This is a genomic window from Candidatus Methylomirabilota bacterium (genome assembly GCA_035764725.1).
GTDB lineage: Bacteria > Methylomirabilota > Methylomirabilia > Rokubacteriales > CSP1-6 > DASRWT01.
Genome location: DASTYT010000095.1, coordinates 1 through 56,262, shown reverse-complemented (window position 1 = coordinate 56,262; position 56,262 = coordinate 1). Strand labels below are relative to the sequence as shown.

59 protein-coding genes are annotated in these 56,262 nt (G+C 70.1%); 18 read left to right on the top strand and 41 right to left on the bottom strand.

All coding sequences use genetic code 11. The features are described from left to right. Positions 1-174: 174 nt before the first annotated feature. The 13 genes from VFX14_15000 to VFX14_14940 all read right to left on the bottom strand — a co-directional run bounded on the left by VFX14_15000 (position 175) and on the right by VFX14_14940 (position 9,919). Positions 175-606, bottom strand: a complete 432-nt coding sequence (locus VFX14_15000) for a roadblock/LC7 domain-containing protein (GenBank protein HEU5190991.1) — start codon at positions 604-606, stop codon at positions 175-177. Then, positions 603-1,394, bottom strand: coding sequence for a tetratricopeptide repeat protein (locus tag VFX14_14995; GenBank protein ID HEU5190990.1), 792 nt, complete (start codon positions 1,392-1,394; stop codon positions 603-605). The genes VFX14_15000 and VFX14_14995 overlap by 4 nt, the downstream gene beginning before the upstream one ends. Positions 1,395-1,433: 39 nt before the next feature. Next, positions 1,434-1,859, bottom strand: a complete 426-nt coding sequence (locus VFX14_14990) for a hypothetical protein (protein HEU5190989.1) — start codon at positions 1,857-1,859, stop codon at positions 1,434-1,436. A gap of 48 nt (positions 1,860-1,907) precedes the next feature. Then, positions 1,908-2,357, bottom strand: coding sequence for a heme-binding protein (locus VFX14_14985; GenBank protein HEU5190988.1), 450 nt, complete (start codon positions 2,355-2,357; stop codon positions 1,908-1,910). After that, a complete protein-coding gene (locus VFX14_14980; GenBank protein HEU5190987.1) occupies positions 2,354-2,662 on the bottom strand; it encodes a Rieske (2Fe-2S) protein in 309 nt (102 codons plus the stop codon). Before VFX14_14980 ends, VFX14_14985 begins: the two co-directional genes overlap by 4 nt. A gap of 2 nt (positions 2,663-2,664) precedes the next feature. Then, the gene (locus tag VFX14_14975; GenBank protein HEU5190986.1) at positions 2,665-3,348 is read right to left on the bottom strand and encodes an iron-containing redox enzyme family protein; all 684 of its coding nucleotides are present in this window, start codon (positions 3,346-3,348) and stop codon (positions 2,665-2,667) included. A 16-nt stretch (positions 3,349-3,364) separates the two neighbouring features. After that, a complete protein-coding gene (locus tag VFX14_14970) occupies positions 3,365-4,006 on the bottom strand; it encodes a GntR family transcriptional regulator (protein HEU5190985.1) in 642 nt (213 codons plus the stop codon). 90 nt (positions 4,007-4,096) lie between these two features. Next, a complete protein-coding gene (locus VFX14_14965) occupies positions 4,097-6,376 on the bottom strand; it encodes an adenylate/guanylate cyclase domain-containing protein (GenBank protein ID HEU5190984.1) in 2,280 nt (759 codons plus the stop codon). Between the two features lie 10 nt (positions 6,377-6,386). Then, complete coding sequence (locus VFX14_14960) at positions 6,387-6,938, bottom strand: hypothetical protein (GenBank protein ID HEU5190983.1); 552 nt, start codon at positions 6,936-6,938, stop codon at positions 6,387-6,389. Positions 6,939-6,975: 37 nt separating this feature from the next. Next, the gene (locus VFX14_14955; protein ID HEU5190982.1) at positions 6,976-7,818 is read right to left on the bottom strand and encodes a hypothetical protein; all 843 of its coding nucleotides are present in this window, start codon (positions 7,816-7,818) and stop codon (positions 6,976-6,978) included. 3 nt (positions 7,819-7,821) lie between these two features. Further along, entirely contained in the window at positions 7,822-8,178 is a 357-nt protein-coding gene (locus VFX14_14950) for a hypothetical protein (GenBank protein ID HEU5190981.1), read from the bottom strand. Beyond that, positions 8,171-8,560, bottom strand: a complete 390-nt coding sequence (locus tag VFX14_14945; GenBank protein ID HEU5190980.1) for a cupin domain-containing protein — start codon at positions 8,558-8,560, stop codon at positions 8,171-8,173. The genes VFX14_14950 and VFX14_14945 overlap by 8 nt, the downstream gene beginning before the upstream one ends. A 36-nt stretch (positions 8,561-8,596) precedes the next feature. Continuing rightward, positions 8,597-9,919: an aspartate aminotransferase family protein gene (locus VFX14_14940; protein HEU5190979.1), complete on the bottom strand. Its 1,323-nt coding sequence runs from the start codon at positions 9,917-9,919 to the stop codon at positions 8,597-8,599. Positions 9,920-10,176: 257 nt separating this feature from the next. On the opposite strand from VFX14_14940, the gene VFX14_14935 reads away from it, so the two are divergent. From VFX14_14935 to VFX14_14850, 18 genes are read left to right on the top strand one after another with little or no spacing between them, the layout of a single operon-like run. Continuing rightward, a complete protein-coding gene (locus tag VFX14_14935) occupies positions 10,177-11,139 on the top strand; it encodes a thiamine pyrophosphate-dependent dehydrogenase E1 component subunit alpha (protein ID HEU5190978.1) in 963 nt (320 codons plus the stop codon). 9 nt (positions 11,140-11,148) lie between these two features. Next, a complete protein-coding gene (locus VFX14_14930; protein ID HEU5190977.1) occupies positions 11,149-12,183 on the top strand; it encodes a transketolase C-terminal domain-containing protein in 1,035 nt (344 codons plus the stop codon). Position 12,184: 1 nt separating this feature from the next. Further along, positions 12,185-12,910, top strand: a complete 726-nt coding sequence (locus VFX14_14925; protein HEU5190976.1) for a glycosyltransferase family 2 protein — start codon at positions 12,185-12,187, stop codon at positions 12,908-12,910. Between the two features lies 1 nt (position 12,911). Further along, a complete protein-coding gene (locus tag VFX14_14920; GenBank protein ID HEU5190975.1) occupies positions 12,912-13,919 on the top strand; it encodes an SDR family oxidoreductase in 1,008 nt (335 codons plus the stop codon). A gap of 3 nt (positions 13,920-13,922) precedes the next feature. Then, positions 13,923-14,915, top strand: a complete 993-nt coding sequence (locus tag VFX14_14915; protein HEU5190974.1) for an SDR family oxidoreductase — start codon at positions 13,923-13,925, stop codon at positions 14,913-14,915. Next, a complete protein-coding gene (locus VFX14_14910) occupies positions 14,912-16,447 on the top strand; it encodes a PfkB family carbohydrate kinase (GenBank protein HEU5190973.1) in 1,536 nt (511 codons plus the stop codon). The genes VFX14_14915 and VFX14_14910 overlap by 4 nt, the downstream gene beginning before the upstream one ends. 3 nt (positions 16,448-16,450) lie before the next feature. Next, the gene (locus tag VFX14_14905; GenBank protein HEU5190972.1) at positions 16,451-17,365 is read left to right on the top strand and encodes a Gfo/Idh/MocA family oxidoreductase; all 915 of its coding nucleotides are present in this window, start codon (positions 16,451-16,453) and stop codon (positions 17,363-17,365) included. Beyond that, on the top strand, positions 17,362-18,663 hold the full coding sequence (locus tag VFX14_14900; GenBank protein HEU5190971.1) for a nucleotide sugar dehydrogenase: 1,302 nt from the start codon (positions 17,362-17,364) through the stop codon (positions 18,661-18,663). The genes VFX14_14905 and VFX14_14900 overlap by 4 nt, the downstream gene beginning before the upstream one ends. Next, on the top strand, positions 18,660-19,220 hold the full coding sequence (locus tag VFX14_14895) for an HAD-IIIA family hydrolase (GenBank protein ID HEU5190970.1): 561 nt from the start codon (positions 18,660-18,662) through the stop codon (positions 19,218-19,220). Before VFX14_14900 ends, VFX14_14895 begins: the two co-directional genes overlap by 4 nt. Beyond that, positions 19,192-19,791 carry an SIS domain-containing protein gene (locus VFX14_14890; GenBank protein ID HEU5190969.1) on the top strand — a complete coding sequence of 200 codons (600 nt, stop codon included), beginning with the start codon at positions 19,192-19,194 and terminating at the stop codon, positions 19,789-19,791. The genes VFX14_14895 and VFX14_14890 overlap by 29 nt, the downstream gene beginning before the upstream one ends. Next, a complete protein-coding gene (locus tag VFX14_14885; GenBank protein ID HEU5190968.1) occupies positions 19,788-20,666 on the top strand; it encodes an NAD(P)-dependent oxidoreductase in 879 nt (292 codons plus the stop codon). Before VFX14_14890 ends, VFX14_14885 begins: the two co-directional genes overlap by 4 nt. Beyond that, a complete protein-coding gene (locus VFX14_14880; GenBank protein HEU5190967.1) occupies positions 20,659-21,312 on the top strand; it encodes a class I SAM-dependent methyltransferase in 654 nt (217 codons plus the stop codon). The genes VFX14_14885 and VFX14_14880 overlap by 8 nt, the downstream gene beginning before the upstream one ends. Before the next feature lie 23 nt (positions 21,313-21,335). Further along, positions 21,336-22,007 (top strand): transaldolase family protein, encoded by a 672-nt coding sequence (locus tag VFX14_14875; protein ID HEU5190966.1) that lies wholly within the window; start codon positions 21,336-21,338, stop codon positions 22,005-22,007. 13 nt (positions 22,008-22,020) lie between these two features. Continuing rightward, complete coding sequence (locus VFX14_14870; GenBank protein HEU5190965.1) at positions 22,021-22,575, top strand: hypothetical protein; 555 nt, start codon at positions 22,021-22,023, stop codon at positions 22,573-22,575. Then, on the top strand, positions 22,569-23,093 hold the full coding sequence (locus tag VFX14_14865; GenBank protein ID HEU5190964.1) for a hypothetical protein: 525 nt from the start codon (positions 22,569-22,571) through the stop codon (positions 23,091-23,093). The genes VFX14_14870 and VFX14_14865 overlap by 7 nt, the downstream gene beginning before the upstream one ends. A gap of 2 nt (positions 23,094-23,095) precedes the next feature. Next, entirely contained in the window at positions 23,096-24,157 is a 1,062-nt protein-coding gene (locus VFX14_14860; protein ID HEU5190963.1) for a fatty acid desaturase, read from the top strand. Then, complete coding sequence (locus VFX14_14855; protein ID HEU5190962.1) at positions 24,154-25,086, top strand: class I SAM-dependent methyltransferase; 933 nt, start codon at positions 24,154-24,156, stop codon at positions 25,084-25,086. The genes VFX14_14860 and VFX14_14855 overlap by 4 nt, the downstream gene beginning before the upstream one ends. Positions 25,087-25,088: 2 nt before the next feature. Continuing rightward, complete coding sequence (locus VFX14_14850; protein HEU5190961.1) at positions 25,089-25,769, top strand: class I SAM-dependent methyltransferase; 681 nt, start codon at positions 25,089-25,091, stop codon at positions 25,767-25,769. An 8-nt stretch (positions 25,770-25,777) separates the two neighbouring features. On the opposite strand, the gene VFX14_14845 is transcribed toward VFX14_14850, so the two are convergent. The 28 genes from VFX14_14845 to VFX14_14710 form a co-directional block, all read right to left on the bottom strand. Next, the gene (locus VFX14_14845; protein HEU5190960.1) at positions 25,778-27,499 is read right to left on the bottom strand and encodes a glycosyltransferase family 39 protein; all 1,722 of its coding nucleotides are present in this window, start codon (positions 27,497-27,499) and stop codon (positions 25,778-25,780) included. Continuing rightward, complete coding sequence (locus tag VFX14_14840; GenBank protein HEU5190959.1) at positions 27,496-29,247, bottom strand: glycosyltransferase family 39 protein; 1,752 nt, start codon at positions 29,245-29,247, stop codon at positions 27,496-27,498. The genes VFX14_14845 and VFX14_14840 overlap by 4 nt, the downstream gene beginning before the upstream one ends. Before the next feature lie 20 nt (positions 29,248-29,267). Then, on the bottom strand, positions 29,268-30,479 hold the full coding sequence (locus VFX14_14835; protein HEU5190958.1) for an FAD-binding oxidoreductase: 1,212 nt from the start codon (positions 30,477-30,479) through the stop codon (positions 29,268-29,270). Beyond that, the gene (locus VFX14_14830; GenBank protein ID HEU5190957.1) at positions 30,476-30,943 is read right to left on the bottom strand and encodes an MOSC domain-containing protein; all 468 of its coding nucleotides are present in this window, start codon (positions 30,941-30,943) and stop codon (positions 30,476-30,478) included. Before VFX14_14830 ends, VFX14_14835 begins: the two co-directional genes overlap by 4 nt. After that, positions 30,943-31,914: an ornithine cyclodeaminase family protein gene (locus tag VFX14_14825; GenBank protein HEU5190956.1), complete on the bottom strand. Its 972-nt coding sequence runs from the start codon at positions 31,912-31,914 to the stop codon at positions 30,943-30,945. The genes VFX14_14830 and VFX14_14825 overlap by 1 nt, the downstream gene beginning before the upstream one ends. A 15-nt stretch (positions 31,915-31,929) precedes the next feature. Next, a complete protein-coding gene (locus VFX14_14820; protein HEU5190955.1) occupies positions 31,930-32,385 on the bottom strand; it encodes a MaoC/PaaZ C-terminal domain-containing protein in 456 nt (151 codons plus the stop codon). A 13-nt stretch (positions 32,386-32,398) separates the two neighbouring features. After that, positions 32,399-33,103 (bottom strand): ABC transporter ATP-binding protein, encoded by a 705-nt coding sequence (locus VFX14_14815; GenBank protein ID HEU5190954.1) that lies wholly within the window; start codon positions 33,101-33,103, stop codon positions 32,399-32,401. A 7-nt stretch (positions 33,104-33,110) separates the two neighbouring features. Next, on the bottom strand, positions 33,111-33,902 hold the full coding sequence (locus VFX14_14810) for an ABC transporter ATP-binding protein (protein ID HEU5190953.1): 792 nt from the start codon (positions 33,900-33,902) through the stop codon (positions 33,111-33,113). A 1-nt stretch (position 33,903) separates the two neighbouring features. After that, on the bottom strand, positions 33,904-35,178 hold the full coding sequence (locus VFX14_14805) for a branched-chain amino acid ABC transporter permease (GenBank protein HEU5190952.1): 1,275 nt from the start codon (positions 35,176-35,178) through the stop codon (positions 33,904-33,906). 70 nt (positions 35,179-35,248) lie between these two features. Beyond that, positions 35,249-36,220, bottom strand: a complete 972-nt coding sequence (locus VFX14_14800; protein ID HEU5190951.1) for a branched-chain amino acid ABC transporter permease — start codon at positions 36,218-36,220, stop codon at positions 35,249-35,251. 68 nt (positions 36,221-36,288) lie between these two features. Then, entirely contained in the window at positions 36,289-37,491 is a 1,203-nt protein-coding gene (locus VFX14_14795; protein ID HEU5190950.1) for a branched-chain amino acid ABC transporter substrate-binding protein, read from the bottom strand. A 77-nt stretch (positions 37,492-37,568) separates the two neighbouring features. Continuing rightward, on the bottom strand, positions 37,569-38,213 hold the full coding sequence (thiE, locus tag VFX14_14790; GenBank protein HEU5190949.1) for a thiamine phosphate synthase: 645 nt from the start codon (positions 38,211-38,213) through the stop codon (positions 37,569-37,571). Position 38,214: 1 nt separating this feature from the next. Next, positions 38,215-39,549 (bottom strand): acetyl-CoA carboxylase biotin carboxylase subunit, encoded by a 1,335-nt coding sequence (gene accC, locus VFX14_14785; GenBank protein HEU5190948.1) that lies wholly within the window; start codon positions 39,547-39,549, stop codon positions 38,215-38,217. A gap of 10 nt (positions 39,550-39,559) precedes the next feature. Then, on the bottom strand, positions 39,560-39,991 hold the full coding sequence (gene accB / locus VFX14_14780) for an acetyl-CoA carboxylase biotin carboxyl carrier protein (protein HEU5190947.1): 432 nt from the start codon (positions 39,989-39,991) through the stop codon (positions 39,560-39,562). A 62-nt stretch (positions 39,992-40,053) separates the two neighbouring features. Beyond that, positions 40,054-40,623, bottom strand: a complete 570-nt coding sequence (gene efp / locus VFX14_14775) for an elongation factor P (GenBank protein ID HEU5190946.1) — start codon at positions 40,621-40,623, stop codon at positions 40,054-40,056. Positions 40,624-40,627: 4 nt separating this feature from the next. After that, complete coding sequence (locus VFX14_14770) at positions 40,628-41,293, bottom strand: tetratricopeptide repeat protein (GenBank protein ID HEU5190945.1); 666 nt, start codon at positions 41,291-41,293, stop codon at positions 40,628-40,630. Positions 41,294-41,333: 40 nt separating this feature from the next. After that, positions 41,334-43,337, bottom strand: a complete 2,004-nt coding sequence (locus VFX14_14765; GenBank protein ID HEU5190944.1) for a tetratricopeptide repeat protein — start codon at positions 43,335-43,337, stop codon at positions 41,334-41,336. Continuing rightward, on the bottom strand, positions 43,334-44,416 hold the full coding sequence (gene aroB, locus VFX14_14760; GenBank protein ID HEU5190943.1) for a 3-dehydroquinate synthase: 1,083 nt from the start codon (positions 44,414-44,416) through the stop codon (positions 43,334-43,336). Before aroB ends, VFX14_14765 begins: the two co-directional genes overlap by 4 nt. Positions 44,417-44,456: 40 nt before the next feature. Then, positions 44,457-45,629 carry a chorismate synthase gene (gene aroC / locus VFX14_14755; GenBank protein HEU5190942.1) on the bottom strand — a complete coding sequence of 391 codons (1,173 nt, stop codon included), beginning with the start codon at positions 45,627-45,629 and terminating at the stop codon, positions 44,457-44,459. 9 nt (positions 45,630-45,638) lie between these two features. Beyond that, positions 45,639-48,095: a secretin N-terminal domain-containing protein gene (locus VFX14_14750; GenBank protein ID HEU5190941.1), complete on the bottom strand. Its 2,457-nt coding sequence runs from the start codon at positions 48,093-48,095 to the stop codon at positions 45,639-45,641. A gap of 28 nt (positions 48,096-48,123) precedes the next feature. Continuing rightward, complete coding sequence (locus VFX14_14745; protein HEU5190940.1) at positions 48,124-48,570, bottom strand: hypothetical protein; 447 nt, start codon at positions 48,568-48,570, stop codon at positions 48,124-48,126. Continuing rightward, positions 48,567-49,214 (bottom strand): type 4a pilus biogenesis protein PilO, encoded by a 648-nt coding sequence (gene pilO, locus VFX14_14740; GenBank protein ID HEU5190939.1) that lies wholly within the window; start codon positions 49,212-49,214, stop codon positions 48,567-48,569. Before pilO ends, VFX14_14745 begins: the two co-directional genes overlap by 4 nt. Positions 49,215-49,217: 3 nt before the next feature. Then, complete coding sequence (locus tag VFX14_14735; GenBank protein HEU5190938.1) at positions 49,218-49,766, bottom strand: PilN domain-containing protein; 549 nt, start codon at positions 49,764-49,766, stop codon at positions 49,218-49,220. Next, complete coding sequence (pilM, locus tag VFX14_14730; GenBank protein ID HEU5190937.1) at positions 49,763-50,827, bottom strand: type IV pilus assembly protein PilM; 1,065 nt, start codon at positions 50,825-50,827, stop codon at positions 49,763-49,765. The genes VFX14_14735 and pilM overlap by 4 nt, the downstream gene beginning before the upstream one ends. Positions 50,828-51,144: 317 nt before the next feature. Then, positions 51,145-51,615, bottom strand: a complete 471-nt coding sequence (locus VFX14_14725) for a GspH/FimT family pseudopilin (protein HEU5190936.1) — start codon at positions 51,613-51,615, stop codon at positions 51,145-51,147. Positions 51,616-51,844: 229 nt separating this feature from the next. Next, positions 51,845-52,606, bottom strand: coding sequence for a prepilin peptidase (locus VFX14_14720; GenBank protein HEU5190935.1), 762 nt, complete (start codon positions 52,604-52,606; stop codon positions 51,845-51,847). Further along, entirely contained in the window at positions 52,606-54,477 is a 1,872-nt protein-coding gene (locus VFX14_14715) for a hypothetical protein (protein HEU5190934.1), read from the bottom strand. Before VFX14_14715 ends, VFX14_14720 begins: the two co-directional genes overlap by 1 nt. A gap of 8 nt (positions 54,478-54,485) precedes the next feature. Then, a complete protein-coding gene (locus VFX14_14710) occupies positions 54,486-56,066 on the bottom strand; it encodes a hypothetical protein (protein ID HEU5190933.1) in 1,581 nt (526 codons plus the stop codon). Positions 56,067-56,262: the final 196 nt, after the last annotated feature.

The following is a 56,262-nucleotide window of genomic DNA, read 5'->3' as shown; positions in this document are numbered from 1 at the left end:
GACGAGCACATCCGGGAGATGATCCTGCGCAACGCCCCCACTGCGGAGATCCGCGAGGCGGCGCTGGCCCTTGGCATGAAGACCCTCCGGCAGAACGCGCTCCAGAAGGTCCTCGAGGGCACCACGACCATCGAGGAAGTCCTGCGGGTGACCGTCAGCTAGGTCGGTCCCGGGCTAGAGCCGGCCGCCGGTGTGATCCCCGGCGCGCCAGGCGGCCTGCAGGGTGTCGAGCGCCTTCCTGAACTCCCCCCGCATCGCGCTCACATCGGCGTGACGCTCGGCGAGGAGCAGCACGAAGCCCATCGGGCTCGGCCCCAGGAACACGCTGCCGTCGTCCGCCGAGAAGAAGGCGATGGAGACCATCCCGCGGTTCAGCTTGCCCGTACCCAGCTCGAGCTCGCGTCCGAGCGTGGTGGCGAGCGCAGCGAGCGGATCCAGTGGGACCTCCTGGGGTAGGGACGAGGCGATCACGAATCCGTCCGAGGCGATCAGGAGGCCGCCACGGACTCCGGGGATCCGCGCCAGGTTGCCGAGTATGCTCCGCACGGCGGCCGCGCGAGAGATCCTTTCGGGCGTCGTGGACACCGTGCGCGCCTCCGGGCTCATGCCCCGACCTCGGCGGCGAGCTGCTTCCAGAGGTCCGCGGTCTGGGTCTGACCGGCGGCCACGGTGGTCTCGGGCGGCAGGGTGAGCGCGAGGACATGTTGCCCCTCGATGGCGATGAAGGTGGTGCCGGGATTCGCCGACACGGACGCCCGGCGCAGCGGGCCCAGCCCCGCGCGCGCCAGCGTGGCGCTCCCGAGCGTCGCGACGCGCGCGAGATGAACGGCGAGGGCGGCGCGGGTAGCCGTCGCGGGATGCGCCAGGAGGAGCCCACCGTCCGTCGTGAAGAGCAGGCACTCGCGCGTCCCCTCGGGACGGGGGATCTGGCCGAGGCGCGCCATCAGGGTCCCCGACGCGGCGGAATCCTCCGCGAGCGTCGGCTCCCCCGCCACCGCGCGGGTGGCGTCCAGCAGGGCCAGTGCCTCGGGGAAGTCCGGATAGATGCGGAGTGCCTTCTCCAGGAGCTGCTTGGCGGGGCCCACCTCACCGTCCTCGAAGGCGATGCGAGCCAGGGCCAGCATCGCGCGCGGGTGCTCGGGATCGAGCGCCAGAACGGCCCGGAATGCGGCGCGCGCGGCCCGGCTGTCGCGGAGCGCGGCGTGGAAATAGCCACCGAGCAGCAAGGCCAGCGCGTTCTTGGGCTCGCGGCCGAGCACCTCGCGCGCAAGCACGGCGCCGTCCTCGAAGCGTCCCTCGCGGCGATATCGCTCGGCGCGCTGGAGCAGCTCCACGCTGCTGGCCGTCCGCCGCCGCCGCCGGATTCGCTGCCAGACGCGGGTCAACACACCCACGGCGCCATGATAGCGGAGGCGTTCGCCCTTACCAATTTCCTAGCGCTTCCGGTCGCCGATGCGGCCGGCCAGGTCGTGCAGATACTGGAGGGTGGGCGGAGAGAGCAACGCCGCGAAGCCGGCGGGGTCGCGCTGGCCGTCGGCGAGGGACTGGCGCATGCGGGTGAGATCGCCGCCCGAGCCCTGGACGAGGTCGGTGAAGACGAGGCCCGCCAGCACGTAGAACTCGTCGACCAGCTCGGCCGAGCCGGTGAGGGCTTTCACGTTTTGATCGATGGCCGCGGCGGCGGGATTGTTGGCCAGCGCCTGGCCGCGCGCGACCGGATCCTGAAGCGTGCGGAGCACGGCGGCCAGGGCCTCCGCAGACGGGCCGTCGAGGGACTGCGCCGACGCAAGGCCGGCTGTCGCGAGGCTCAGCGCCGTGAGGAGACCGGCCACGAGGCCCCGGCGCATGGGGACTCCCATGCCTCCAGCCTAGCAGCGATGCGCGCTTATTCTGAGCGGGCCCGGCGCTCAGGGCCGGGGGCCGGCCAGCGTCCGCCGCAGGGCCTCCAGGGCGGCCTCGGCCACCTGGGTATCCTGCTCGCCATTGCCCCCGCTCACCCCGATCCCGCCCACGACCTCACCATCCACCTCCACCGGGAACCCGCCCACGAAGATCGCGAACTTGCCGGGGTGCATCGCATGGATGCCGAAGGCTTCGTTCCCGGGTAGCGCGGGCCCGCCGGGGGGCTCGTTGAAGCGATGAGTGGGCCGGCGGTGTCCCGCCGCGGTGAAGGCCTTGGCGATGGCGATCTCGACCCCGGTGAGCCGGGCGCCCGTCATCCGGTGTAGCGCGATGGGATGGCCCCCATCGTCGCAGACGCAGATCGTCTCGGTGACCCCGATCTCGTGGGCCCGCCGTTCGGCCGCCTCCAGCATGACCTTGGCGTCCTCGAGGGTGAGGCGCTTCACGGTGATCATGGGACCTCCACGAAGACGCCGTCGCCGTCGACCCGCACCGGGTAGGCCGGGACACTCGCGCCGCGAGCTGGGAAGAGGCACTGGCCGGTGCGCACGTCGTAGATCCACCCGTGGAGCGGGCAGGCCAAGCGCGGGCCCGAGAGCTTCCCCTCGCTGAGATGCCCGCCGCGGTGCGCGCAGACGTCACCGCAGGCGTACACCGCCTCGCCCACGCGCGCCAGGACGACCCGCGTCCCTTCGACCTCCACCGCCAGCGGCCGGCCCGCCGGCACCTCGGCGAGGGACGCGACTCGCCGCTCTGCCACGCCTAGGCGTCCTCCTTGAGGACGAAGGCGCGATGGAGTCCCGTCATGTACTGCCAGCGCATCTCGGTGGCCTCGCGCACCGCCTCGGCCGCCTCCGTCTGCCGCTCCGGAGTGGAGGCATGCTGCTCGACGATCTGGTAACCGCGCTCGCCGTGCACCTCGTCGGCCTCGATATGGATGGCGAAGAACTCCACCTCGTGGTCGGAGAAGCCGTAGTGCGTCGTGAGGGGCGGCAGATTCCGCTTGTAGATGCCCGGGACTTGCGACTCGAGGCCGACCAGGAGTCCCGCCGCCGCGACGTGGAAGGGCTTCCGGGACGTCTCGAAGCACCAGGCGGTGAGCCCACGCGTGCTCGCGAGCTGCCGCGTCCCCTCGATCTCGGCGCGGCTCACGCCGCAGGCCTCGCCGAAGCGGATCAGGAGGTCGACGTGCTTGGTGCCCGACTCCTCCTCGATGATGTTCTCGAGCAGGAAGTCGCGCGCGTCGGCGTCGGGACAGTTGCCATAGATGGTGGCGCACCAGCGCGGGAACTGCGAGACGTACTGGTAGTGCTGGCAGACCCAGGAGGCCAGTTGGGCGCGCGTCAGCTCGCCGTTGACCCATTTCTCGGTGAACGGGTTCATGCGGCTGTGGCGGGCGTTGACGGCGCTCTCGAGCCTCGTGCGGAAGGGGGTGGCGGTGGTCATGGCGCTCTCCTTCGCTTCAGTCCAGCAGTCGGAAGATGGTATCGCGAACCCGGCGGACATGCGCGGTCATGAGGCGCTCGGCGCGGCGGACGTCATCCGCCTGGAGCGCACGGATCAGGGCGAGGTGCTCGTGGATGAGCCCGGTCAGGCGGCGGGGGCCGAGGATTGACATCGTCCACACCGAGCGGAGCTGGCCGCGGATCTGGTCGAGCATGGCGGCGAGCTTGTCATTGCCCGCCTGCTTGACCAGGAAGGCGTGGAACTCGTCGCCGAGCGGACGGACCTCGGTGTAGCGGGGCGGGGTGGGGCGGCGCTCCAGCTCGCGGAACCGGGCCTCGAAGCCGGCGAGGACTTCCCGGTCCACCCGCGGTGCGGCCAGGCGCACGGTGAGCGCCTCCAGGGCCTCGCGGATCTGGTAGAGCTCCCGGATCTCGTCGTGCGAGACGGTGCGGACGAAGGCGCCCTTCTTAGGGACGACCCGGACCAGGTGATCGCGCTCGAGCTTGGCGAGGGCCTCGCGGATGGGCGTGCGGCTCACCTTGAAGCGGCGCGATAGCTCGTGCTCGGTCAAGGGCTCGCCTGCATCGAACTCCCCCGCGACGAGCGCCTGCCGCAGCGCCGTGTACACCGAGTCCGCCAGATACGCTCGGGGCTTCACCGCTGCCATGGTGGGGCGACCTTAAGCGACAGCATGTATACAAGTCAAGAGACTCGCCCACTTTCGTGGACACCCCCCGTACCTGGAGGGTCAGCGCTCGCCGACGATGAAGTGCAGGCCGGCCAGCTTGAGGCGGAGGGCGTCACGCTGGGGCGGGGTGACGGCGCCCGTGTGGACCGTTGCCAGCTCCAGCGCGGTTTGCAGATGCGTGATGGCCTCGAGGTTGGCGCCCATCGCCACGGCGCCATCGGCGGCGATCGTCAGATAGGGCAAGGCGGCCACCGACCCGTCGCTCCGGACCCAGTGATGAGCGAGCTGATCGCAGACCTCCTCGGTCCGGCCCCGGTAGAGCGACTCGAACATCTCGGCGGCGCGGCGGTGGCGGGCCCGGCGGTCGGCCTGGAGCAGCGTGCCGTAGGCGACCTCCTGGGTAAGGATGTGATGGAAGCGGATCGCGGCGATGCCACTCCCGGTGTCGCGGTCGAGGAGCCCGCGCCGCTCGACCTGCGCCAGGTCCTCATCGAACCGCTCGCCCGGCGTCAGCGCCCGGAGATGGGCCAGCGAGAACCGCTTGCCGAGTACGGCGGCGTCCGCGATCAGCTCGCGCGCGGACGGAGGCAGTCGATCGATGCGCCCCGCGATCAGGGCGTGCAGGGTGGGAGGAACGACGGCGGCGGCCTCTGCGTCGAGATCGTAGGCGCCGTCGGTCAACCTCAGATCGCCGCGCTCCCGGAGCGTCCGGATCATCTCCTCCGCGTAGAAGGGATTGCCCTCCGCGCGCTCGGTCACGGCCCGGCGCAGGGTCTCGCGGGCGGGGAAGGGATCGAGCTGCGCGTCCAGGAGCGCCTCGATGTCCGCCGCACCCAGTGACTGGAGTCGGACCTCGCGCACGCCGGCCAGCTCGAGCTGGGTGCCGCCGACGGGCAGTCGCGACGTCATCAGCAGGAGCAGCGGGAGCTCGTGGGCGGCGGTGGCAAGCCGGCGGCACATGTCCTCGGAGGATGGGTCGAGCCACTGGACGTCCTCGATCAGCAGCATGCGCGGCGTGCGCCGGCACTCAGCGGCCACCCACGCCAGCACCGCGTCCTGCACGCGGTCACGGCGTCCGTCGGCTGGCGCGTCCCTGAGCGGGACGAGGGTCCCACAAGACGTGCCAAGCATCGGCAGGACGTCCGGTACGAACGACGCCAGCTCCGGCGACAGATCCCAGAGGCGACGGTGCAGCGTCTCGCGCGCGGTCGCGAGATCGTCGTCCGGCGCAACAGCGGCCAGCTGCCGCAGGAGCGGGCGAAAGGCAAAGTAGGCGGCTCCCCGAGCATATGCCTGGGCCGCGCCCTCCGCCGGCTCGGGCAGGCCGACGTGGTCCCGGAGCTCGTAGGCGAGCCGGGACTTGCCGATTCCGGGCTCGCCCACCAGGCAGACGGCCTCGCCGCGCCCTCCGCTGGCGCGCTCCCAGGCCTCAGCGAGTCCCGCGAGCTCGGCCTCGCGCCCGCGGAAGGGCGACACGCCGCGGCGCAGCGAGGCCTGCAGGCGCGACACCACCGTGCCCTCGGCCTCGAGCGCGACCGCTTCGACGGGCCCGGCCACGCCGCGCAGGCTGACGGTTCCCAGCCGCCGGACACGGAAGTAGCCCTCCACCAACCGGTGCGTCGCCGGCGCCAGCAGGATCGAGCCCGGGTCGGCGGCCTGCTGCATGCGCGCGGCGAGGTTGGTGGTCAGTCCCTGAGCCGTGTAGTCCATCCGGAGGTCGTCGCCGATCGCGCCGACGATGACGGGTCCGCTGTTCAGGCCAAGCCGGACCTGGATGCCGAAGCCCCGGTCGCGTCGCAGGCGTGCCGTGTGCTCCACGAAGCCGCGCCGGATCTCCAGCGCCGCGTGGCAAGCCCGCTGGGCATGGTCCTCGTGGGCGATGGGCGCGCCGAACAGCGCCATGATCCCATCGCCGGTGAACTGATTGACGGTGCCCTCCCAGCGATGGACGGCGTCGAGCATGATCTTGAACGCGTCGTCCATGACTGCGTGGAACTCCTCGGGATCGAGCCCCCCGGCCAGCTCCGTCGAGCCCTGCACGTCCACGAAGAGCACAGTCACTTCCTTGCGCTCGCCGCGGTGCGCGCGCCCCTCGGTCAGGATGCGCTCGGCGAGGTGGCGCGGCGTGTAGGAGACCGTGGTGCGCTCGACGGCCGGGGGGACGCCGGTGGCCGGGGAGGTCAAGGCGCCACCGAGGGGCGTGCCGCAGGCGTCGCAGAACCTCGCGTGCGGGCGCTGGCCCTTGCCGCAGGCCGGGCACCGCGCCTCGACGGCGGCGCCGCAACCATCACAGAAGCGGGCCCCCGGAAGGAGGTCCTGGCCGCACGCGGGACAGCTCACGCCGGAGAGATCACTCGTCGCGCAGCGCGGTGTTCGCCAGGGTCGTGAAGATCGTGTTGAACATGCAGAACGCGGCGAAGCCGATCATCTCGCGGACGTCGTCGGGCGAGAGGCCCTGGGCCCCCATCTCACGAAAGTCCTTGGGCGCAACGCCCTGCGCGTCGAGCGCGAAGTGCAGCACGTACCGCACGAAGAGCTGGTCCCGTTCGGGGAGCGGCAGGCCGACCGGGTTGGCACAGATGCCGTCGAGCGCAGCCTCGTCGAAGCCGAGGGCGAGCAGGCCTCGGCGCGAGGAGCCGAAGCACCCGGTGCACCGCCGGGCGTGGGCGACCAGCATGAATGCGAACATCCGGGCCTCCCAGGAGAACTTCGAGCGTCCGGAGCGCTGGTTGAACAAGTGCGTCTCGGCGGTCACCTGAGCCTCGAGGATCCAGGGCGTGGACACGTACGCCAGCCGACTGGCGGGTATCTCCGCAATGCCCCGCAAGCGCTTGAGCTCCTCCAGCCAGCGGCGCGCCTCGGGAGGGATGCTCTCCTCACTGGGAAGATCGAAGAAGGCCATCGGGGACCTCTTTCTGAAGCCCTGATCGGGGCCGGCGCTAGGCGGCCATCTGGTTCCAAACGACCATCCCGGTGCCCGAGCGCCAGGCGATCGCCGGCATGTAGGCGAGCACCTCCGCGGGGCCGGTGGTGAACGCGAGGACGAGGATCCACGCGAGCAGTTCCGCGGTGCCGCCCGACCCCGCCGCTTCCATGCGCTCGAGGGTGCACTCGCGCAGGAGCGCGGCGTGATCCCCGCGCTTAAGGAGCTCGAGGAACCAGAGGTCGAATTCCTCGTCCACCCAGAAGTAGCGCGGCCCGCCCGGCTCGTGCGAGAGCCCGCCGGTGGCGATGACGGCCACGCGCTCGCGGCCGGGGAACGCGCGCACGAGCTCGCGGAACACGGCGCCCACCTCGTAGGCCCGCGCCGGCGTCGGGATGGGCGGCACCGTGCAGTTCATGGTGATGGGCACGATGGGGATGCGCATGCTGGGGTTCAGATAGTGCAGGGGCACCGAGATCCCGTCGTCGAACTGCATGTCGCGGAGATAGGCGAGGGCGAGGCGCTGCCGCGCCGCCGCGTTCACGAGGTGGCGCGCCAGCGCGGGATGGCCGGGCACCTCGTACTTGTCCAGCGCGAGCCACTCGTCGTACCAGTCCGCGGGTCCCAGGTGGCGATCCGCGATGCCCACCGTGTACTCCGGCGTGTTGTTGATGGGCCAGTTGAGGAGATGGTCGTTGCTGAACATGAGGAGCACGTCGGGCCGCGCGGCTTCGAGCCGCGTGCGCATCTCCCCGAGCGTGCGCAGCGCCAGTTCTTGCTGGTCGGCGGGGGCGGCGTCGAACCAGCCGGTGAGGCCGGGCGAGTGCGTGAGGGCCATCGCGGCGACGATCTCGGCCATGGCTCAGGCCCCCCGCGCCGCGCGGGCGGCGAGCCGCGCCTGGAGCTCGGCGGCGCGGGCGCTCTCCTCGGGGTACGCCCGTTTGTACGCCTCGAGGGCGGGATGGGCATTGCTGTTGGCGGACGCTCCGAAGAAGAGCCGGAGGATCTGGGGCACGTAGTACTGGTGCACGCCGATCTCGTGCAGGCGGCGCACGTCCTTGTCCCGCAGGGCCTCGTATTCCGCGGCGCCCAGCCCGAACTCGTGCGCTAGCCCGGCGAGATCGGTCTGCCAGCGCTTCCGAAGCACGGGGTCGCGCCGCACGTGGTACATCATCTCGTTCAGGGGCAGGGTCTTGTCGCAGCGATCCACGCTACCCATGCGCCGCCTCCTCCGCGCTCGCCTTCAGGACCTTGGGATTGACCTTCACGAACATGATCACGCACCGGCCGGGCCCCGGATTGCGCACGTCGTGGAGCACGGCGTTGGGAAACTGCACGATGGCGCCGGCGGGCACCACGACCTCGTCCCCGCCGATGGACATGTGCGCGGTGCCCTCGAGGACGAAGATCGCCTCCTCCTCCCGGGGGTGCTGATGCATCACCGTGGACTGCCCGGGCTCGTAGCAGGCGATCTCGGACCAGAGCTGATCGGTCTTGAACAGCATCTTGCGCACGCGCTTGTCGGGCGCGAAGTCCTTCAGCGCGTGCAGATCGAACACCTTCGCCACGCCCGTGATGATCGGCGCCGCCGTCTCGTCCATCGCGTTCCCTTCCTCCCAGTATCCTACGCGAGCCGGCTACGCGCGCGTCACCGCCGCGATGGCGTCGCCCAGGGTGGAGACCGTTTCGTCGATCTGATCGTTGGTAACCATGAAGGGCGGACCGACGAGCAGGAGGTCGCCCGCGCCCTGATCCTGGCCGCCCGACGCGTAAACGACCACGCCGCGCCGCATCGCCTCCGCCTGGATGCGCTCGGCGGTGGCCTCGCTGCTCGGGTACGACGCGCGGGTCTTGCGGTCGGCCACGATCTCCACCGCGGTCAAGAGGCCGAGTCCCCGCACCTCGCCCACCGCGGGCAGGTCCAGGAGCCCTCCGAGCCGCTTCATGAGGTGCGCGCCTGCCGCTTCCGCCTTGGCCACCAGGCCATGACGCTCCACGTAGCGCAGCACGGCCAGCCCCACCGCGGCGACGACCGGGTGGTGGCTGTAGGTGAAGCCGTGGGGAAACGCGCCGCGGCCGTTCACCTCGTCGGCGAGTCGGCCGCGGGCGAGCACCGCGCCGCCGGGAATGTAACCGCTGGTCACGCCCTTACCGCAGGTGATGATGTCGGGCGAGACGCCGGGCCAGTGCTCGATGCCAAACCAGCGGCCGGTGCGACCGACGCCGCTCATCACCTCGTCGGCGATGAAGAGCACGCCGTGCCGATCGCAGATCTCGCGCACCGTCTGGTAATAGCCCGGCGGGGGCACCACGCCGCCCGCGGATGCGCCGACCACCGGCTCGGCGATGAAGGCCGCCACGGTGCCGGGACCTTCACGCCGTATGGTGGCGTCCAGTTCTTCCGCGCAGGCGAGCGAGCACTGCTCGCCGCAGCCCTTGAGCGTGCAGCGATAGGGGTAGGGCGCCGGCACGTGCGGATGGGACGGGAGCATGGGCGCGAAGGGCCCGCGCATGATGGGTCGGCCCGACACCGCAAGGGCCCCCAGCGAAGCGCCGTGATACGACGGCCAGCGGAAGATCACCTTGTAGCGCCCGCGATCGCCGCGCGCGACGTGCACGGCCCGCGCGAGCTTGATCGCGGTCTCGGTGGCCTCGCTGCCACCCGAGACCAGGAAGAGCCGCGCGTCGTCCATGGGCGCGCGCCGGGCCATCTCCCGGGCGAGGGCCTCGACGGTCGGGGAAGTGAACTCGGACCCGTGCACGTAGGCCAGCCGGCCGGTCTGCTCCCGGGCGGCGTCGGCGATCTCGGCGACGCCGTGCCCGACGGAGACCACCAGCGCCCCGCCCGAGGCGTCGATGTAGCGGCGCCCCTCGGAGTCGTAGAGGTACACCCCTTCGCCGCGGATGATCTCGGGGTGGGGGGCGCTGGAATGACGGCGGAAGACCGAGGACTGGCTCACGGATGCCTCCTTGGGGTAGCGGTAGGGGAGACTCTGCACGAAGAGAGGGCCCCTGTCGAGCCGGGGGGTGGCATGGCTCCTGCTCCCAGGGAGTGCCGTGGTTTGCTGCCCCAAGGGGCAGTGAGTGCTAAACTAGCGATGCTTTAGACTTCTTGGCCATCGAGACCTTGGGCTTCGGTGACCAAGAGTGCCATCCGGTTGACGCCGCGTGGCTGACCTGGGGTATCCCGTCGGGTCGGGGGGCGAGCGAGAAAACGATGACGACCGAGCTGCGACGCCGGTTGCTGCGCGACATGATCCGCATCCGGCGGGCGGAGGAGACGCTGGCCGACCTCTATCCCGCCCAGGAGATGCGGACGCCGACCCACTTCTCCATCGGCCAGGAGGCGGTCGCGGTGGGCGTATGCGCCGCGCTCCAGCAGACGGACGCGATCTACAGCGGGCATCGCTGCCACGCCCACTATCTCGCCAAGGGCGGCAGCCTCGACGCCATGGTGGCCGAGCTCTACGGCAAGGAGACGGGCTGCGCGCGCGGCCGCGGTGGCTCCGTGCACCTCTCCGATCCCGAGGCGGGGGTGCTCGCCTCGTCCGCGATCCTCGGCCAGACCATGGCCGTGGCCGTCGGCACCGCGCTGGCGTTCGCCATGGACCGGCTCCCCCGCGTGGCGGTGTGCTTCTTCGGCGACGGCACGGTGGAGGAGGGCATCTTCCACGAGACGCTGAACTTCGCGGTGGTCAAGAAGGTGCCCGTGCTCTTCGTGTGCGAGAACAACGGCTACTCCACGCACACGCGCCTCGACGTGCGCCAGCCCGCGAGCGTGGCCATCCACGCGCGCGCCGCTGGGTATGGCATGCCGTCCCAGTCGGTGGAGGGCAACGACGTGTTCGCGGTGTACGAGGCGGCTCGCGCGGCGGTGGCGCGGTGCCGGAGCGGGGCGGGCCCTGCCTTCCTCGAGTGCGCGACCTATCGCTGGCGCGAGCACGTGGGCCCGCTGTGGGACTACGACAAGGGCTATCGCAGCAAGGCCGAGGTGGACGCATGGATCGCCCGCTGCCCCATCCAGGCGGCGACGCGACGGCTCATCGCCGAGGGCGTCTGCACCCAGGCGGACGTGGACGCGATGACCCGCGAGAGCCAGGACGCGGTGAACCGGGCGGTGGCCGCGGCCAAGGCCGCGCCGTTTCCCGCCGTGGAAGACCTCACCCTCGGGACCTACTAGAGACCGGGCATGCGGCGACTCACCTACGGGCAGGCGATCAGCGAGGCCACCGTGCAGTGCATGGAGGCCGACCCCAGCATCTTCGTGGCGGGCATCGGCGTCGACGATTTCAAGGGCATCTTCGGCACCACGCTCGAGGCGCACCGGCGCTTCGGCGACGCGCGCGTCTTCGACATCCCCAACGGCGAGAACGCGATGACCGGCATCGCCATCGGGGCCGCCGCGGTCGGCAAGCGGCCCCTGATCGTGCACCCACGGAACGACTTCATGTTCCTGTGCATGGATCAGCTCGCGAACCTCGCCGCGAAGTGGCGCTACATGTTCGCCAACGGCACCGGAGTGCCCATCGTGCTGCGCGGCATCGTGGGGCGCGGCTGGGGCCAGGGGGCCACGCACTCGCAGAGCCTGCAGGCGATGTTCGCGCATTTCCCCGGCCTCCACGTGGGCCTGCCCGCCTCGCCCGCCGACGCCAAGGGCCTGCTGGTGAGCGCGCTCCAGGGCCGCGCGCCGGTGGTGCTGCTGGAGAACCGCGCGCTCTACGAGCTGGAGGGTGAGGTGCCGGAGGGGCTCGAGGCGGTCCCGTTCGGGAAGGGCGCGGTGACGCGGCCGGGGAAGGACATCACGATCGTCGGCGTCTCGCTGATGGCCTACGAGGCGCTCCGCGCCGCCAAGCTCCTCGCCGAACAGGGCGTGGATGCCGAGGTGATCGACCTCCGCAGCGTGCGGCCGCTCGACGAGGAGATCGTCCTCCGCTCGCTTCGGAAGACCGGACGTCTGGTCGTCGCCGACACCAGCTGGGCCTTCTGCGGCGTGTCCGCCGAGGTGGCGGCGATTGCGGCCGAGACGGGCTTCGCGTCCCTCAAGGCGCCGGTGCGCCGGGTGACGCCGCCCGATTGCCCGGCACCCGTCTCCAAGCCCCTCGAGGACGCGTTCCACCCGAACCCCCTGACGATCGCGCGCGCCTGCCTCGACGTGCTCAAGGCGGGCGGGGCCACCGCCAAGGGCGTGGCGGACGTGCAGGCCACCTTCGCGGGACCCTACTGAGATGGAGCCGGTCCGCCGCGTGTCCGTGTTCCTGCCCGCCTTCAACGAGGTGAAGAACCTCGAGGGCGCGGTGGCGGACATCGTGTGGGCGGCGGACGGGGTGCTCGCCGAGTACGAGATCCTCGTGGTCAACGACGGAAGCACCGACGGCACCCGCGAGCTGGCCGATCGCCTCGCCCACGAGAACCCGCGCGTGCGCGCGCTCCATCAGCCGCGCAACATGGGCATCGCCGCCGCCTACGAGCGCGCACTCGACGAGGCCAAGCTCGACCACTTCAGCTTCCTCGCCGGCGACGGCGAGATCGCGCGCGAGTCGGTGCGGAGCATCCTCGCTGCGGTGTGCCGCGCGGACATCGTGGCGCCCTATCACCAGAACCCGCGGGCGCGGCAGCTCCATCGCCGGTTCCTCACGTGGGCGTCCACCACCCTGGTCAACGTGCTGTTCGGCTTCTCGATGCACTACTACCAGGGCCCGTGCATCTACCCCGTCGCCCTCGCGCGCGCGCTCCCGAAGACCGAGGGAGGCTTCTACTTCCTCACGCAGATGCTCATCCACGCCCTCCACGCCGGGTACTCCTGCGTGGAGGTCGGCCTGACCCACGTGGAGCGGACCTCCGGGCGCTCCAAGGCGGTCTCGTTCAAGAACATCCTGAAGGCGCTGCGGGCGATCGCCCGGGTGTGGTGGGCGATCTACGTGAAGCGGGACACCGTGGCGCGGAGAGCGTGACATGGCGACCGACAAGACGGTCCTGGTGACGGGCGGCGGCGGCTACGTCGGCGCCGTGCTGGTGCCGAAGCTGCTGCGGGAAGGCTACCGGGTGCGGGTGATCGATCTCTTCCTCTTCGGCGAGGACGTGCTGCCGAAACACCCGAAGCTGGAGCTCGTGAAAGGGGACCTGCGAGACGCGACCGCGGTCGGACGGAGCCTGCATGGGGTCGACATGGTGCTCCACCTTGCGTGCATCTCCAACGACCCGAGCTTCGAGCTGAACCCCACGCTCAGCCGGTCCATCAACTACGACTGCTTCGAGCCCCTGGTGGCGGCGGCGAAGGGGGCGGGGGTGCGCCGTTTCGTCTACGCCTCGACCTCGAGCGTGTACGGGGTGAGCGACGCGCCCGACGTCACCGAGGAGCATCCGCTCGTCCCGCTCACCGACTACAACAAGTACAAGGGCATGTGCGAGCCGATCCTGCTCCGCTACCAGTCGGACGACTTCACCACCGTGATCATCCGACCCGCCACCGTGTGCGGCTACTCGCCCCGGTTGCGCCTGGACCTCACCGTGAACATCCTCACCAGCCTCGCGGTGACCCAGCGGCGCATCACCATCTTCGGCGGGACGCAGAAGCGGCCGAACATCCACATCGAGGACATCTCGGACCTCTACGTGGAGCTCTTGACGATGCCCGCGGAGATGATCGCGGGCAAGACCTTCAACGCCGCGTACCAGAACCACACGGTGGCCCAGCTCGGGGAGCTCGTGCGCCAGATCGTCGAGCGGGAGATGCCGGAGCTCAAGCCCATCAAGGTCGAGACCTCGCCCAGCAACGACCTGCGCTCGTACCATGTGTCGTCCGACAAGATCAAGCGCGAGCTCGGCTGGACGCCGCAGCGGACCATCGAGGACGCGGTGCGGGACCTCTGCGCGGCCTTCCGGGCCGGCAAGGTGCCCAACCCCAAGGACGACATCCGGTACTACAACGTGAAGACCATCCAGGCCTCGGGGCTGCGCTGAGCGATGCCGCGCGCCGTCGTCACCGGAGGAGCGGGGTTCATCGGGAGCCACATGGTCGATCTGCTCCTCGACCGCGGCTTCGAGGTGACGGTCATCGACAACCTCGCGGGAGGCCGGAAGGAGAACCTCGCGCAGCACAGCGCCAACCCGCGCTTCGAGTTCCACGAGCAGGACATGTGCGAGCTGGCGCCGGCGTCCGTCCTCTTTCGCGGCGCGGACTACGTCTTCCACTTCGGCGGCATCGGCGAGATCGTGCCCTCCATCGAGGACCCCGTGAAGTACATGAAGACCAACGTCAACGGCACCCTCGCGGTGCTGGAGGCGGCGCGCCACGCCCGCGTGAAGAAGCTGGTGTACGCGGCCTCGTCCTCGTGCTACGGGCTCGCCGGCGAGCTGCCCACGACGGAGTCGGCGCCCATCCGGCCCGAGTATCCCTATGCGCTCAGCAAGTATCTCGGCGAGCGCACCGCGCTGCACTGGGGCCAGGTGTACGGGCTGCCGGTGATTTCCCTACGGATGTTCAACGTGTATGGGCCAAGGGTCAAGACGACCGGCGCCTATGGCGCGGTGTTCGGGGTGTTCCTCGCTCAGAAGCTCCACGGCAAGCCGTTCACGGTGGTCGGCGACGGGACCCAGCGGCGCGACTTCGTCTACGTGACGGATGTGGCGCGCGCGTACCTGCTCGCCGCGGAATCCGACCGCACCGGCGAGGTCTACAATCTGGGCGGTGGTGGGCAGCCGCCGACCATCAACGACCTGGTGCGTCTCATGGGGGGCGACGTGGTGTACGTACCCAAGCGCCCCGGTGAGCCCGAGTGCACCTGGGCCGACGTGACGAAGATCCAGCGGCACCTGGGCTGGACGCCCACGGTGTCCTTCGCGCAGGGGGTGGCCTCCATGCTCCGGCACATCGAGGACTGGCGGACCGCGCCGCTGTGGACGCCCGACACCATCGAGGCGGCCACGCGCGTCTGGTTCCAGCATCTCGCGCGATGAAGCCCGACTACCGCGCGAAGATCAAGACGCTCGAGGAGCTGGCCCGCGTCATCGGCCCGCGCCCGCGGGCGAAGACCGTGATCATGTGCCACGGCATGTTCGACATCGTGCACCCAGGCCATCTCCGGCACCTCATGTACGCCAAGGAGAAGGCCGACCTCCTCATCGCGAGCCTCACCGCCGACACGCACGCCACCAAGGCCGACTTCCGGCCCTACGTGCCGCAGGACCTCCGCGCCGCCAACCTCGCCGCCCTGGAGATGGTGGACTTCGTCATCATCGACCCGCATCCCACGCCCATCGAGCACATCAAGTATCTACAGCCCGACTACTTCGCCAAGGGCTACGAGTACTTCTCGGAGGGGGTGCCGCCGAAGACGCAAGAGGAGATCGACACCCTCGAGAGCTACGGCGGGGAGATCGTGTTCACCCCCGGCGACATCGTGTACTCGTCCTCCCGCCTCATCGAATCCGCGCCGCCCAAGCTGGGGGTGGAGAAGCTCCTTGCCCTGATGGAGTCGGAGGGCTTCGGCTTCGACCGCCTGCGCCAGGCGCTCGGCCTCTTCCGGGGTGTGCGCGTCCACGTGGTGGGCGACACCATCGTCGACAGCTACAGCCATTGCTCACTCCTGGGCGCGACCGCGAAGTCGCCCACCTTCAGCGTCAAGCACGAGAAGACGGACGTGTTCGCGGGCGGGGCGGCGGTGGTGGCCAAGCACGTGAAGGCGGCGGGCGCCGACGTGAGCTTCTCCACCGTGCTCGGCAACGACGCGGTGAAAGACTTCGTGCTGAAGGACCTGGAAGCGGCGGGGGTCACCGTGCACGCGTACATCGACCGGACCCGCCCCACCACGCAGAAGGAGCGGTTGATCGCCGACGGCTACAAGATGCTGCAGGTGGACCGGGTGGACAACCGCACCGTCTCGGACCGCGCGCTGCGCGCCCTGGGCGAGTCGCTCGGGGCGAGCGCGCCCGACGTGGTGATCTTCAGCGACTTCCGCCACGGAATCTTCAACCGCAAGAATATCCGGCTCCTCCGCGAGCGCATCCCCGACGGAGCGCTGAAGATCGCGGACAGCCAGGTCTCGAACCGGTGGGGTAACATCCTCGAGTTCACCGACTTCGACCTGGTCACGCCCAACGAGCGGGAGGCCCGCTTCGCGCTCGGCGACCAGGACTCGGTGGTGCGGCCCCTGGCGCTGCAGCTCTTCCGGCTCGCGCGCTGCAAGCACCTGATCCTGAAGCTCGGCGAGCGCGGCATCCTCGGCTATCGCACGCCCGGCCACATGCCCCGCGAGTTCTTCACGGTGGACAGCGTGGTGGACACCCTCGTGGACCCGGTGGGCGCGGGCGACGCCCTCCTCGCCTACGCGTCGCTGGGGCTTGCGCGCACCGGCGACATCGTGGTCGCCTCCATCCTGGGCTCCGTCGCGGCGGCGATCGCCTGCGAGTACCAGGGCAACCGCCCGGTGGCTCCGGCCGAGGTGGACGAGAAGATCACGCGGCTCGAGAAGCGGGCGCACTTCGAGTAAGGCATGCGGTACGTGATCGTCGGGCTCGGCAATATCGGGGAGAAGCGGCGCGCCGTGCTCGGCGACCGCTGCGTGGCCACGGTGGACCCGTTCAATCACGCCGCCCACCACCGCCGGCCCGAGGAGTGCCCGCCGGACCGGTACGACGCCGCCATCCTGGCCGTGCCCAACGACGCCAAGCTCGCGCTCCTCCAATATTACCTTTCGCGTGGGAAACATGTGTTGGTGGAGAAGCCGCTCATCATCGACGCCGGCGCTGCCGCCGAGCTCGACCGCCACGCGCGCGCGGGCCGGGCCATCTGGTACACGTCCTACAACTTCCGCTTCGAGCCACACGTGATCGCGCTCAAGCGGCACCTGGACGCGGAGACCATCGGGCGCGTGTACCGGGCGCGGATGTTCTACGGCAACGGCACCGCCGGGAACATCGCGGGTACCTGGCGAGACAGCCGCCTCGGCATCCTCGAAGACATGGCGAGCCACCTCATCGACCTCGCCGGCCACGTGTTCGGGCGCGTCGGCGCCGAGTTCCGGGTGTGGGAGCGGCGCGGCCACGAGCTCAAGGGGCTCGATCACTGCATCCTCGCCACCGCCGACCGCGCGGTGGTGATCGAGTGCAGCTTTCTCTCCTGGAAGAACCGCTGGCGCATCGAGGTCATCGGCGAGGCGGGCGCGCTCGAGATGGATGGGCTCACCAAGTGGGGCGGCAGCGAGCTGATCGTGCGGCGGCGCAAGCGGCCCAGCGGCGTGCCCGAGGAGACCCGCGAGACGGTGCCCGGCCCCGATCAGACGTGGGCGGGCGATCTGCGCCACTTCGAGTCCATGGCGGCGGCGGGGCGCACGTCACGAGACAACGATCTCTGGCTCTCGCGCACCATCGAGGCGGCGGCCGCGGCCTCGCTGGAGGGCGACGCGTGACCGGGGTGCTCACGGGGTTTCTCGGACTTTCGCATCTCGGCATCGTGTCGAGCGTGGGCTGGGCGTCCCTGGGCTCGCCGGTGGTCGGCGTGGACCTCGATCGCGCGCCCGTCGACGCGCTCGTCCGGGGCGAGCTGCCCGTGCACGAGCCCGGCCTTTCCGAGGCTTTCGCGGCCGCGTGCGGGCGCATGCGCTTCTCCACGGATCCCGCTGTCCTGGCCGAGTGTCCGCTGGTGATCGTCTCGCGCGACGTCCCGACGGACGCGGGCAACGGCAGCGACACCTCCGCGGTGCTGCGCCTGGTCGACGCGGCCATCCCGCATCTGCGCCCCGGCGCCGTGCTGGCGATGATGAGCCAGGTGCCGCCCGGCTTCACTCGCAGTCTCGCCGCGCGCATCGAGGCGCGCCGCCCCGGCCTGGGCCTGCGCGTCCACTACTGGGTGGAGACGCTGATCTTCGGGAACGCGCTGCGGCGCTTCCTCGAGCCCGAGCGCATCATCGTGGGCGCGCCCGATCCGGCGCGGCCGCTCCCCGCGGAGCTGGCCGACGGGCTCGCGCGCTTTGGCTGTCCCGTCCTGCCCATGCGCTACGAGAGCGCCGAGCTCACCAAGACCGCCATCAACCTCTACCTCTTCGGCGCTGTCACCTACGCCAATACGCTGGCCGACCTCTGCGAGGAGGTGGGCGCGGACTGGTCGGAGATGGCGCCGGCCCTCCGCCTCGACAAGCGCATCGGCGCTCACGCCTACATCCGGCCGAGCCTCGGCGTGGCCGGGGGCAATCTCGAGCGCGACCTCGTCACCCTGCGCGGCCTCTGCGCGGCGCACGGGGTAGACGCCTCCTACATCGAGACCCTGATCCGCTACAACGCCGACCGCTACCGCTGGGTGCATCGCCAGCTCGAGCGGCGGGTGCTCGTGGAGACGCCGCGCCCAATCGTCGCCGTCTGGGGGCTCGCGTACAAGAAGGACACGCGCTCGACCAAGAACTCGATGTCGCTGCGGGTCATCGGCGACCTGCGCGGCCGCGCGGACGTCCGCGCCTATGACCCGCTGGTGGGCGCCGCCGACGTGGACGTGCCGGCGACGGTGCTGCCCGATCGCGAGGCGGTGCTGGCCGGCGCCGACTGCCTGCTCGTGCTCACCGACTGGGACGAGTTCGCGGCCACGCCGCGCGACGCCTTCAAGTCCATGCGCCGCCCCCTCGTGATCGACTGCGTGGGCGTGGTCGATCCCCGCCGGACCGAGCTGGACGGGGTGGAGCTGGTCCGGATGGGCCATCCGGGGAGCGAGCGATGAACCGCCGGGCCGTCTTCCTCGACCGCGACGGCGTACTCGTGGACACCTTCGTGCGCGACAACCGCGCCTACGCGGCCCTCACCCTGGAAGACTTCCGCGTGTGCGAGGACTCGCGCGTCCAGGTGGCGCGGCTGCGCGCGGCCAAGCTCCTGCCCATCGTGTTCACCAATCAGCCCGAGGTGGCGCGCGGCACCCTCGATCCCACCGTGCTCGAGCGCATGCACGCCCGCCTGCGCGCCGACCTGAGCGTGGCTGACATCTTCGTGTGCCCTCATGACGACGGGGCCGACTGCGCGTGTCGCAAGCCCCGACCGGGCATGCTCCACGCCGCCGCCGCGAAGTGGGGCCTGGACCTCGCGGCCTGCCTGGTGGTCGGCGACCGCTGGCGCGACATCGAAGCGGGGCGCCGCGCGGGGTGCTACACCGTGCTGCTCGAGCGGCCCTACAGCGGGTGCGACAGCGCCGACCGCCGGGTGACGAGCCTCAGCGAGGCCATCGACGTGGTACTGGCCCGCGCCGAGGAAGCCCATGGACTTCATCGCCCGCTATCTCGCTGAAGCCGGCCGCGTCGCCGCGGGCATCGACCAGGCCGCGGTGGCCCGGGTGGTCGACCTCCTCGTCGCCGCCCGGGCGGCGGGAGGGCGGCTCTTCATCCTGGGCGTCGGCGGGAGCGCGGGCAACGCCTCGCATGCCGTGAACGACTTCCGGAAGATCGCCCACTTCGAGGCCTACGCGCCCACCGACAACGTGTCCGAGCTGACCGCGCGGATCAACGACGACGGGTGGGACACCTCGTTCGCGGCCTGGCTCGCGGGGAGCCGGCTTTCTGCGAAGGACGCGGTGCTCGTCTTCTCGGTGGGTGGCGGCGACGCCGAGCGCGGCGTCAGCACCAACCTGGTCCGCGCCCTCGAGCACGCCAAGGCGGTGGGCGCCCGCGTCGCCGGCATCGTGGGGCGCGACGGCGGCTTCACCGCCAAGGTCGCCGACGCCTGCGTGATCATCCCGACCGTCAGCCCCGATCTCGTCACCGCGCATGCCGAGGCGTTCCAGGCGGTGGTGTGGCACTGCCTCGTGTCGCATCCGAAGCTCAAGGCCGCGCCCATGAAGTGGGAGAGCATCGGGCGATGAGCGCCTGGCCGTCCCGGGTGGTGCTGCTGGGAGCGAGTGGCCATCTCGGCCGCGCCCTTGCCGCGCGCCTGGGCGGCGACGGCATGCCCGTGATCGGCCACACCTCGGCGACCCTCGACCTCACGCGCGCGGAGGCGTTGGCCGCGCTCGACGGCGTCCTGGACGGGGGCACCGCCTTGGTCTTCGCCTCCGCGTTGACGCCCGACCGGGGGCAGACGCCGGACACCTTCATGGCCAACATGGCCATGGCGACGAATGTCGCGAGGGCGCTCGCGGGCCGCCCACCCGGGCTCTGCGTTTACGTGAGCTCGGACGCGGTGTACGGCTTCGACGTGAATCCGGTCACCGAGGCGACCCCGGTGAGCCCCGGCGGCTACTACGCGCTGGCCAAGTACGCGGGCGAGCGCGTGATGGAGTACGCCGCGCGCGCCGCCGGCGTGCCCCTGCTGACGCTCCGGGTGACCGGCGTCTACGGCCCCGGCGACCCGCACGGCGCCTATGGGCCGAACGCCTTCGCGCGCTCGCTGGCGAAGGACCGCGGCGTTCGCGTCTTCGGCGAGGGCGAGGAGGAGCGCGACCACATCTACGTGGATGACGTCGCGGCCATCGTCGCCGGGCTCGTGCGGATGCGCGCTACCGGGGTCTTCAACGTCGCCACCGGCGAGAGCCGCCCCTTCGCGGACGTGGTGAAGTCCATTCGCGGCCTCGTGCCCTACGAGGTCACGGTGACGCATGCGCCGCGCGCCGGCGCGATCACCCATCGCCGCTTCGACACCGCGCGGCTCTACCGGGCGCTGCCGGGCTTCGCGTTCACGCCGTTCGACGAGGGCCTGCGCGCCACCCTCGCCGCCTTCGGGGCGCTTCACCGTGGCTGAGATCAATCTCCTCGACCGCTACCCGCGCACGACCCGCGACATCGCCTCGCGAGCGGCGGCGGTGCCCGCGCAGCGCGAGATCGCCAAGCGCTTCGAGCGCGAGTACTTCGACGGCGACCGCGGCCAGGGCTACGGGGGCTATCGCTACGACGGCCGCTGGGTGCCCATCGCGGAGCGCCTGCGCGAGCACTACCGGCTGGCGCCGGGCCAGCGCGTCCTGGACGTGGGCTGCGCCAAGGGGTTCCTGCTCCACGACCTTCGGCAGGCGGTGCCCGGGCTCCGCGTCGCCGGGCTCGATGTGTCCGCCTACGCGCTCGGCCAGGCGATGGAGGACGTGCGTGGGCTCGTGGTGCGCGGCTCCGCCGAGCGCCTGCCCTTCGCGGACCGCGCCTTCGACCTCGTGCTGTCGATCAACGCGCTTCACAACCTCGGCCGTGCGGACTGCGTGTGCGCTCTGCGCGAGATCGAGCGGGTGAGCCGCGCGCATCGCTATGTCCAGGTCGACTCCTGGCTCAACGAGGAGCAGCGGGAGAAGTTCGAGCGGTGGCAGCTCACGGCGGTGACCTACTCGGATCCCGAGGGCTGGCGGCGGCTGTTCCGCGAGGCCGGCTATGGCGGTGACTACTACTGGACGGTGACCGAGTAGGTCGCCGGCCGGGGGAGAATGCCATGAAGATCTTCGTCGATTCCGCGAACCTGGTGGAGATCGAGGAGGCCCTGGATCGCGGCTTCCCCGCCGGCATCACCACCAACCCGTCGATCCTGGCCAAGGAGCAGAAGGGCGACTTCCGCGAGCACATCAAGAAGATCATCGAGCTCGCCCAGCGCTACGGCTACGACATCCCCCTCTCGGTGGAGGTGTTCTCGACCAAGCGCGAGGAGATGATCCGCCAGGCCGAGGACTTCGTGGGGCACTTCGGCCACTACAAGAACATCAACGTCAAGGTCCCGGTGGGCTGGGACGAGCTGGCGGTCATCCGCGAGCTGCGCCGGCGCGGGATCCGCGTCAACTGTACCTGCTGCATGTCGTACAACCAGGCGGTGATGGCGGCGGCGGCGGGCGCCAACTACGTGAGCCTCTTCTACGGCCGCATCCGCGACATCGGGTACGATGCCGCCTCGGTGGTGCGCCAGGTGCGCCAGACCCTGCGCGAGTCGGGCTCGGGCTGCGAGATCATCGTGGGGAGCATCCGCCACATCGCCGACATCAACGAGGCGCTGCAGGCCGGCGCGGACATCGTCACCGTCCCGCCCAAGTTCTTCCGCCAGATGGTGAGCCATCCCAAGACCGACGAGGCGGTGACCCAATTCATCACCGACTTCCAGAAGTGGCTGGAGTAGCGGCGCCGGCGCGATGAAAGGACTGACCCTGGCCGCAGCGGCCTTCCTCCTCCTGGTGCTCGGGAGCGCGCTCGCGCTCCGCGTCTACCGGGGCAACAAGGAGTTCAAGCTATTCCTCGCGGCCTTCGCGGGGTCCGTCCTGGGCTATGCGGCGGCCTTTCCGCTCACGCCCTCTGACCTGGGCTTTCTCCCCGCCGGGTGGCTCGAGCCTTCCGCGCCGGTGGACTTCGCCAACGGGCTCCTGATCCTCGCCCTCGTCTTCCACGGCTTCTGGTGCTTCGCCTACTTCGCGTGCCTGAGCCCGTCCATGGGGGTGATGGTGGAGCTGCGCGCGCGCGGCGCCCGCGGCATCAGCGCGGCGGAGGCTCTCGCCATGCAGGGACGCGAGGAGCCTGTGAATCTCATCTTCCAGCGGCGACTGCCCAAGCTCGTCGCCGGCGGCTACATCAGCCATGACGGCGGGACGTATCGCCTGCTGCCGCCGGGCGAGCGCGTCGCCGCCCTGGGCGCGTTCCTCAAGCGGCTGATCAACGCAGACTCGCCGCTGGTGGGGAGCCGGCCGTGCTGAAAGGCATGGTACTCGGCTGGGTCCTCGTGTGGATGTGGGCGCTCGTGCAGGGCATCGTGTTCCAGCTGCGCGCGCCGGAGAAGGCCTTTGCCTCCATGGTGAGCTGGTTCGCCCCCATGCCCGTCGTCTACGTGACGCTGCACCTTTTCACGCCCGCCGACCTCGGCTTCCTCCCCGAGCGGTTCGTGGGTGGGGCGGGCACGCTGTCGCTGCTGAACGGCGCGGCGCTTCTGATCCTGCTCTTCCTCACCGGCGTGCTGTTCTACTACCACGCCGACCGGTCCATCACGGTGCGCCTGCTCATCGAGATGGCGCGGTCTCCCCAGCAGCGCATGACGCTCGATCAGATGCAGGCGGTGTGCGGGGTCGAGGTGCTGATGCACGACCGGCTGCGCACGATGGCGATGAATGGATTCCTCGTCGAGAGCGACGGCGTCTATCACTTGGCCCCCAAGGGTCGGCTCGGCGGCCTCGCCGGCACGATCGCTCGCCGGGTGCTCGCCATGAAGGCCTTCTAGCCATGGCGAAGCCGACCATGACACCCGGCGCGACCGCCGCCCGGGTGTCCGGCACCCTCGACGAGATGACGGTGGGCGCGCCGCGCTCGGCGCGCGAGGCGCTCGCCTCCGGCGCCATCACGCTTGACGCCCTCCGCGCCGCCCACCGGCTGCGCGACGGTCGCAGCGCGCTCGACGTGGCCGCGGCGCTCCTGTCGTTCGCCGCGCTCCCCGTCGCGGTGGCGCTCTGGCCCCGGTGGTGGGTGCACGCCCTCGGCGTGCTCCTGGCCATCCGCAACTTCAACTCCGCCGCCCAGCTCGTGCACGAGAGCGACCACGGCACGCTCTTCAAGAACCCGCGCCTGAACCGCTTCGTGGGCAATGTCTGCGCCTGCCTCCTCGGCTACACGCGCTCGGGGCATCGCCAGGCGCACATGGATCATCACCTGTTCCTCAACACCGACCGAGACCCGGATGTCATCTTCAGCCAGCCGAGCGCGCCCGGGCGCGAGATCCTGCGCGGGCTCGTCCAGGATCTCTTCTTCGTCTCCGCGCTGAAGCGCTTCCTCCAGTACTTCCAGTCGGACCGAACGACGTACTCCGTCTCGCCCTGGCGGAACCTCACCCCGGCCTACTTCGGGCGTCTGGCCGCCCAGTTCGTGCCGGTGGCGGTGACCCAGCTCGCCCTGCTGGCCCTCTACGCGGCGACGGCGGGGCCGCTCGCCTACGTGCTCCTCCACATCCTGCCCATCACGATGCTCTATCCCGTGCAGATCCGCATCCGCTCCATCGCCGAGCACGGCTTCGAGGCGGGCTATCGCCCCGACGGCGCGCGCGAGACGTGGGTGACGCGGACGAGTCGGCTGAACCCCCTGGAGCAGTGGATCATCGCGCCCTTCGGCCAGTACCTTCACTACGAGCATCACGTCTTTCCCAGCATCCCGAACTACAACCTGCCACAGATGCACCGGCTGCTGGTGGAGGCGGGCATTCCGGTGCCCGTGAACCGGAGCTACTTCGGCTTCGTGTGGCGGAAGATCCGCGCGGAGTGGGACCTGCCCGAGCCCTCGCGGAGGACGGCATGAGCACGGCCGTCACCGAGCTGGCCGGCTTCGTCTGCGATCTCTGCCGCACCGATCGCCACGCGAGCCGTGTGCTGGAGGCGGGCGACTACGAGTACGGCGTGCCCGGGCGGTGGGGGCTGGCGCGTTGCGCGGCCTGTGGCCTCTACTACCAGGCGCCGCGGCCGGCCGCCGCCGAGATTCCCGCGTTCTACCCGCCCAGCTACGCCGTGTATGGCGACGATCCGGTGGTCGGGTGGCTCTTCAAGATCACCTACTGGCTGGACGCACGGCGGGTGGCGGGCCTCATCGGCCCCACCGGGCGCGTGCTCGACGTGGGCTGCGGCGCGGGCGGCGCGCTGGTGGCCTTGGCGCGGGCGGGGAAGTGGGAAGTGTGCGGGCTCGAGCTCGACGTGGAGGCGGCGCGCCGCGCCGCCGCCCAGGGCTTCAACGTGCGCCAGGGCGACCTGGCCGATACGAACTTCGAGCCCGGCTCCTTCGACCTGATCCGCATGGGCCACGTCATCGAGCACGTGCGCGATCCCATCGCGACACTGCGCCGCGCCTGGACGCTCCTCAAGCCGGGCGGCACGCTGTTCGGCGAGACGCCCAACATCGACTGCTGGGACTTCCGCCTCTTCGGCCGCTACTGGGGCGCGCTCCACTTTCCGCGGCACATCGCCCTCTTCACCCCCGAGACCATCACCCGGGCGTGTGACCAGGCGGGCTTCGAGGGCGTGCGGATCACGCCCCGGCTGCGGACGGTCGGCTGGAGCGCGGGCATCCAGAACTGGCTGGCCGCTCGCGCGGGGCTGCGCGTGCCCGCCAATGGCCGCGTGCGCTGGTACCCGTTCCTCATCGCGCCGTTCCTGCCCGTGACGCTGCTCCAGTCGCTGATGAGCCGCACCGCCACGATGGCGTTCATCGCACGCAAGCCGACGCGCGCGCGCTGACGATGGCCCTCAAGTACTCCGCCGAGCTCGGCAAGCTCGACCGACTCAAGAACGACCTCGCCTTCAAGGTCCGCAAGGGGATCTTCGACCTCTTCATGCGGGAGTGCGCGCCGGGCCCGAGCTCGAAGGTGGCCGACTTCGGCGTGTCGGGCCACCGCGACCACGAAGTGCACACGTTCTTCGAGCGGCTCTACCCCTACCGCGAGCAGCTCACCGTGATCGGCCGCGCCTCCGAAGAGGCGGGCTGGTTCGCGGAGTCATTCCCTGGCATTACTTATCTCGAGGCCGATCTCCGCGCGATCCCGCGGCCGAACGCCTACTTCGACTACGGGCTCTGCAACGCGGTCGTGGAGCACGGGGGGACGCGCGAGCAGCAGCGGGCGCTGGTGGCCGAGGTGTGCCGGGTCTCGCGCTGCGTCGTGTTCACCACGCCCAACAAGCGCTTCCCCGTCGAGCTCCACACGTTCCTGCCGCTCTTGCACTGGCTGCCCGACGCGACGTATCGGGCGGCACTGCGCCGGCTCGGGCAACCCTACTTCGCCGAGGTGGAGAACCTCAACCTGCTGGACGCGAGGAGCTTCCTCTCACTATTCCCGCCGGAGCGCGCCAACCGGCTGCTCACCACCGGTTTGCCGCTCCTGCCCTCGAACCTGATCTGCGTCTCCTGGGCGCGCACCGCCTAGGGGCGGCCCTACGGGCCGGGCAGCACGGTGAACTTCCCGTCTCGCATGCCCATGGAGAAGACGGGTCGATCGGGAAAGAGGCGGGCGAACTCCTTGTTCCGCTCCGGCCCCAGGTAGTTCACATAGAGGATCGGGTCCGTCAGGTCAGGGTGATTGTTCCGCCGGTAGTACGCCCACGAATAGGGGGACACGTAGAGGGCGGGCAGGGTGTGGACGAACACCAGTGCGCGCGTCACCCCTTGGGCGGCCAGGATCTCGTCGGGCGCGCGGGTCAGGTCGGCGCTGGCGCGCAGCGCGCCCCCGTACACGGGCAGGTAGGTCACCAGCGCGCAGAGTGTGGCGGCTAGCGGCAGCGTGATCGCAGCGCGCGCCAGCGCCGGTCGGGCCACCGCGCTCCGCGCCAGCTCGATCACGCGCTCGAAGCCGCTCGCCGACAGCATGACCAGCGGCACCGCGAGCTCGGAGTAGTGCACGGGGCCCACCGGCTGGATTGTGGCGGCGGAGATCGCCATGTAGACGAGCAGCACCCCGACCACCCCGGCGAAGAGGCGCGTGCCTCCCGCGGTTCGCCGGAAGCACAGCGCGAGCACCAGCGACGCTGGCCAGCCGAACAGCCAGAAATTCATCCGTGCGAGCGTGTACATGAGCTCGTGGATGGACGGCAGCGGAGGCATCGCCTCCAACGCTTTCCCGATCAGCCCCCAGTGGTGCATGCGGCTGAACGTCTGATAGCCGCTCACGAACGGTGAGCCCGACAGCGTGTACTGGTAGAGAAGTAGCAGGCCCAGAGCGCCGGCGCCAATCAGGCAGAAGAGCCCGGCGCCCGCCCACGCCCGGCCGCTGCGGCGGCGCCAGAGATCCGTGGCCACCCAGATCAGCCAGGGCGCGGCGAAGATCGGGCCCGAGAACGGGCGCGTCAGCGTGGCCCAGGAGAGCGCCACCGCCGCCCCGATCCACCAGCCGAGCGCCTCCGGCCGCTCCTTCACGCGCAGGATGCAGTAGAGGAAGGCCATCAGCAGCACGGCCGCGGTGGAATGCGCGAGCAGCGTCGCGGAGGGGAACAAGAAGTACGGCGACACCAGGAGCAGCGGCAGCGTGAGCAGGGCGGTGCGGAGCCCGAAGATGCGCCGGGAGACCGCGAAGGCCAGGGGTACGGTGAGCGTCGCGGACAGCGTGGGAATCCACGCCATCACGTGCAGGAGCTCGCCGAGGGCCAGCGCGGTGGGATGGCCGGGAAAGTAGATCCCATACATCTTGCCGTTGTTGACGATGAATTGATTGTCGAGGAAGGGCCGGAGCGCGGGCGGCAGCGACGGCACGTAGACCCGGCCGGAGGCGAAGAGCTGGCCCATGAAGGCGTAGGCATGCTCGTCGTCGCTGATCGCCGCGTCCTTGAGGAGCAGGAAGCGCGCCAGCGTCACGAGGAGGAACGTGAGCGCGGCCGCGCAGGTCACCGAGGCAGCGACGTCGCGGGGCGGCAGATCGCCGGCCGCATCGAGCGCGCCGAGGAGGCGCGGTCCGATCCACGGCGCGAGCGCGGCGGTCAGGAGGAGGATCGCGGGCAGCCCAAACAGGAGGTAGTAGAGCAAGAACGCCATCTCGTTGGGGAACCAGCCGTGTCGTCCGGCGAGGACCTCGTAGCCCTGATAGTAGAGCCCGGCGATCCAGATCTCCGCGAGGCACAGGGCGCTGGCGGCCGCGAGCAGCAGGGACCTGATGGAGCGGCTCACGGGCGTGTGCAACCCCGGGTGGGCCCGGGCAGGCAGAGCGGAATGGGCGCGCCGCCGGGAACGGCGCTCAGCACGGCGTAGGGCATCACCCACAGCAGCCGGATCCGGTAGATCCGGCGATCGGGCATCCGCTCGCGAAACCATTCCTCGACGCCGGGTCCGTCGTGCACGATGAGCAGGCCTTCGGTCAGATCGAGCCGAGGCCGCCGCCACTCGAACACCCAGGTGCCGACCTCGCGCATCCAGGGGACCCGGAACCAGATCTCGGCGAACTGCGGGGCCAGGACGACAGCCCGACCTGCGCCCGACTCCCGCACCCCGCGCTCGATCCAGCCGTAAATGTCGCGCTGGACGCGCGCCTGGTCCCGGAGGGTGAAGGCGTGGGCGACGTTGAAGATCCCCAGCCCGACGACGAGGGCAAGCCCGAAGGCGCACGCGAGGGGACGCGCGTCGAGCCCGTGCGCGCGCGCGCCCCGCAGAAGGTTCGCCAAGCCGTGCACGGCGATGACGGTCAGGGGCACCGCGCACTCGGAGTAGTGGATCGGGCCGACGGTGTGGATTCCGACGTTCGTGTGGAACAGAGCCAGGAGGAGCGCGGTGACCACGCCCAGCCCCAGCAGACGCGTGAAGGTGTCGGTCATGACGCCCGCGGTGACGAGGATGAGCCCCAGCGGCCCGAGGAACCAGACCGCCAGCATCAGGACGTTGTACGCCAGGTTGGATCCGAACCGGGTCCACAGCGTCACCGCCGCGACGTCGTGCGTCGCCGTCATCCGGGGCGGCATGAGGGGATGTCCCGTCACGGCGTAGGCGTGGGCCAGCATGAGCGCAATCGGCAGGAGAGCCCCCAGCACGAGGCCCGGGATGGCGCGCGCATATCCAGGCTGGCGACGCAGACCCTGCGCGACCGCCCACGCGAGCAGGGGAAGGGAAAAGAACACGATCTCGAACGGACGGCAGAGAAAGCCGGCCCCGAAGGCGAGGCCGGTGAGGGCCCACGCCGCGAGGCTTCCGCGCTGAGTGGAGAGCCAGTAGGCGGCGATGGTCAGCGCGAGCATGGCGCGCGAGGCGAGATGGGCGTGCGAGGTGAACGACAGCATCAGCGCCATCGGCGAGCCCGCGAACGTGAGTCCGGCAACCAGGCCCCACGGCGTGCCGAGGCGGCGGGCGAGGAGCGCGCCCAGGGCCACGACAGGCACGGCGGCCAGCACCGCCCATGCCCAGGCCCCGAGGTCGGTCATCTCGGCGACCGCCGCGACGGCCTGCCCGCCGGGCCAGTCCGCGCGCACGATGCGCCCGGCATCCACGTAGAGCCCCAACAATGGGATGGCCGCCTCGGGCAGCGGCAGCGGCGCCGTGACGTGCCCGGTGGCCAGGATGCGCCCGCCGAATTCCACCGCGTACTCGTCGTCCGTGAGTGGGAGATCCTCGAGCACCGCGCGGTGGCCGGCGCGGGCCCCCACGACGAACAGGATGAAGAGCAGGGCGAGGCCGAGCATGCGCCCCGGAGCGCGCAGCGTCCGCAGCGCGGCCCAGCGAGCGACGAACCACGGCCCGAGCCGTGGCGCCAGGCTGTATCCGAGCAGGCACGTCGCGGGGAACAGGAGCAGCGCGTGCCCGAGCCACAGGTGGAGATCGTTCGGCGAGAAGGCGTTCTGCGCCGTGTCGAACGTCCGCGTCAACCCCGGCGTGGTGCTCCTGGCCGCCACGAAGGCGAGAAGGAGGACGTCGCCGGCCAGTCCTGCCACCAGGCGACGCGTGCGGTCGCTCAGCGGCTCGCCTCCGGCGACGGGGACGGCGTTGGGGAGCCCAGGTAGGAGGAGACGAAATTGTAGGCTCCCGCGGTGCGTGCGAATCGGTCGAGACGGAACGGCGCCAGGCTCACCGGCGGCGTGGCACCCGTGACGAGGGCCGCCATCATCTCCCCGACGGCGGGCGCCAGCTTGAAGCCGTGGCCCGACAGTCCCGTCGCCACGTAGAGGCCCGGCAGGGGCGACTCGTCGAGGATGGGCATCCAGTCCGGCGTGATGTCGAAGGCGCCCGCGTAGCCCTGCTTGAAGCGTGCGTCCGCCAGCGCGGGGATGGCGCGCGCCGTCCTGGCCAGGGCGATGCTGGCCTCGTCGAAGCCGGCCTCCGCGCCCAGGAGATCCGCGTCCATGGGGTGCTCGGTCTCGTCGTCGGTGAGCGAGCCCGTCAGGGTGAGGCCGCCCGTCTCCGGCCGCGCGTAGGCGCCGCCGGCGAGGTCCAGGTACACCGTGTGGGCGGGCCCGAACGCGGCATCGCGCTCCACGATGAACACGGGGTGGCGCCCCACGACGATGGGGAGCTCGTGGCCGGCCAGGCGCGCCACCCGCGGCGACCAGAGCCCGGCGGCGTTGATGACGATGGGCGCGTCGATGTGGTCGCCCGCCGCGGTGTCCACCCCGACCACGCGGCCGCCGGCCTGACGGATCGCCGTCACCGCCACGCCTTGCTCGATCACGGCGCCGCGTTTGCGTGCCGCATCCGCATAGCCCGCGGTCACCGCGGAGGGATCGCCGTAGCCCGAGCCGGGCTCCCACAGCAGCGCGCCCAGTCCCGAGGCATCGATCCGCGACTCGATGCGCTTGAGGTCGGCCGGCTCCACGATCTCGGCGCGCACGCCGATCTGGCGCTGAAGCGCCAGCGTCCGCTCCAGCGAGGGGCGCATGGCGGCGGACACCCCGATGAGCGCGCCGGAGCGCACGAAGCCGGAGGCGCCGCCCACCGCGTCACCGAACCGCTCGAACACCGCCAGAGAGCGCAGCACCATCTCGCTGGTCTCGCGCGTGGGATAGAGCTGCCGAATGATGCCGACAGAGCGGCCGGTGCCGCCCGCGCCCACGAACTTCTTCTCGAGCACCAGCACGCGCTTGAGGCCGAGCCCCGCGAGCTGGAATGCGGTGGAGACGCCGGTGATCCCCCCGCCGATGATGACGCAGTCGGCGGCGCGACTGGTCACGGCAGGAGGCGAACCGGATCGCCGTGGCGAACCGTTCCCGTCCGCACGACGCGGGCGTAGACGCGGCTCGCGCCCGGATGGCGCGTTTGGGAGACGCGGGCGTAGTCGCCGCCCATGAACGAGGCGCGGATGTTCGCGCACGGGCTCGTGTAGCGGGTGACCTCGAGCAGCACGTCCTCCCCCAGCAGCAGGCGCACGCCCGGCGTTACCGCCGTCCAGTCGATGCCCTCCAGGGTGAGATTCTCTCCGATGTGGCCGGGCTCGATGGGGTGGCCCTCGGCCTGGAGTGCGCGGATGGTTTCGAGGGCGAAGAGACAGACCGCGCGCTCGGGGCCGCCGTGGTAACGGAGGTCGCGCTGGGCGTCACCGGCCACGCCGCTCGCCGTGACCTCGGCGGCCTCGACGGCACGCTTGGGGACACCGCCGGGCGACACGCTGATCTGGGCGATACGCCCGGAGCCCATCAGAGCGCGACCTCGGTCCCGACATTCGACGCCACGGCTCGATCATAAGCCAGGCGTGCCGTAGCCGTATCCTCCAAGGCGAAGCCGACGGACTTGAAGAACGTGATCTGGTCCTGCGAGGTCCGCCCCCGCTTCCGCCGGCTCACCAGCTCGGCAAGCTCGGCGCGGACATGGCGCTTCGCGATGGCGCCGGCCTTGATCGGGATCAGCACGTCGCCGGCCTCCTCCCAGGCGCCGTCATAGGTGTCGACGACCACGTGGGCGCGGCGCACCAGGCCGGTGTCGATCTCCCGGGTATTCGGACGGAAGGCGCCGACGGCGTCGACGTGGGTGCCAGGCCGCACGTCGCGCCCGTCGAAGAGGGGCGTGGGGGAGGTCGTGGCGCAGGTGATGATGTCGGCCCCGGCCACCGCGCCCCGGCGGTCGCGCGAGAGCCCTACCGTTACGCCCATGTCGCGCGCCATCGTGTCGACGAAGGCTTGGGCCCGGGCGGCGTCACGACCGATCACGGTGACGCGCTCGATGGGGAACACCGCCTGCAGGCACAGGAGCTGGTAGCGCGCCTGGATGCTGGCGCCGAAGCACGCGACGGTCCGGCTGTCCTTTCGAGCGAGATAGCGCGCAGCGAGCGCGGAGGCCGCCCCGGTGCGGATCGCGGTGAGGAAGCCCGCTTCCATGAAGGCCAGCGGCACGCCCGTCTGGGGGTCCGTGAGGAGGTAGGACGCGTGGAGGGTCGGCAGCCCGCGGCGGCGGTTCTTCGGCACGACCGTGACCAGCTTGGTGCCGAGTGCGCGCTGACGTGGCAGGGCGCCCACCATGCCCAGGAAGAGCCCGTCACGCATGGGAAGCACCGCGCGGGGCAGCGTCGCGGCGCGTCCCGCCGCTGCCTCGCGGAACGCCCCTTCCACGGCGGTGATGACGTCGCCGGGTGTGAGCAGCCGCTCGAGGTCCTGGCGGCCGAGGATTCGCATGGAGATCGAGGGGCGCTACGCGATCTTTCTCTTGATCATTCGCTTCACGTGGGCCTCCAGCACGACTTCGCCACGCTGATTGGTGACGGTGTGGACATAGGAGACGATGCCCCGGTCGGGCTTCTTGGTCTCGCGCTTGTCCGAGATCGTGACGGCGACCCGGATAGTGTCACCCGCCAGCACCGGCGCGACGATCTTGATCTCGCCGCCGAGGTAGGACATGCCGGTGCCGTGGATCAGCCCGGTCTGCATGATGAGGCCCTCGGAGAGGGCGAAAGTGAAGGCACCGGGGGAGGGGCGGCCCTTGAACACGGACTCGCGGGCCACGTACTCCATGTCGAGGAAGAGCGGCTCGTTGAAGCCGCAGAGATTGACGAAGGCGCAGATGTCGGCTTCCGAGACGGTGCGGGCGAGGGTCTCGTAGCGGGCGCCCACCTGATGCTCCTCGAAGGTCAGGCCATGCGTTCTCATGGGTCTCTCCGTTTCAGGCCTCGCCCAGATAGGCGCGGCGCACTTCGGGATTGCCGGCGAGCTCGGCGGCGGGGCCTTGCAGCGCCACCATGCCGGTCTCCAGCACATAGGCACGGCCGGCGATGGACAGCGCCATCGCGGCGTTCTGCTCCACCAGGAGAATCGTGACGCCCTGGCGGTTGATCGTCTGCACGGTCTCGAAGATCTGCTCCACGAGGACCGGCGCCAGCCCCATCGACGGCTCGTCGAGCAGGAGCAGGCGGGGCCGGGCCATGAGGGCGCGGCCGATGGCCAGCATCTGCTGCTCGCCCCCGGAGAGCGTGCCCGCCACCTGGATCCGACGCTCCTTGAGGCGCGGGAAGATCGCGAACACGCGCTCGACGTCCTCGGCCACGCCCTTGTCGGAGCGGGTGTAGGCGCCCATCTCGAGGTTTTCGAACACGGTGAGGCGGTTGAAGATGCGCCGGCCCTCGGGTACGTGGGTGATGCCGCGGAGCACGATGTCGTGGGACGCGATGCCGAGGAGGGAGGTGCCGTCCAGCCGCACGTCGCCGCCCCGCGCGGCGAGGAGCCCCGACACCGTCTTCAGGGTGGTGGTCTTGCCCGCGCCGTTGCTGCCGAGGAGGGTGACGATCTCGCCCGAGGCCACCCGGAAGGACACACCCTTGAGGGCATGGATCTCGCCGTAGTAGACGTGGAGATCCTGGACCTCGAGCATGCCGGTCTCAGCCACCGGCGCTCCCCGCCGCGTAACGCTTGCGGCCCAGGTACGCCTCGATGACCCGCGGGTTGCCTTGCACCTCGGCGGCCTGGCCCTCCGCGATCTTCTGGCCGTAGTCGAGCACGGTCACGCGGTCGGAGACCTCCATGACCACACGCATGTTGTGCTCGATGAGGAGCACGGTGAGGGAGAGCTCGCGCACGAGCCGGCGGAGGAGATCCATGAGGCCGCGTGCCTCGCCCTGGGTCATGCCGGCGGTGGGCTCGTCCAGGAGGAGGAGGGCGGGACGAGAGGCGAGGGCCCGGCCGATCTCGAGGCGCCGCTGATCGCCGTAGGGGAGATTGCGGGCGATCTCGTTGGCCTTCGGGCGCAGGCCGACCAAAGAGAGCAGCTCGCCGGCGCGGGCCCACAGCGCCCCTTCCTCGCGCGCCCATCGCGGTCCGCGCCCGAGGACGTCCCAGAGGCCGAGGGGGATCCGCGAGTGCATGCCGACGAGCACGTTCTCCACCGCCGTCATGTTGGAGAAGAGGCGGATGTTCTGGAACGTGCGGCAGATGCCCAGCGCCGTGATCTGATCCGGCCGCTTCCCCAGCACCGGCGTGCCCCGGAACGTCACCGTGCCCTCCTCGGGGACGTAGATGCCGGTGAACACGTTGAAGAAGGTTGTCTTGCCCGCGCCGTTGGGGCCGATGATCGACGCGATCCGGCCTTCGTCCAGCGTGAAGTCGACATTGTCGAGCGCGGTGAGGCCGCCGAAGCGCTTCGAGATGCCGCGGGCCTCGAGGAGGACGGTCATGTCAGTGGGGTTCGCCGGCGCCGTCGGTCAGCTCGCGATGGCGCCGCCGCGCGGGCAGGATGCCCTGGGGCCGGAAGATCATCATCAGCACGAGTATCAGCCCGAACACCATGCGCTCGTACTTCGCCGGCTCGAGCTGGGTGGGGAGGTTCTGAAGGCTCCAGCCGAAGATGGTGGTGCCGGCGTTGCGCAGCTCGTTGAGCCAGAGGGACAGGCCCTTGAGCACCTGGAGGTTCAACACGGTGACCACGGTGGCACCCAGGATCGCGCCCGGGATCGACCCCATGCCGCCCAGGATGACCATGGCGAGCACGCCAATGGACTCCATGAACGTGAAGGACTCCGGATTGATGAACACCTGCTTGGCGGAGAACAGCACCCCCACCGTGCCCGCGAACGAGGCGCCGCACGCGAAGGCGAGGAGCTTGGAGCGGACAAGGGGCACGCCCATTGCCTGGGCGGCGGTCTGGTCCTCGCGGATCGCTTCCCACGCGCGCCCGATGTGGGAGTCTTCCATTCTCCTGTTGACCAGCACCGTGAGTCCCACGATGGCGAGCACGATGAAGTAGAGGTAGAGGGGATAGATGACATTGGGGTCGGGATCGATTCCGATGGCGCGGAGGACGGGGGCGAAGAAGATGGGCGGCCGCGAGATCGGGGTGATGCCCTTGGGCCCGTTGGTGAAGTTGATGGGCTTGTCGAGGTTGTTCGCGAGCACGCGAATGACCTCGCCGAAGCCCAGAGTGACGATGGCGAGATAGTCCCCGTGCAGGCGCAGCACGGGGAGCCCGAGCAGGATGCCCGCGCCCGCCGCCATGCCCACGCCCACGAGCAGGAACAGGAAGAACCAGCCCTGGGCGAGGGGGAAATGCTCGCCCGGGAGGAAGAGATTGGCCTGGGGCGAGCCGAATACCGCCCAGGTGTAGGCGCCGACCGCGAAGAAGGCCACGTAGCCCAGGTCGAGCAGGCCGGCGAGTCCGACCACGATGTTGAGGCCGAGGGCCAGGGCCACGAAGATGCCGACCTGGATGGCGATCTCGAGGTAGTAGCCGTTGATCGAGCCGAGCAGCGGCATGAGCACGCCGAGGGTGGCGGCGGCGAGGGCGCCCTTCACCCACCCCGGCATCCGCGCGAAGTAGAGGACGAGGATCGACGCCTGGAACAGCATGAAGGCGACGATCGAGCGCGGGAAGTGCGAGACGGCGTAGGCGGTGACGAGGATCAGCCCGACCGAGATGATAAATGCCGGGACCGGCTGGGCCAGCAGGCGCTTCACAGGCGCCCTCGCTTCGCTCGGGAGCCCATTTCCATGTTCGCTCGGCTCGCCTTCGGCTGCGCCTCGCCCATCAGGCCCGCTCGCGCACGACTTCGCCGAGGAGTCCCTTCGGCCGGAAGATCAGGATGAGGATGAGGATCGAGAAGGCGAAGATGTCCTTGTACTCGGCGCCGAACGCCCCGCCTGTGAGCAGCGAGAGATAGGACGCGGCGAAGGCTTCGAGGAGGCCGAGGACGAGACCGCCCAGCATGGCCCCGGGGATGTTGCCGATGCCGCCCAGCACCGCGGCGGTGAAGGCCTTGAGCCCGGGGATGAAGCCGCTGTAGGGGTTGATCAGGCTGTACTGCACGCCAAACAGCACCCCCGCCGCCCCGCCCATGGCCCCGCCGATGAGGAAGGTCAGCGAGATCATCCGGTTCACGTTGATGCCCATGAGGCTGGCGGTGGCCTGATCCTCCGCCACCGCCCGGATGGCCTTGCCGATCTTGGTGCGGTTCACGAGGACGTGGAGCCCCCACAGCATGAGGAGCGAGGCCACGATCACCACGAGCGACTTCACCGACACGTCGATCGTCTCGGTGAGGGTGAAGCGGAAGTTCAGTATCTCCATCGTCGGGTAGACGAGATTGAACTGGTTCCGCCAGATGCTCTCGAAGAGCCGCACGGAGTCCTGGAGGAAGAACGACACCCCGATGGCGGAGATGAGCGGGATCAGGCGCGGGGCGCCGCGGAGCGGCCGATAGGCGATGCGCTCCACCGTGACGGCGAGGAGCCCGCTCGCGAGCATGCCTAGCAGCAGCACGATGAGCAGGATGAGGAAGGGCGAGATCAGGTCGATCCAGCCCAGCGCCTTGAAGGTGAGGAGGATCTCGACGCCCACGAAGGCGCCCACCACGAAGATCTCGGAGTGGGCGAAGTTGATGAACTCGAGGACGCCATACACCATCGTGTATCCGAGGGCGATCAAGGCGTACATGAAGCCCAGGATCAGGCCGTCCAGGAGGACCTGCGGGAAGATGCCGATCAGGAGCTCGAAATCCATGGGCTACAAATCACGAAGGGGAGGGGCCGTTAGCCGGCCCCTCCCCTTCGAGGGTGCATGCTGCGTGATCAGGACTTCTTGAGCGGCGGAGCCGCGATGGACAGCCGCTTCACTTCCTTGTTCTCGCCCCACTTCGCCGGATCCTCGGACGCCACCTGGAGGACGAAGTAGAGGGCCTTCTTGGGGTCGCCCTTGTCGTCGAACTCCACCGCGCCGGTGAGGCCGGTGTGCTTGGTCTTGCGGACGGCCACCGAGACCTGCTCGCGGCTCGGCACCTTGCCGCCGGCCGCCTTGGCCGCGGCTTCGATCGCCTTCATGCCGATGGCGGCAGCGTCATAGGCCTGCGCCGCGAACGGCTCCGGGTCCTTCTTGAACTTGTCCTTGTACTCCTTCGCGAAGTCCTTGGCCGCGGGATACACGGACACCGGGCCGGCGACGGAGGTGTAGAACATGCCCTTCACCGCTGTCCCCGCGATCTTGGTGAGGTCCGAGGAGTCCATGCCGTCCGGCCCCATGAAGGCGGCCTTGATGCCCTTCTCGCGCGCCTGCTTGAAGAACGGCGCGGCCTGATCGTAGATGCCGCCGAAGTAGATGACGTCGGGGTTCTTGGCCTTGATGGGGGTGAGGATCGGGTCGAAGTTCGACTTCTCCTCGGTGCCCTCGAAGCCCAGGACCTTGATGCCCTTCTTCTCGGCGTCGGCCTTGAAGAACTCCGCCACGCCCTGGCCGTACGTCGTCTTGTCGTGGATCACGTACGCCGTCTTGTAGTTCTTGGACTTCGCGAAGTCCGCGCCTACCGAGCCCTGCACGTCGTCACGGCCGCACACGCGGCTGACGTTGAGGTAGTTGCGGTCGGTGACGGTGGGGTTGGTGTTGGCGGGCGAGATCATCGCGAGCTGCGACTCCTTGTACTTCTCCGACGACGGAATCGCGACGCCCGAGTTCAAGTGGCCGACGACGAGGAGGATGTCCTTGTCGGCAATGATGTTGGCCGCGTTGGCCACGCCGACGTCCGGCTTGGCCTGGTCGTCGAAGGGAACGAGCTCGACCTTGAAGCCCATCTTCTCGAGAGGCCCCTTGAGCTTGTCCACCGCAAGCTGCGTGCCGAGCTTGATGCCCTCGCCCAGCGCGGCCTGACCGCCCGAGAGCGGGCTCTGCGTCGCGATCTTGATCGTGCCCTTGGATTGGGCAGGCGTCTCGGCGCCCCAGGGGAGCACCAGCGCGAGGGCCGCGAGGGCCACCAGGACGAACCGGAACCGTGCATGTCTCATCGCTTCATTCCCTCCAAGACGATTGAGCGGGTGTGGGGTTTGAGGTCGCAGGCATTATAGCGATTTCTTCCTCCCCGTCAACGTTCCCGACCAGCGGGAGCGCAGGCGGCAATCGCCTTGAGGAATCGCGTGGTTGCCGCCTGCGGGTCCGGAGCCCCGCAGACCGCCGAGATCACCGCCACGGCGTCCGCGCCAGCCCCCATGACTTCCCCCACGTTCGCCTCCGTGATCCCCCCGATGGCCACCAGCGGCACGTGGATGTCCGGCCGGACCCGACGCACCAGGGCAGGCCCGACGAGCTGGAAGCCGGGCTTGCTGACGGTGGGAAACATGCTCCCGACCGCCACGTAGTCGGCGCCATCCGCCACTGCCCGGCGGGCCTGGTCAGGGTCGTGGGTCGAGACGCCCAGGCGCATGGTCGGCGGCAGGATGCGCCGGGCCGCCGCGGCGGGCAGATCGTTCTGGCCCACGTGAAGGCCGTCCGCCTCGACGGCGAGGGCGAGGTCGGCGCGGTCATTTACGAAGAAGAGCGCGCCGGCGGCGCGGCAGCGGGCGCGCAGCGCGCGCGCGAGCGGGAGCAGCTCGGCCATCGACTGGGTCTTCTCGCGGAGCTGGAAGAGCCGCCCGCCGCCCGCGAGGACGGCGTCGAGGAGCTCGGGTAGCGGCCGGCCCCGCGCGGCGTCGCGGTCGAGGATGACGTAGAGCGGGGAGGGCAGCCGCACGCTAGAGCGCGTGCTCGAGGCGCGGGAGCGAGAACTGCCCCGACACGAAGGCGGGGTCGGACAGGAGCTTCTGGTGGTACGGGATCGTGGTCTTCACGCCCTCTACGATCGTCTCGGCGAGGGCGCGCTGCATGCGGGCGATGGCCTCCGCGCGGTCGGCGCCGTGCACGATGATCTTGGCGATCAGCGAGTCATAGTGCGGCGGGACCACGTACCCGGCGTAGAGATGGCTGTCCACCCGCACGTTGCGTCCCCCCGGCGGCACCCACGCGGTGACGCGGCCCGGCGAGGGCGCGAAGTTCTCCGGATCTTCCGCGTTGATCCGGCACTCGAGCGCGTGCCCGTTGAAGCGCACGGCGTCCTGCTTGTAGCCGAGCGCCTCGCCGGAGGCGATGCGGATCTGCTCGCGCACGAGGTCCAGCCCGGTGATCATCTCGGTGACCGGGTGCTCGACCTGGATCCGCGTGTTCATCTCGATGAAGTAGAAGCTGCCGTCGCGCGCGACCAGGAACTCCACCGTGCCCGCCGAGACGTAGTTGACGGCATTGGCCACCGCGAGGGCCGCGCGGGCGAGCCCCGCGCGCGTCTCCGCCGAGATCGACGGCGCGGGCGATTCCTCCACGAGCTTCTGGTGACGCCGCTGCACCGAGCAGTCGCGCTCGCCCATGTGGAGACGAATGCCGTTCTTGTCGCCCATCACCTGCACCTCGACGTGACGCGCCTCGTCCACGAACTTCTCGAGGTAGAGCTCGGAGGACGAGAAGGCCTTCTGGGCCTCCGCCTGGCAGGTGGCGAACGCGCGCGGCATCTCCTCGCGCGCGCGCACGATGCGCATGCCGCGGCCTCCGCCGCCCGCCGCGGCCTTGAGCATCACCGGATAGCCGACGCGGTCGGCCAGCTCCTGGGCGTCGTCCACCCCGGGCAGCGGCCCTTCGCTGCCGGGCACGACGGGCGCGCCCGCCGCCTTCGCCATCTCGCGTGCCTGGGCCTTGTCGCCCATGAGGCGGATGGCCTCCGGCGAGGGCCCGATGAAGGTGATCCCGCACGCCCGGCAGATCTCCGCGAAGGCGGCGTTCTCGGAGAGGAGGCCGTATCCGGGGTGAATGGCCTCGCTGTCCGTGATGGAGGCGGCGGAGATGATGCTCGGGATGTTGAGGTAGCTCCCCCGGGACTCCGGAGGGCCGATGCAGATGGACTCGTCGGCGAGGCGCACGGGCAGCGAGTCGGTGTCCGCGGTGGAGTGGGCGATCACCGTCTGGATCCCCATCTCGCGGCAGGTCCGGATGACGCGCAGGGCGATCTCGCCGCGATTCGCGATCAGGATCTTGTGGAACACGCGGGCCCGCTCAGGCCTTCGGGTCGATGAGGAAGAGCGGCTGGCCGAACTCGACGGGCTGGCCATTGTCCACCAGGATCCGGGCGATGCGCCCGGCCACCTTGGCCTCGATCTCGTTCATCAGCTTCATCGCTTCGATGATGCAGAGTACCTGCCCGTCCTTCACCACGTCCCCCTCCTGGACGTAGGGCGCGGCCTCGGGCGCCGAGGCCCGGTAGAAGGTGCCCACCATGGGCGCCTCCACCTTCACGAGGTGCGCCGCCAATGCCGGCTCCGCCACGGGAGCGACCTGCGGCGCGGCGGGCGCCGCGCCCTCGACACGCGGAGCCGGCGCGGCCACCACCGCGCCCCGCTCGCGCACCACACGGATGCGGGCGCCGCCCTGCTCGACTTCCAGCTCGGCAAGGTCGTGCTTGACCGCGAGCTCCACCAGTTCGGTCACGGTGGGCCGCGCCGGGCCCGCCGCGGGGACCTTCCCGCCGGGCTTGCGGTATGCCACGGGCGCTACCGCGCCGCCGCGACGCGGCCCAGGTACTCGCCGCTGCGGGTGTCCACCTTGACCACGTCGCCCTCGTTGAGGAAGAGCGGGACCTGCACGACCGCCCCCGTCTCCAGCGTGGCGGGCTTCGAGCCGCCCGACGCGGTGTCACCCCGGATGCCGGGGTCGGTCTTGACGATCTGGAGATCCAGGAAGTTGGGCAGCTCGACCGTCGCGGGGCTCCCGTCGATCAAGAGCATCTCCACCTCGGTGTTCTCCTTGAGGTAGTCGCGCGCGTCTCCCACCTCGTCGTCTGAGAGCGAGATCTGCTCATAGGTCTCGAGGTCCATGAAGTGGTAGCGCTCGTCTTTGTAGAGGAACTGCATGCGCTTCTCGTCGAAGTCGACCAGCTCCACCTTTTCACCCGCTCTGAAGGTATTGTCGATGACTCGACCTTGCTTCATGTGCTTGAGCTTGGTCCGCACGAACGCGCCACCCTTGCCGGGCTTGACGTGCTGGAAGTCGACGATGCTGTACGGCTGGCCATCGAACTGGATCTTGAGCCCCTTCTTGAAATCCGCGGTGGACACCTGCATCGCGCTATGGCCCTTTCCGTCGCTGCATCTTGAGTCGAATCGCCTGCTCCAGCCGCTCCCGGGCGCCCGACGCGCCCGGCTCCTTCCGGAGCACGCGCAGGAGAACCTGCGCCGCCTCGTCCACGAGACCTTGCTCGAGGCACAGCGCCCCGAAGCTCTCGGTTGCGAACGTATCGTCACCGAGGAGCGCCGCCAGCGGCGATCCCTCGGGCGCCCGGCCCCGGCCGCGCAGCATTTCGGCCGCCAGCCGCGACTCGCGGTCCGACGGGTCCAGGCGCGCGGCCTGTTCGAGCTGCTCCAGCGCCGCATCGAGGTGCCCCGCCTTGCGGTGGATCTCGCCCAGCAGACGGTGCGCCTCCGCGTCCCGCGCCCCCGCCGTCACGATGGTCTCGAGCTCACGCTGAGCGCGGTCGAGCCGGCCCTCGTCGAGCAGCGTCTTGGCGAGGATCAGCCGCGCCGTCGCGTAGTGCGGAAAGCGTGTGAGCCCCTCCTCGCAGAGCCGGATCGCGTCCTGGGTGCGGCCCGCCTTGCGGTAGGCATCCGCCAGGGGGGCGAAGGCGAGCGACGAGGGGTCCTTGGCCAGTCGTTCTTCGTAACGGCGGATGACCGCGGCATGCGCGGCATCCTCGGCCGCCACACCGGAGCCGGCCCGAGGAACCGGCTGAATCATGGCGAGTCCTTTTATACGCGGCGGCGCGAACTCCGTCAACCTACCGGCCTCCGAGGAGGGCCTGCGCCCGCGCGAGGTTCGACTGCGCCTCCCGGTACCCGGGGCGCAGCCGCACCGCTTCCTGGAAGTGGACCGCCGCCACGTCGATTCGGCCCTGCTGGGCGAGGGCCAGGCCGAGATTGTTGTGCGCCTCGGGCGACTCGGGACGGAGCCGTAGCGCTTCCGCAAAGTAGCCGGCGGCAGCTGTCACGTCCCCGCGCCGCGCGTAGAAGATGCCGAGATTGCCCTGCGCGTCCGCGGAGTCCGGCCGGAGCCGGGCCGCTTCGCGGAGATGCCGAAGAGCCTCCTCGCTACGCCCTTCCGCGTCCAGCGTCGCGCCCAGGTTGCCATGGGCGTCCGCGTTGTCGGGCGCCAGCCGAAGGGCCTCGTCATAGGCGGCGATGGCTTCGCCGACCTGGCCCTGGCGCGCGCGCACCATGCCGAGGTTGCTCCACGCCGCGGAGTAACGCGGCTTGAGCCGCACGGCCTCGGCGAGGCTCCGGGCGGCGCCGGTGACGTCGCCGAGCTGGGACTGCGCCAGGGCCAGGTTGTTCCACGCCTCCGCGTAGGTGGGGCGCAGTCGCAGCGCCTCCCGGTAGTGCGGAATGGCCTCCCGCGTCCCGCCCGCTCGGGCGAGGACGAGCCCGAGGTTCGAGTGCGGCACCGACGATGGCGCGACGGCGAGGGCGCGGCGCCAGAGCGACTCCGTGTCCTGCCACACGCGCGTCTGCCGCCAGGACAGGGCGCCAAGCACCACGAGCACGAGGGCAGTCACGGCGAGCGCGGCGCGCGCCCGCCGCGCCAGCCCGTCCTCCGCCACCAGCCGGGTGACGCCGGCGCCGGCCAGGAGCGCCCATGACAGGCAGGGGAGATAGGTATAGCGGTCGGCCGCGATCTGAAAGCCGTTCTGGAAGAGGCCGGATACGGGGAACAGCATCACCGCGTATGCAGCCCATGCCGCGAGCAGCGCGGGCCACCGCCGGGCGCGGCCGAGCGCCACGACGGTAATCGCCACGATGAGCAGCAGGGCGCCGCCGAAGGGCCAGCGCCAGGGCTCGAGCGTCGGGGGCAGCTCGTACATCGGCGAGAGCCCGAGCGGCAGCAGCGTCTTCTCCAGGTAGAACACGAGCGAGTACGCGGAGATCGCCACGCGGTCGACGATGCCGAACTGCTCCATCGACGAGAGATTGCCCGTGGCGCGGTTGACCGCGATGACGACGGCGGCGGCCACCGCGCCCAGCAACAGGAACGGCACCTTCTCGAGCCAGACCGCACGCGTCCGTGGAGTCAGCCAGCCGCCTGCGGCGGCGCCCAGGCGGCGCAGCGGGTACACGTCGAGGATCAGGAGGACCGCGGGCAGCGTCACCGTCATCGACTTGGCGAGCAGCGCCGCGGCGAAGAGGATCAGGCAGACGAGGTAGCGCAGCCGGCCGCGTGGGCGCGGCGCGCCGTCGGCGCTCCAGCGGCCGAGGTACGTGAGCGTCGCGGCGAGGAAGAGCAGGCCCGCGAGCACGTCGCGCCGCTCGGTGATCCAGGTCACCGACTCGACGCGTAGCGGGTGCACGGCGAACAGCAGCGCCGCCGCGGCGGCGCCCAGCGTCACCGCGAGGCGCGACGCGCGCGGCTGCGCCCGCGCGAGCAGGCGGACGCCCACGAGGTAGAAGAGCGCGCCGGATGCCCCGTGCAGGATCAGGCTGGTGAGGTGATAGCCGAACGGCTCCATGCCCCAGAGGCGCCAGTCCACGGCCAGCGTGAGCCAGGTGAGCGGGATCCAGTGGCCCGTGCGGCTGGTGGTAAGCATCCAGCGCAGCTGCGCGATCCCGAGGCCCCGGTAGTGGGGGTTGTGGAGGAAGTTCTCGCGGTCATCCCAATCGAGGAAGGCGCCGTCGAGTCCCGGCAGGAAGACCACCATGGCGACGAGCGCGAGGCCGAGGGGGACCAGCACGCGCAGCCAGGATGAGTCGAGAGCCCCGCGGCGGAGGCTCCCGCCACCTCCCTCGATCACCCGAGCTCCTGCAGCGTCGCGAGCACCGCCTCCCGCGGCACGTCAGGGACGACCTTGAAGCGGCCGATCTCGGGCGCCAGCACGAAGGGCACGCGGCCGTTGCGCGACTTCTTGTCGCGGCCGAGCGCCTCCAGCACGCTGGCCGGCGCAGCGCCCGAGCCGCGCACCGGCAGCCCCACCGCCTGGAGCAGGGCGGCCTGACGGTGCGTGGTGGCGGCGCTCGCGATGCCGAGACGCTCGGCCAGGCGCGCCTCCGCGATCATGCCGATCGACACAGCCTCGCCGTGAGTCCAGCGGGCGAAGCCCGTCGCCGCCTCCACCGCGTGCCCGATCGTGTGCCCGTAGTTCAGCACCGCCCGCAGCTCGGCCTCCTGCTCGTCGCGCTCGACCACGTGCGCCTTGAGCCGGCACGAGCCCGCGACCACGCGCGTGAGGGTGTCGATGTCGCGGGCGAGCAGGGGCCCGCAGCTCGCCTCGAGGTCGGCGAAGTAGGCCGCGTCCAGGACGATGCCGTGCTTGATGACCTCGGCGAGCCCCGAGCGGAACTCGCGGTCCGGAAGCGTGGTCAGCACGGCCGGATCCACCAGCACCAGGCGCGGCTGATGGAACGCGCCGATCAGGTTCTTGGCCTTGGGATGATCGACGGCGGTCTTGCCCCCGATCGAGGCGTCCACCTGGCCCAGCAGCGTGGTCGGCACCTGCACGAAGTTGACGCCGCGCATGTAGGTGGCGGCCACGAAGCCCGCGAGGTCGCCCACCGCGCCCCCGCCCAGCGCCACCACGGTGGAACCCCGGTCGAGTCCAGCGTCGAGCAGCGCGTCCCAGCCGCGGCCCGCGACCTCCACAGTCTTCGCGCTCTCGCCCTCGGGCAGCTCGACCACCGTGACCTGGAAGCCGGCCCGCTCGAGGCCCTGCCGCACCGGCCGGCCGTGGCGCGCGAGGATGCCGGGGTCGGAGAAGAGGGCGACCTTGGCACCCACGCCGAGACGTCCGAGCTCCTCGCCGACGCGGGCGAGGGCCCCGGGCGCCACCAGGATGCGATAGGAGCGGGAGCCGAGGTTCACCGGGATATCGTGCATGGGTCGAGTGTACCCGCACCGGCCGCGCGCGCGGCCCGCGTTACCAGCTCTTCAGGTACTCCTGATAGGCGCCGTAGTTGCGGCGAATCTCCTCGAGGCTGTCGCCGCCGAACTTCTCGAGGAACGCCTGAGCGAGCACGATGGCCATCATGGCCTCGCCGACCACGCCCGCCGCCGGCACGGCGCACACGTCGCTGCGCTCGACGACGGCCTCCACCGGGGCCTTGGTCTCGAGGTCCACCGAGCGGAGCGGCCGCCGCAACGTCGAGATGGGCTTCATGGCGGCCCGCACGACCACTGGCTGGCCGTTGGTCACGCCGCCCTCGAGGCCGCCCGCGCTGTTGGTGCCGCGCGTGAATCCGCCCGCGGGGTCGAGGAGGATCTCGTCGTGCACCTCCGATCCGGGCCGCCGCGCCGCCTCGAAGCCCATCCCGACCTCGGCGCCCTTGATCGCGTGGATCGAGCAGAAGGCCTGGGTGAGCCGCCCGTCGAGCTTTCGGTCCCAGTGCACGTAGGAGCCCAGGCCCACGGGGCAGCCGAGCCCGACCACCTCGAAGACCCCGCCCAGGGTGTCGCCCTTCCCCTTCGCCGCGTCGATGGCCTCGATCATGGCGCGCTCGGCCTCGGGATCGGCGCAGCGTACCTCGCTGGCCTCGGCCCGGCGCGCGATCTCGTCCCAGGGCAGGGCGAGGGGGCCGATGTGCACGCCGCCGATCTCGGTCACATGGCTCAAGATCGTAATGCCGAACTCGCGGAGGAGCCGTCGCGCGACGCCGGCCACGGCGACCCGGGCGGTGGTCTCGCGGGCGCTGGAACGCTCCAGCACGTTGCGGATGTCGCGGTGGCTGTACTTCATCGCCCCGGCGAGGTCGGCGTGCCCGGGGCGGGGCCGGGTGACCGCCTTGGCGGCGGTCCCGGAGGGTGGCTCGCCCACCGCCATGGTGTCCTTCCAGTTCTCCCAGTCGCGATTCTGGATGGTGAGGGTGAGGGGACTGCCGAGCGTGAGCCCCCACCGCACGCCCGAGGTGATGTGGGCGTGGTCCCGCTCGATCTTCATCCGGCCGCCGCGGCCGTAGCCGCGCTGACGCCGCGCGAGGTCGGCGTCGATATCCGCTTCGGTGAGGGGGAGTCCGGCGGGGAGGCCTTCGATGACGGCGGTCAGGCCCTCACCGTGGGACTCGCCCGCGGTGAGGAACCTGAACGCCCCGTTCACCGTCTCCTTCTATCTGCTGAGCGGCTTCGCCAGAAGGGCGCCGTCAGTCTTGACCAGCGAAGGTGTGAGGAACACGACCAGCTCACGCCCCGTCTCGAAGTTCTCCCGCGCCTTGAACATCCACCCCAGCAGCGGGATGTCGCCGAAGACGGGCACCTTGCGCACGGTGTTCTGCTGCACGGACTGGGTCACGCCGCCGATCACGAGGCGCTCGCCTTCCCGCATGAGCACCTGGGTCTCCGCCTTGCGACGCTGGATGATCGGCACGCTGACGCCCGCCGCCGGGCTGATCGTGTCACCGCGCGAGTTGTTCTCGACCATGACCACCATCTTGATCTTCGTGATGTCCTCGTTGTTGATCTTCTCGCGCGTCACCGTGGGCGTGACGGCCAGCTTCAGCACCGCTTCCTTGAACTGGATCTGCGTACCGGCCGAGCTGACGGTGGCGTAGGGGATTTCTTCACCCAGCGACACCTCGGCCTTGTTGTTCTCCACGGTCACGATCTCCGGGCGCGCGAGCGTCCGGGTCTTGCCCTGGTTCTCCAGCGCCTGCAGGGCCAGGTTGATGTTGAACCGCGACCCCACGATACCGAACGCGATGCCGCCCGCCGGCGTGAAGTTCGAGGCGTTCGGCAGGCTCTGGAACGGGATGTTGACGAGGTTGCCCCCGATCGGCAGGCCAGTCAAGCTGTCGATGGGTAGCAGCCGGCCGAGCGACATATTGGTGTTGCGCGGCTGGAAGCCCTGCACACCGGTCGGCGCTGTCACCACGGTGGAGCCGTCCGGCTGGAGCACACCGCCGACGACCGGCAGGGTCAGGCCCGGCACCGTGCTCGGAGCCGACTGGAAGCCCTGGCCCACCAGAGTCGTGTTCCCGGTGTTGGCCGAGGTGGCGCCGCCCCACTGCACGCCGAGGGCCTCCAGGGCGGTGCGGTCGAGGATCTCCATCCGCGCCTCGATCTTGACCTGCGGAAGCGGGATGTCGAGCTGCTCGCGGATGAGCCGCTTGATCCGCTCGAGATCAGCGGCGTAGTGGCGGATGAAGATCGTGTTCGTCGGCTTGTGGGCGCGGATCGTGATGCCCTTGGCGAGCACATCCTGGCTTACCGAGACCACCGGGGCCGGCGGCGCGCCCGGGCCGTACAGCGCCGAGAACGGCGGCTGATTCGGCAGGGCCAGGTTCGGGCCTGTGCTGGAGATCACCGGGGGCACGCTCGGGATAGTGCCGGAGATGGGCTGTGTGCCCTCCGGCGGGATACCGAGAATGCCCTGGAGCGTCTTGGCCACTTCCTCGGGATCGGCATAGGACAGCCGCACCGTCTCTTCGCGCAGGGGCCCGCGCTGCCGCGCTTCCTCGGCGGCCGCCTCGTTGGCGATTCTCCGGGCGGCGAGATCCTGCTCCTTGATCTGGGCCTCGGCCATCTTCGTGCGCGTGTCGATCTCGGCCTTGAGCTTGGCCTCGTTGACGCGCGCCTCGGCCTCGCGCTCCTTGGTGAGCTGCTCGGTCGAGACGATACGGATGACGTTGCCTTTCTCGACCTTCTGCAGCCCCTTGACCTCGAGGATGGTTTCCAGCGCCTGCTCCCAGGTCACGTTGCGGAGCGAGATCGACACCCGGCCCTTCACGTCCTCGCCGGCCACGATGTTGCGGCCGCTCTCGGCCGCGAGGATGCGGAGGAGATTGACGACGTCGGCGTCCTTGAAGTCCATCGACAGCAGCCGGCCACCATCGGCGGGCGTCGTCGTGGCCTGCGCGATCACCGCCGGATGCGGCACCGCGGGCACCGCCGACGCGGGCGGAGCCACCTCGGTCTTGGCCATGTCGGCCTTCGGCGCCTCGACCTTGGGCTCGGCCTTCACGGGCTCGGGCTTGGGCGCCTCCGCCTTCGCGACCGGCTTGGGCGCCTCCGGCTTGGCCGGCTCGGCCTTGACCGGCTCCGGCGTCTTGGGTGCCTCGACCCGCGCGATGTCCCTGCGGGCCGGCTCGGGCTTCACGGTCTCCGCCTTGGGCGCGTCGGCCTTGGCGACCTCGGCCTTCTTGGGCGCCGCCTTGGGCGCCTCGGGCTTCTCGGCGGGATCCACCGATGCCGTCGCGGAGGGCTCGAGGACGACGGCCAGGCCGTCGGCGCTTTCCTCGATGCGGTAGCCGACCTTGCGGGTCAGTTCCACCACCACGCGCGCCGTTCCCACCTTCCACTGGCTCCCGCGGATTTCCTTGATCGGGTCCACGTCGGGGTTGAGGCGGGTCTTGCTCCAGGCGTAGGCGGCTCCGGTGACGTCGATGACCAGCCGGTTGGGGGTGTCGATGAGCGACGCCGAATAGCTGGGCGTGCCGGTCGTGGCGATCTTGATCGTCACGCCGTCAGTCCGGCTCTCGACCTGGACATTCTTGAGCTGGACCGCGTTCTGAGCCGCGGCGGGAAGGGCCGCGCCCAGGAGCATGAGCAGCGCAATCGTGAGTGCCATGGCTTTCCGAGTCATCGTCCCCACCCCCCTAGTCGGTTCTGAGTCTGAGCGTCACGGAGCCGCCCGCCTGACCGGGTCTGGGCGTCACCGCGAAGCTCACGAAGTCCACGCCGATCTCGGTGACGCGGCCGTCGCCGAGCGTGTCGCCAGCCTTCAGGACGTAGCCGATGCCTTCAGAGGTCTCGACGAGAGCCAGGGGCGAGGTGCGCCCCTGGATCACCCCGACGAGCTTTGCCGAGCCGATCGTGAGCCCCTTGCCGCCGGACGCGATGACCAGCGGCGCGAACGGATCGCGGCGCCCCTTGGCCTCGTAGGGGATCGGCGCCAGCGACGGCCCTGCGTCCGGCTCCTTGGGCGCCACCGGGGCCCGGGGCGCCGACGCGACGGGTCCGGGGGGCGCCGGCGGGCTGCTGCTGCCACAGCCGGCCACGATGAGCGAGGTCGCGGCGGCGAGCACGAGCGCTCTCGTTCTCATCGCTGCCCTCCCGTGGCCGGCGCCGCGGGAGCGGGCTGGCCGGGCTGACCGGGCTGACCCGGCTTGGCGGCCGGCGGGGGCGCGCCTTCCGGACGGAACACGTAGGTCTGCAAGGTGAGCTCGGCCCGCACCGAGCCGGTCGACCGCTCGATGCCGGAAAAGCGGAAATCGCCGAGGTTCACGATGCGGGGGAGGCGCCCCACCTTCTCGAAGAAGGTGCCGAGCTGGTGATAGCCGGACTCCGAGATGATCGCGATGGGCAGCTCGGTGAGGATGGCCTTCTCCTCGGGTGCCCGCGGCTGGAAGAGCGCCAGCCCGAGCCCGGACTGGACGGCGAGGTCGGAGACCTGGCGATAGAGGCGCGGCACCTCGCGCTCGAGGGGCAGGCGCTCCTGCGCGGCCTCGAGGCGCTTGCGGAGCGCGGCGGCCTGCACCCGGAAGGGCCGGAGGTTGGCCTCGTCCGCGCGCGCCTGGACCACCTTGGCCCGGAGCGCCTCGTTGCGGTTCCAGAGCGCGTCCCGCTCGTCCCACTTGGGCTGGATGAGCAGGAAGAAGGAGAGCGCGCCCACCGCCACGAGGCCGATGGCCCCGATGGCGATCTTCTGGGACTTGGGCAGCGCGAGGAGCGGGTCGTAGATGGCCATGGCTCAGATCTCGAAGCGGGCCGACACCTCGAAGGTGATCGTCCGCGGTGACTTGGTGAGATCCTGTCGATGCTCCACCAGATCCACGTCCTTGAACTTCCCCGAGGCGCGGAGATTCGACATGAAGTCGGAAAGGGCGACCGACGAGTAGGTGGTGCCGCCGAAGCGGATCACGCCTCCGCGCTCCTCCATCCGGGTCAGCCAGAGGTCCTTCGGCAGCATGTCGGCCACGGAGTCCATCAGATAGACCGGCCGCGGCTGCATCCGCGCCACCGCCTCGATGGCGTTGACCCGCTTCTCCAGCTCCTCCTTGTCCTTCTTGAACCTCAGGCCCTCGGCGATGACGAGCTGGAGGCGATCGATCTCCTTCTGGTTCTCCGCGATCTCGTTCTGGAGGCGCATGGTCTCCGACTCGAAGAACCACCAGACGCCGCCCGCGAGGACGACGAGCGCCGCGAACAGGATGCCGAACAGGATGCCGAGGTTGAAGGTGGGGACCTGGAACGTGAACCCCTTCTTCTCCCGCGGCGGCGCGAGGTTGATCTTGATCATGCCGGCTTGTCTCCCGGACGACGCATGCCCAGCCCGACCGCCACCGCGAGCACCGGTCCCATCCGGTCGAGCTCGGCGGCGGGGAAGCGTCCCGCATCCACCTGCAGGGCCTGGAAGGGCTTGGCCAGCTCGACGGGAATGCCCCACGACGATGAGAGGAACTCGTCGAGGCCAGCGAGCTGCGCGCAGCCGCCGGAGAGCACGATCTTGGCGATCCGCTCTGACTCTGTGGTCGACGCGAAGTAGTCGAAGGTCCGCTGCACTTCGAGGGAGAGCTCCCGCGAGACCGCCTCGAGCGCCGGGACCATGTCGTCCCAGTTCACGCCCACGTTCTCGCCCCGCTTGGCAGCCTCCGCCTTCTCGAAGGGGATGTTGAGGCGCTGCGCGATGGCCTCGGTGTAGTGATGGCCGCCGAAGGGCACGTCGCGGGCGAAGATCGAGAGGCCATTCCGGATCACGTTGGTCTTCATGATCGAGGCGCCGATGTCGATGAGCGCTACGGCCTCGGCGCCCTCGTTGGGGTGGTTGAGCTCGAACTGGTTCTGGATGGCAAAGGCGTCCAGGTCGACCACCGTCGGCTCGACCCCGGCCTCCTCGACCGCGGCGACGTACTCGAGCACCTTCACCTTCTTGACCGCGACCACCATCACGTCCATGGTGTTCCCGCTCTCCCCGACCACCTGATAGTCGAGAAAGACGTCATCCACCGCGAAGGGGATGTGGTGCTCGGCCTCGAGCACGATGGCGTCGGCCAGCTCCTTGGCGCCGACCTTGGGGAGGGGGACCCGCTTGGTGATGGCCTCCCGGCCGGAGACCGAGATCACCGCCGACTTGCTCTTGATGCCGGCCTTGTCGACGGCCTCCTTGATGGCCTCCGCGACGATGCCCGGCTCGCGGACCGTCCCGTCCGCGATCACGTCACGCGGCAGGGCCACCCGAGCGAATGCCTGGAGCGCGAAGCCGCCGCCCCTGGTCTCCGCGAGCTCCACCACCTTGACCGCGCTGGCCCCGATGTCCAGCCCGAACGTCGCCTGCCTCTTCCCCAGCCCGAACAGCCCCATGGTCGGCTCCCTAGGGATAGGTCTGCGCCCCGCGACATGCGGGGGCGCCTCTATCCGAGGATGATTGACGATCGGCTGAAATCCGCGAGCGCGTGGCTACTCTATATGGGTGATGCGAAAAAACCGGCATTTTCAGTCCATTCTCCCCGTTGTATACGGCCCATCCCATTCCACAGTGCCTTGTGGAACGCGACGAGAGTTCCCGCCGCCGGAACGCCACGAATCTGGCGTCAACTTCTGACCATTACTCGCGCGTCCCGCAAGAGCTACGACAGCAGCGGGCCCCCGGGGGGACCCGCCGCCGATTTAAGCCGTATTCAGGGAATGGTGATGCGGCCGGTGGTCGCAACGGTGACCGTGATGGTCCGGCCGGAGGATGTCTGGGTGATCGTGTAGGTGGCTGCAGGAGTGGCGGCGCCGAGATAGTTGAAGACGGTAGGTGCCCCGACCGCCATCGTGATGCCAGCCGGGAACGGGATATACCCGGTGGAGTTGGTGCCGGCCCCTACCCAGACCGTGCCGGCACAGTTCACGAGGTGGTAGTGCATCCCCGCGCCATCGATGTCGGCGCAGACGCTCTGATTGTTCCGGATCGCGAGCTGCCGGCCCTGGTTCAGCCACGTGGCGACCGACTCCGCCTGTCCCTTGAGCGTGGCGGCCTGCAGGTATGTCACGAGAAAGGGCACCGAGATCGTGATCAGTATCCCGATGATGGCCACGATCAGGAGAAGCTCGACAAGCTGGAAGCCGCCCTGGCCTTCCGCTCTCCGCGACCGCCGAGCCGTCATGATTGTGCTCCCAGCCTTTCTGCCGGCAAACCGGCTGATAACAATGACCCAGCAAAAAGGAGGCCAATGGTGTCCTTTCGCCGAGGATGGGCGGACACCCGATTAGCCCCGAGGTTTTCGCCACTTACATCGACATTTCCCGCCGTCCAGCCCCCCGTCGTGTTCGCGGTGACAGGAAGTGACCGTGGGGGTGACGTCAGCATGCTGACACGTCCGGTCCGCCCGACATTCACCCTGCGAAGACTCCCAGATACCATTCCAGGAGCGGAACTCCCCAGAAAAGACTCACGGCGCCGCCGAGGGCGAGGAACGGGCCGAAGGGGACGGCGTCCTTCCGCCCCTTGCTGCGGAGGGCGAGGAGGACAATCGCCACGACACCGCCGCTCAACACGGCCAGCAGGGCCGCGACCAGCACGAGCTTCCAGCCCAGGAAGGCCCCGAGCATGGCTCCAAGCTTCATATCCCCGCCGCCCATGCCGCCTCGGCTTGCCACGATGATCACGAAGAACAGCCCCCCGCCGACGAGGATGCCGATCAGGGAGCCCAGCCAGCCGGGTTGGCCGGCTATCGCGCTCAGCACGAAGCCCAGGACGATCCCGGGAAGCGAGATCACATCCGGGATGAGCTGGCAATCCAGGTCGATGGCGGTGATTGCGATGAGCGTAGCGATGAGTGCGAGGCCGGCCACGAGGTGAAGGCCCGTTCCCAGCTCCCAAGCAGCCAGGACGAACAGAAGGCCGGTGAGGAGCTCGACGAGTGGATAGCGCAGGGAGATCGGTTCGCCGCAGTTCCGGCAGCGGGCGCGCAGGAGCGCATAGGAGAGCAGGGGGATGTTATCGAACCAGGCGATGGGCTTCCCGCAGCGTGGGCATGCCGAGCCCGGGTAGACCACGCTTCGACCCTGGGGGACGCGCGCGATGACCACATTGAGGAAGCTCCCCACGCACAGGCCGAAGCCGAACAGGATCGGCGCCAGCACGGCGAAGGGCATCACCGGCCCTTCCCCCCGAGGAAGGCGAGCTGGCGCTCGGCATCTATCAAGTCGGCCTGGCCCGCGCGGGTGAGTTCGGGCTGTGCCCTCAGCCGGGCGATGTAACGTTTCAAGGCGGCGCGGGCCCGGGCCGGCTCGATTCTAGCCGTGACCTCTGCGGTCACGCGGTCGAATACGGCCGCCTCCTCGGTGCCGGGTCGGACGAGGGCCGCCGCCCGGGTGAGGGCCGCCTCGGCCTCCCTATGTCGGCCCGCCCGGCCCAGGGCGCGTGCGACCAGCACGCTCGTGTAGGCCTGCTCGGGATGGATGCGGAGGGACTCCTGAAAGACCTCCACCGCTCTGGCGGGCTCCTCCCTCAGGAGGTAGAGCTGGCCGAGGAACCCAAGGACATTGGGATTCTTCGGCGCCAGGCGCTCGGCGTCGAGTGCGTGCCGGAGGCCGGCTTCGCGCTCGCCCAGGATCGTCTCGGTCAGACCCAGACCGACGAGCGCGCGCGGATTGGCCGGGGCGATCTCGACGGCCCGCTTGAAGTGCGCATGGGCTTCGGCGATCTCGCCGCGAGGAAGCTGGACCAAGGCGAGATTCACATGCGGCAGATCGGAGTCCGGCGAGGTGTCCACCATGTGCAGGTAGAGGTGGTAGTGATCCTGCCAGGGCTCGTTCCGCCAGATCGTGAGTCCGACATAGGCGAGAAGCATCCCCGCCAGCGCGAAGGCGGGCGCCGGTCGAATCTGGTCAGCGGCGACCTTCCCCGCCGCGCCGAGGGCACGGCCGAGCGCCACCCCCAGCAGGACGCAGAAGCCGACCGAGGGGAGGTAGAGGAAGCGCTCCGCCATCACCGCGGTGGGCAGGGGCAGCAGGTTCACCCCGACCGACGGGATCAGGGTGAGCCAGAACCAGAGCGCGCAGAAGCCCCAGCGCGGGGCCCGCACGACCGCCCATGCGGTGGCGGCCAGGAGCACGGTGAGGAAGGCGGCGGCGCCCCACCATGCCAACGGCGGCGGCGCGATGACGGGCACGATCACGTAGTGGGCGTTGGCCGGGAACGGGACCAAGGCCATCCACGCATAGCTCGCCACGATCTTGGTCGTGGTGAGGAGGCGCGTGAGCAGCGTGCCCCAGACGCCGGGATCGGATTCCACGAGGGCGCCCAGCGAGAGCATCCGAACAACGAGGTAGAGCCCGATGACCGCCCCATAGGCGCCGTAGCGCCCGGCCGCCCGCACGAGCGGGCCGTATCGGGACTCCGTTGCGTCGGCCGTCGCGCGGCCGCCCCCAGGTGTCACGAGGAGGTCCCAGAGCACCAGGATCAGGGGGAGCGTCACCGCCACTTCCTTGGCCGTCAGGGCCAGGAAGAATGCGGCGAGCGATCCCGCCAGCACCGGCGCGCTTCCGCCGTCGCGCCAGCGGGCGTAGCCCAGCAGGGCCAGAAGGAACAGCAGCGTGGACAGCACATCCGTGCGCCCCGAGATGAACGTGACCGACTCGGTGTGAATCGGGTGCAGCGCGAAGGCGACGCCGGCAATCGAGGCGGCCAGGAGGTTACCGGTCAGCCGGCGGGCGAGCACGAGCACGGCCAGCGCGGTGGCGAGGTGCGCGAGCAGATTCGTGAGGTGAAAGCCGAACGGATTGAGCCCCCACATGTGGAGGTCCAGGAAGTAGCTCAGCGACACGAGTGGCCGGTAGTAGTGGCTCCCCTCGTGTACCTCCGCCCAGAAATGCGATGCGAGCACCGTGGGGAGCGACGACCATTCTCGCAGGCGCTGGCTGCGCGCCACCAAGAGCACGTCGTCCCACACGAACTCGAACGAGAGCGTCCGCGCGTAGGCGAGCACGGTCGCGACGGCCACCGCGAGGACAGGTCCCCGCATCCCTCGCATCACGGCGTCGTCCTTCCGACCGCGGCGGCGCGGGCCTGCCGTGCTGCGGCGAGCGCCAAGGCCGCCGCAGCCTCGTCGCGCTGACCCGCATTCGAGTGGATCCAGGCGACCTGCAGGGCCGCTGCGCCGTCGGGATCGAGCCGTCGGATCGCGTCCGCCCGCCGAGCCGCCTGCTCGTGCAGGCCCATCCGGCTTTCCACCAGCGCGAGGCTGAGCACCGGCTGTAGCGCCACGGGATTGAGGGCCGCCGCGCGGCCATACTCCACGGCGGCCGCGGCGAGCTGCCCGCGATCCTCGTAGACGTGGCCGAGCCCGTTGGCCGCCTTCCAGGAGGACGGCGAGGAGGCGGCCATCCGCGTGAAGAGCCGCTCGGCGTCGCGCCAGTCCTCGCACCGGTACGCGGTGAGCGCGAGGCTCGCGATCAGGATGACGGCCACGCTGCCGCCCACGGCGAGGGCCCGGACACTGGATGCTGCCCGGAGATCGCGCCATTCGTGGAGGCCCGCCGCGGCCAGCGCGCCGGCCCCGGCCCAGCCCAGCGCCATGGCGAAGGCCGCGGAGGGCAGGTAGAGGAAGCGCTCCGCCATGTGTACCGGCCCGACGGGCAAGAGCGGCGTCGAAGGCCCCGCGGTGAGGAGGAGCCAGGCCACCAGCAAGGCCGGAACGCGGGACCAACGCCAGGCCATCGCGGCGGCGGCCACGAGCGCGAAGAATGCGGCCAGCGACACGAGGGTGGCCCATGTCGTCCAGGTCGCAAGCGGGTGGAGCACGTAGTCGGGATTGGCCGGGAAGGGCGCGACGAGCAGGAGCAGGTAGCGGCCCAGCACGGTGACTCCGGTGGCAAGTCGCGCGGGCAGGGCGTCTGCGTCCACGAGCGGTCCCGCGACGGCGCCGAGGACGAGCCGGCGGAGCGCGAGGGCGCCGAGCGCGAGCACGACAAATGGGGCCACGCGTCCGAGCGCGACCGTGATCTGCTGCCGCGCTGGTTGTGGCCGGCAGAGCTCCCAGGCGAGGAGCACCGCCGGCAAGACGATCGCCGGCTCCTTGGAGAGGATGCTGGCTCCCGCGGCGGCGAGGGCGCCCAGCATCCTGGCGGAGCCGATTCGTGGGGCCCGCGTGTAGCACCCGATGGCCAGGCAGAAGAAGAGGGTCGCGATCACGTCGGTGCGCCCCGACACCCACGCGACTGACTCCGTGTGGATGGGATGGAGCGCGAAGGCGAGGCCTGCGAGCCAGGCCGCCATCGCGCTACCGAGGAGGCGCCTCGCCGCCCAGACGAGGGCGAGCGCTGTCGCCAGGTGATACACGACGTTCATCAGATGGTAGGCCGCCGGCGTGCCGCCGAAGAGGTGGGTCTCGGCGGCGAGGCTCAACGTGACCACGGGCCGGTAGTAGCCGCTACGCGGGCCCTCCAGGCTCCAATCTGCGGTCACGAGCTCGACCAGGGATCCGCGCGCGAGCGCGGAGCCGGGGTGCAGGTAGTGGAGGTCGTCCCAGACCAGATCGAAGGTGGGCACCGCGGCGAAGGCCAGTGATCCGAAGAGCAGCAGGATCAGCACGGGGTGGCGGAGAGCAGCCATGTGGGATGCGGCGTTCGACCTGAAGAAAGAAAAACGGGGGAGGGGCCACGGCCCCTCCCCCGGGTGTGAGTGAAGGTCCTTACGGCAGGCTGACGGTGGTCGAGTCGCCCGACGCCGAGATCGTGAACGCGCCGGAGGCAGTCGAGCTATAGCCATACGCCGTCCAGCCCGCAGGCGCCGCCGGCGTGGAGGCCAT

Coding starts and splice junctions, on each gene's coding strand:
- VFX14_14815 (HEU5190954.1), bottom strand. CDS start 33,103: ATGCTCGAGGTCCAGGATCTCCACGTCTACTACGGCGAGATCCATGCC.
- VFX14_14890 (HEU5190969.1), top strand. CDS start 19,192: ATGGACTTCATCGCCCGCTATCTCGCTGAAGCCGGCCGCGTCGCCGCG.
- VFX14_14910 (HEU5190973.1), top strand. CDS start 14,912: ATGAAGCCCGACTACCGCGCGAAGATCAAGACGCTCGAGGAGCTGGCC.
- VFX14_14975 (HEU5190986.1), bottom strand. CDS start 3,348: ATGACCACCGCCACCCCCTTCCGCACGAGGCTCGAGAGCGCCGTCAAC.
- VFX14_14810 (HEU5190953.1), bottom strand. CDS start 33,902: ATGACCGTCCTCCTCGAGGCCCGCGGCATCTCGAAGCGCTTCGGCGGC.
- VFX14_14955 (HEU5190982.1), bottom strand. CDS start 7,818: ATGGCCGAGATCGTCGCCGCGATGGCCCTCACGCACTCGCCCGGCCTC.
- VFX14_14925 (HEU5190976.1), top strand. CDS start 12,185: ATGGAGCCGGTCCGCCGCGTGTCCGTGTTCCTGCCCGCCTTCAACGAG.
- VFX14_14735 (HEU5190938.1), bottom strand. CDS start 49,766: ATGATCAAGATCAACCTCGCGCCGCCGCGGGAGAAGAAGGGGTTCACG.
- VFX14_14795 (HEU5190950.1), bottom strand. CDS start 37,491: ATGAGACATGCACGGTTCCGGTTCGTCCTGGTGGCCCTCGCGGCCCTC.
- VFX14_15000 (HEU5190991.1), bottom strand. CDS start 606: ATGAGCCCGGAGGCGCGCACGGTGTCCACGACGCCCGAAAGGATCTCT.
- VFX14_14895 (HEU5190970.1), top strand. CDS start 18,660: ATGAACCGCCGGGCCGTCTTCCTCGACCGCGACGGCGTACTCGTGGAC.
- VFX14_14985 (HEU5190988.1), bottom strand. CDS start 2,357: ATGATCACCGTGAAGCGCCTCACCCTCGAGGACGCCAAGGTCATGCTG.
- pilO (HEU5190939.1), bottom strand. CDS start 49,214: ATGGCCATCTACGACCCGCTCCTCGCGCTGCCCAAGTCCCAGAAGATC.
- VFX14_14870 (HEU5190965.1), top strand. CDS start 22,021: ATGAAAGGACTGACCCTGGCCGCAGCGGCCTTCCTCCTCCTGGTGCTC.
- VFX14_14860 (HEU5190963.1), top strand. CDS start 23,096: ATGGCGAAGCCGACCATGACACCCGGCGCGACCGCCGCCCGGGTGTCC.
- VFX14_14715 (HEU5190934.1), bottom strand. CDS start 54,477: ATGCGGGGACCTGTCCTCGCGGTGGCCGTCGCGACCGTGCTCGCCTAC.
- VFX14_14710 (HEU5190933.1), bottom strand. CDS start 56,066: ATGGCTGCTCTCCGCCACCCCGTGCTGATCCTGCTGCTCTTCGGATCA.
- VFX14_14945 (HEU5190980.1), bottom strand. CDS start 8,560: ATGGACGAGACGGCGGCGCCGATCATCACGGGCGTGGCGAAGGTGTTC.
- VFX14_14745 (HEU5190940.1), bottom strand. CDS start 48,570: ATGAGAACGAGAGCGCTCGTGCTCGCCGCCGCGACCTCGCTCATCGTG.
- pilM (HEU5190937.1), bottom strand. CDS start 50,827: ATGGGGCTGTTCGGGCTGGGGAAGAGGCAGGCGACGTTCGGGCTGGAC.
- VFX14_14875 (HEU5190966.1), top strand. CDS start 21,336: ATGAAGATCTTCGTCGATTCCGCGAACCTGGTGGAGATCGAGGAGGCC.
- VFX14_14935 (HEU5190978.1), top strand. CDS start 10,177: ATGACGACCGAGCTGCGACGCCGGTTGCTGCGCGACATGATCCGCATC.
- aroB (HEU5190943.1), bottom strand. CDS start 44,416: ATGCACGATATCCCGGTGAACCTCGGCTCCCGCTCCTATCGCATCCTG.
- efp (HEU5190946.1), bottom strand. CDS start 40,623: ATGCAGGTGTCCACCGCGGATTTCAAGAAGGGGCTCAAGATCCAGTTC.
- VFX14_14855 (HEU5190962.1), top strand. CDS start 24,154: ATGAGCACGGCCGTCACCGAGCTGGCCGGCTTCGTCTGCGATCTCTGC.
- VFX14_14800 (HEU5190951.1), bottom strand. CDS start 36,220: ATGGATTTCGAGCTCCTGATCGGCATCTTCCCGCAGGTCCTCCTGGAC.
- VFX14_14990 (HEU5190989.1), bottom strand. CDS start 1,859: ATGGGAGTCCCCATGCGCCGGGGCCTCGTGGCCGGTCTCCTCACGGCG.
- VFX14_14825 (HEU5190956.1), bottom strand. CDS start 31,914: ATGCGAATCCTCGGCCGCCAGGACCTCGAGCGGCTGCTCACACCCGGC.
- VFX14_14725 (HEU5190936.1), bottom strand. CDS start 51,615: ATGACGGCTCGGCGGTCGCGGAGAGCGGAAGGCCAGGGCGGCTTCCAG.
- VFX14_14915 (HEU5190974.1), top strand. CDS start 13,923: ATGCCGCGCGCCGTCGTCACCGGAGGAGCGGGGTTCATCGGGAGCCAC.
- VFX14_14830 (HEU5190957.1), bottom strand. CDS start 30,943: ATGGGCTCCGGGCGTATCGCCCAGATCAGCGTGTCGCCCGGCGGTGTC.
- VFX14_14960 (HEU5190983.1), bottom strand. CDS start 6,938: ATGGCCTTCTTCGATCTTCCCAGTGAGGAGAGCATCCCTCCCGAGGCG.
- VFX14_14930 (HEU5190977.1), top strand. CDS start 11,149: ATGCGGCGACTCACCTACGGGCAGGCGATCAGCGAGGCCACCGTGCAG.
- VFX14_14950 (HEU5190981.1), bottom strand. CDS start 8,178: ATGGGTAGCGTGGATCGCTGCGACAAGACCCTGCCCCTGAACGAGATG.
- VFX14_14820 (HEU5190955.1), bottom strand. CDS start 32,385: ATGAGAACGCATGGCCTGACCTTCGAGGAGCATCAGGTGGGCGCCCGC.
- VFX14_14850 (HEU5190961.1), top strand. CDS start 25,089: ATGGCCCTCAAGTACTCCGCCGAGCTCGGCAAGCTCGACCGACTCAAG.
- VFX14_14750 (HEU5190941.1), bottom strand. CDS start 48,095: ATGGCACTCACGATTGCGCTGCTCATGCTCCTGGGCGCGGCCCTTCCC.
- VFX14_14920 (HEU5190975.1), top strand. CDS start 12,912: ATGGCGACCGACAAGACGGTCCTGGTGACGGGCGGCGGCGGCTACGTC.
- VFX14_14885 (HEU5190968.1), top strand. CDS start 19,788: ATGAGCGCCTGGCCGTCCCGGGTGGTGCTGCTGGGAGCGAGTGGCCAT.
- VFX14_14905 (HEU5190972.1), top strand. CDS start 16,451: ATGCGGTACGTGATCGTCGGGCTCGGCAATATCGGGGAGAAGCGGCGC.
- VFX14_14770 (HEU5190945.1), bottom strand. CDS start 41,293: ATGATTCAGCCGGTTCCTCGGGCCGGCTCCGGTGTGGCGGCCGAGGAT.
- VFX14_14720 (HEU5190935.1), bottom strand. CDS start 52,606: ATGCCCTTCGCCGTGCTGGCGCCGATCCTGTTCGGCTTCGGCCTGTGC.